Raw genomic sequence first — 57,671 nt, 5'->3', positions numbered from 1 at the left:
TCGCCTATCGCATGCAGAACGCCGAACTGGCGACCCAGCAGACGCTGGACCTGATGGTGCAGCGCGCCTATTCGGTCATGACCAATGACGTGCTCATTTCCATCCCGCTGTTCGTATTCATGGGCTATCTGGTCGAGCGCGCAAACCTGATCGAAAAGCTGTTCAAGAGCCTGCATCTGGCCATGGCGCGCCTGCCCGGCTCGCTCGCGGTGGCCACGCTGGTGACCTGCGCCATTTTCGCGACCGCCACCGGCATCGTCGGTGCCGTCGTGACGCTGATGGGTCTGCTGGCATTGCCGGCCATGCTGCGCGCCGGCTACAGCGTGCGGCTTTCGGCCGGCGTGATCACGGCGGGTGGTTGCCTCGGCATCCTGATCCCGCCCTCGGTCATGCTCATCGTGTATGGCGCGACGGCCGGCGTATCGGTGGTGAAGCTGTATGCCGGTGCGTTTTTCCCCGGGCTCATGCTGGCAGGGCTGTACATGCTGTATGTCATCCTGATGGCGAAGCTGAAACCGGACACGGCACCGCCCCTGCCGGACGCGGAACGTCAGGTCGAACTGCCGCCCTCGCTCGCCCGCGTTGCGCGCGACCATGGCCGACGTGCCCTGCCCGCGCTGATCGCGGCGCTGAAAGGACCGCGCAACGCGGATACCAGCGCCGGCACTCTGCTGCGACAACTGTTCGTCACCCTGCTCCCGCTGATCGCGGTGGCGCTGGCGCTGGTCGCGGTACACGGCAATCTCACGCGCCCGGCGGCGGTGGAGGACGCGCTGCCGGACGGTCTGCAATCCTTCGACAGCGACTATTCCGGGGGCGAACTGGCCGAGCCGCCTGCGGCTGAAGAAAGTGGATTGCAGGAGCCGCCCGCAGACGACGGCGGGCTGCAGGAACCGCCGTCGTCCGACGGAGGCCTGACCGAGCCACCTGCCGACGGCACGGACCTGGCGGAGCCGCCGGGCGCCACGACGGCGCCGGATGAGCCCTCCCCCTCACTGAGCGAACCGTCCGCCGCCGATGGCGCCGCCACCGCGGTGCCATCCGAACGGCCGGCACCGCCCGGCTTCTGGATCGCGGTGGCCGTCTGCGCCGCCCTGCTGCTGGGCTACTACGCGCTGCTGAGCTTCGAGCGGCTGGAAATATTCAAGATGCTGCTGTCGTCCTTCTTTCCGCTCGCCGTGCTCATCCTGGCCGTGCTGGGCACCATCGTGTTCGGGCTGGCGACGCCCACCGAGGCGGCGGCGGTCGGCGCCTTCGGCGGCGCCCTGCTGGCCGCAGCCTATGGTCGGCTCAATTTCGGCGTGGTCAAGGAGTCGGTGTTCCTGACCGCCAAGACCTCGGCCATGGTGTGCTGGCTGTTCGTCGGCAGCGCCATCTTCTCGGCCGCCTTCGCGCTGCTGGGTGGTCAGGAACTGGTGGAGAAGTTCGTGCTGTCCATGGATCTGACGCCGATACAGTTCATGATCCTTGCGCAGTTCATCATCTTCGTGCTGGGCTGGCCGCTGGAGTGGACGGAAATCATCGTCATCTTCATGCCCATCTTCATCCCGCTGCTCGCCCACTTCAACATCGATCCGCTGTTCTTCGGCCTGCTGGTGGCCATCAATCTGCAGACCGCCTTCCTGTCGCCGCCGGTGGCGATGTCGGCCTTCTACCTGAAGGGCGTGGCACCGCCTCATGTGACGCTGAATGAAATATTCGCCGGCATGCTGCCCTTCATGGGCATACAGGTGATCGCGCTCATCCTGCTCTATCTGTTCCCCGGCATCGGCATGTGGCTGCCGAACTATCTGTACAACTGACAGCACCGGCACAGACGAAGGAACCCACGGCGCGCAAGCGCCGTGGGTCTTTTCAGACCCTAGAATGCTCACGATGCTCTCCGCCGAACACACCCGCCTGCTCATCCGCCTGCGCTGGACCGCCTTCGGACTGATCGCCGGCGCCTATGTGCTGGCTTTCTTCCACCGCACCGCGCCCGCCGCCATCGCCGCCGAACTGGCGCGCGATTTCCAGGTCGGCCCCGCGTCGCTGGGCATACTGGCGTCCAGCTATTTCTGGATCTACATGGTGATGCAGATCCCGACCGGCGTGCTGGCGGACACGCTGGGACCGCGGCGCATCGTCGCCCTCGGCGGCGTGATCGCCGGCATCGGTTCCATCCTGTTCGCGCTGGCCGACGGCCTGGGCGGTGCGCTGGCCGGTCGCACGCTGGTGGGGCTGGGCGTGTCCTTCCCCTTCATCGCCCTGCTCAAGATCAATGCCGCCTGGTTTCCGGAAAACCGCTTCGCGACGCTCAATGGCATCACCATGTTCATCGGCAATATGGGCGCGGCGAGCGCGGCCTTGCCACTGGCATGGATCGTGGCCCACGTGTCGTGGCGCACGGTATTCGTGGCGCTTGGCCTGCTGTCCATGCTGATCGCTCTGCTCACCTGGCTGCGCGTGCGCGACCGACCGGAGGATGCCGGCTTGCCGACCCTGCGCGAACTGGACGGCAAACCGGCACATCCGCCCATGCCGGTCGGCGACTGGAAGCTTGGCCTGAAACACGTGGCATCGAACCGCGCAAGCTGGCCCGGCCTGTTCGTGAATGCCGGCATTGCCGGCACCCTGTTTTCCTTCGCAGGTCTGTGGGGCGTGCCCTATCTCATGACCGTGCACGCGCTGCCGCGCGCTGTCGCCGCGCAGCATACGACCCTTGTTCTGGTCATGTTCGCGTTCACCTGCCTGGGTGTGGGTCGCCTGTCCGATCTGCTGCAGCGGCGCAAGCCTGTCATGCTGGGGTTCGGTGTGCTCTATCTGGTGGGTTGGCTGCCATTCGCGATCGGAGGGACGCTGCCACTGTGGGCGAGCTATGCCGCATGTGCGGTGATCGGCATTTCGGCCTCTTCGTTCTCGCTCACCTGGGCCTGCGCGAAGGAGGTGAACCCGCCGGCGCTGTCCGGCATGGCGACCAGCCTGGTCAATACCGGCTGCTTCCTGGGTGCCGCCCTGCTGCAGCCCCTGGTCGGCTGGGTCATCGAACTGCAGTCGCCCTCCATTGCGCATGCCACGCCCGCCGCCATGACGGACGGCATGCGCGTGCTGCTGGCGGCCGCCATCGGCGGTGTGACCGCGATGTTCTTCGTGCGTGAAACAGGCGGCCGCAACCTGACGGAGCGCACCGGATGAATGCACTGATGGGCCTGATGATTCAGGTCATGCTGCCGCTGTCGTTGCTGGTGGCGGCGGGCGGCTGGTGGGCTGCGCGCATGGGCGAGGGACACGACGCCGGCGTGCTGCGCGCGCAACTGAACCGGCTGGTGCTCTATGTGTTCTACCCGGCCATCCTGTTCGCGGTGGCCGCCACCACGCCGATCAGCCTGGATCTGCTGACCGTGCCCTTGCTGGTGGGCATAGGCACGCTGGCCAATGGCGCCCTGCTCTACCTGCTGCTGTGGAAAACCCGGCTCGGAGCCGGCCTGCACGACACCACGCGCGCCGCGCTCATGCTGGGAGGCATGTTCGGCAACACCTTCAATGTCGGGGCTCCGGTGCTGGAGTTCTTCTTCGGCCAGGGTGCGATGCGTTACGCCATCTTCAACGACATGTTCATGACCATGCCGCTGGTGTGGACGCTGGGCGTGTGGATCGCGACCCGGCTCGGCTCACATGCGGAAGGCGAACGGCCCGACGTGCTGCGCACCGTGCTCATGATGCCGCCGATCTGGGCCTTCCTGCTGGGCATGGGGGCGCAGTATGCCGACCTGGCCTATCCGCCACTGGTCCAGGCGGCGCGCTTCATCGGTCAGGCCGCCATTCCGGTCATCATGTTCGTGCTGGGCATGACCATTCCCTGGCGCCGCCTGGTGCCGCGCACCGAAGTGCTGGTGGCGTCCGCGGTCAAGCTGCTGGTGGCGCCGCTGCTGGTGTGGGGGCTCGTGCACCTGGTGTCCGGCTCGCCCAACGAGGCGCAGCGTGCCTCGCTGGTCGAATGCGCCACACCCACCTTCATGACGTCGCTGTTGCTGGCCGAGCGTTTCCGCATCGACGCCGCCGCATCCGCGTTGCTCATCGGCTGGAGCACCCTGCTGTTCTGGCTGTCACTGCCCCTGCTGCTGAGCCTCGGCCTGTTCGGCTGATGCGCTGACGCTTGCCTCGTGCGGCCGGGCGCGTTCGATCACCGCGCCGGCGATGCGCCGACCCAGCGTCAAGCCGTCCTCGTTGTCGTGCCGGAAGTGGATGCCACCATACAGGCGCGACATGGCCGCCTGTTCCGCCTGCGCATTGAAGCGTGCCGCCCGGTCCGGCATGTAGTGGCCGAGCACCCGGCCGGCAGCACCGCTGGTGGCGGCATGCCCGGACACATAGCCGGGAAAGGGGGGCGTCAGGATGGCCGGCTTGTAGTCCACACCGAGCAACTGCTTCGCGGCAGTGACCGGGCGCACCGACCAGTAGTAGTACTTCACGTCCCACGCGACGATGAATACGTCGGCCATGGCCATGTTCAGATCGGCGAACAGATCCAGCGCCTGCCTCGCATCGGCGAGCGGCCGCTCGGCCAGCGCATCGAGCGCGATCTGGTTCCAGTGACCGGGAGGCGTGACCGAGCCGTGCCCGTCCACCCAGTGTTCGGCGATCGCCCGCTGTTCCGGCGTCAAGGCACGCTGCACATCGATCACCTCCTGCAGGTCCTTCAGGTAGGCGGGTGAGCCGTAGCGCGGCGGCACCGGACGCAAGGCATCAAGGTCCTGGGGCACCCATGTGCGCCAGAGCGGCGCGAAGGGCTCGGACGGCGGGAAGTAGAAGTACTGCGGCGTCGGCTCCCAACTGCCCGGGCCGTAGTAGCGTCCTTCACCGTACCACTGCAGTCGCACGCCGTTCCAGCCGTGCTGCGCGCCATCCGAATCGCCATAGGCAACGAGCTGTCGCCCCACCTCGTAGCCGAGTGACAGCGCGCGCGCGCTCGCCTCGTCCGGCTTGTCGCGCGCGTGTCCGCGATGGCGGGCGGCCAGTTCGAACACGATGCGATCGAAGGCGCGCTCTTCGGCGTTGAACAGATAGCCGAGCACATGGGCTGCGGCCATGGACTGCGCCAGCGCGACGTCCTCGCCGCAGGTCTGCGCAGCCAGTGCCGCATCGCGCATGGCCACGTGCATCAGCGCCAGCCCGCGCGCCGCGCGCGTCGGCGACGCCTTGTGCTTCACGTGCATGGCAAGCTGCAGCCGCGTCCAGGCCAGACCCGGCGGCTCCTTGTCCCACGCCTTCGCCATGGCGGCCGCTTCGTTGCGCGCCTTGTCCCAGTCGTGGAATACCGATACCGGCATCAGCGCGCGTCCCGCGTGCGCGCCGGCCAGCGTTGCGCATTCTCCGCGCGCGACCTGGGTATCGTGCAGCTCGACCGCATGAGCCGGCGACGCCAGCGCGATCAGCAGGGTGAACATGAGGCCGCCGTGCCGGCGGACTCCATCAAGTGGATTTCTCATTCGGTTTCACTGTGCGGCGGGCAACAAGGCCTCGCGATGAAGAATCCGGGCCAGCGTCCACGCGTCGCGCCGGTCGCCGTCCAGCTCAGCAGGATCGGCACCGCGCGCGATGAGCAGCTTGATGGCGGACGCCTGCGCGCCCAGTACAGCCTGATGCAGCGCCGGACAGGCCGGAGAACCGGCGGAGACCGACGCGCCGGCATCGAGAAGAGAACGCATGACGTCGAGATGGCCGCGCCAGCTCGCCGCGGCCAGCGCGGTGCAGCCATTGTCGTCGACCGCATCGACGCGGGCCCCGGCGCCGATCAACTGATCGACGATGCGCAGATGGCCTTGCGCGGCCGCATTGTGCAGCGGGCGCAACTGGCGTCCCGGCAGCGGTGCGTCGGCCGGGACGCCGGCGAGCAGCAACTGCTTGACGACATAGCCGTCGCCGATGCCGGCGTACTGCACCAGCGCACCGCTGTCCGCCTTCACGCGGGCCGCTTCGAGTGCGTGCCGTGCGGCCTCGCGGTCATCGGCCAGCGCGGGCGCGACCAGCATCGCCACCAGCCATCCCGCCACCACGCGCATGCCATCGGCCCTATTGCGCATGTTCGCCCTCCCCCTGGGCGCTGCTGCCCGCCCACGCCCTCACCTGACGCGCCACCTCGTCCGGACTGCGTCCCAGTCCGGCACGGCGCGTGGCAATGCGGCCATCCGGATGCAGGGCAAAGCGCGCCGGCACGCCGGTCAGGCCCAGCGTGGCGAGCACGCCGGGATTCTGCGCACGCAGCCAGCGCACGTCGCCGAGGCCGACGTAGGCGCTGCGCAGCGCGTCGAACTGTTGCGTCGTCCCCACCACCAGCACCACCACATTGCTGCCGAAGCGTTCGTTCTTCGAGCCCAGCGCATCCAGAAAGCGACGTGCGCTCGGCAGTCCGCCATCGACCACGGCAAGCACCCAGTTGCCGCCCTGACCGAGCTCGCTGCCGGTCACCGGCACGGCATCGGCGTCGAGCGCATCGAAGTCCGGCAGATGAAGCTCCGCGGCACCGGGCGCGGACACCCATGTCAGCGTCGCGGCAAGGGTGACGGAAAGCAGGATCTTGTTCATGACTTTCTCATGGAAGGATGAAGTTGCGCAGTGCGCTGCGCTCGCTGCCGATGCCACGGAACATGTCCGGATCGCTGCCGTCACTCAGCGACTGCGCCTGAGCACGCGCGGCATCGGCGTCGCCGGCATTGCGCTGCACCGCGAAGTGCATCAGACCGACGGTCGCTCCCGCCGGAATGCTCACCGTCCAGGTGGTCGACACATTGTCGCCGCTGATGGCAGCGACCGGTACCAGCGGCGCCGTCGTGCCGGCGAACACGTGGGCCAGCGCCGGATCGCTGCCCGGTGTGCCATCGGTGGTCACCGCATAACGATGGGCGGTGTCCGCGGGGCTGACGACGACACGCGTGGCACTGTCGGAACCCAGGTTCGAGGACAGCGTCACATTGACCGTCGCATCGGTCGTTCCGCGATTGGTGATGAGCTCGATGTAGCGCGCATAGCGACCGGCGGCGGGCACATACAGTCGCCGTACCACCTCGAAGGCGCCCAGTCGCGCCGGTCCGAGCAGCAGTTCGCGACCACCGTTGCGCAGGCTGGCCACCGCGACGCAGGGGAAGTTGCTGCCACCCACGTTCAGCGCATAGGCGGTGTCGTAGGCGTCCCCGCGCCCGTTGTAGCCGCCGTCACCGAGCGTGCCGCTGCACCCGAAATCATAGCGGGAAGTGTCCGGCGAATTGAATGTGTAGCCCATGTTCACCATCTGGCTTACCACCAGATCCAGCGTCGCGCTACCCGCGGTGAGCCGGTCCAGCGTGGCCTGACCGGCATAGCCGCCACCGTTGAGCTGAAGGCGTATCGTACCCAGAGGCAGAACATCGAACCGGTAGCGCCCCTGGGCGTCGGCCAGTGCCGAGGCGAGGAACTCGCCGAACGGTCCGACCGCCGGACCGACCGCATTCACGGTGACATCCGGCAGGGGTTCGCCCGATTCCAGCAGCACCTGCCCGCTGAGCGAGAACACGTCGGGCTCGTCCAGCACCACGTCGATCACCTGACCATCGTTGCGCAGCACGGCGCTGCCGGTCGCGACCAGACCGCTGACCGGATTGCGCGCATAGAGGGTGAGCTCGCCCACCGCGATGCGTTCGGCGACGAAGCGACCGTCCTGGTCTGTCGTGACGTAGCGGTCGAAAGGCAGCGCGGTCGAGCGCAGATACACCTCGGCACCGATCACCGGCGCGCCGCTGCGGTCGCGAACGATGCCACGCACGGTGCCGCTCGGCGGCAGCACCAGATCGCGCGTCTGTACCACTGCGGCATCGGGGAAGCTGCCGCTCGCCTCACCGCGCAGACCATAGCTGTCCTCGAACCCCAGCCGCCAGTCGCCGGCCGGCATGCCCAGCAGACGGTACTGCGCATTCTCGTCCGACAGCGTGCTCACATAAGGTCCTTCCGCGCCGGTCATCACCGATTCGATGAAGACCGATGGCGCTGGCGTGCCATCGGCATAGCGGGTCATGCCCTTGAACACCGAGGCGAGGATGTCCACCGTCACCGGATTCTGGTCGATGATCTCGAAACTTGCTCTGCCGTACTGCGTGCTCACGTCGTACAGCCCGTCCGGCAGGGCGGTGAAGACGACACCCGTCTCGCACACCTCGTCCGCGTAACTCGCGCCGATCGGCAGCGTCGTGGCTTGCGCGGCCGCCAGCCCGAGCTCGCCACCGCCGCCGCCATTCAGCGAGAAGCTGCACAGACCGTCGATCGGCAGCCCGTCCGCGGCACGCACGGTCACCGTGGCGCGCGCCGACGGCAGCGCCAGCGCCAGATCCTGCGTCAGTTCCTGCAGGTCGGTCGCGAGCTGCACCGCCTGCTCGGTCGAGAACAGCGCGCCGCGCAGCCAGTACTCGACCTGCAGACGCAGCGGACGACCGACCGGCAGATTATCGAAGCGGAAGCGCCCCTCGGCGTCGGTGTTGGCACCCATGCTGGTTTCCCAGCCGCGCAGATCGTCATAGATGTAATAGGCGGTCACCCAGGCATCGGCGATCGGCACACCGGTGGTCGAGCGCAGCACGCCGCTCACCGCGCCGCGGCCGGCCAGCGTGATGTCGACCGTATTCGCGGTTTCGGACGACAGCGTGACCGTGCGCTGGTTGCCGACCGAGTTGTACGGGTCCTGCACCGAGAACACCAGCGCCTCGCCGGCCGGCAGCACGATGCCGCTGAAGCGGCCGTCGAACCCGGTGGCAAATCCGGTGAGGTAGGCACGGTCGGACGCGCGATACACCTCCACCGACATCGACACCTGGAAGGGCATGCCTGCCGCCGTGAAGATGCCGCCGGACACCTGCGCCCCCTGCAACAGCAGCGTCAGTGGCAAGGTCTGGCCGTCCTGCGGCTGCACCTGACGCGTGACCGCGACCAGACTGCTGCCCGGATGCTGCGCCCGCACGGACACCGTGTCGCCATAGGTCGTCAGCGACAGCGTCTGGCTGGTGGAACTGCCGCCGGCAAACAGCACCGGCCCTTCGGTACGGCTGCCCAGCGCGTCCGTCACCGTGAGGTAGAGCGAGGACGGTACCGACAGCGATGCGCCGACCGTCACCTGCACATCAAGGCGTGCCTGCGACTGCAGCCGCAGCGCGTGGCTGCGGATCTGACCGGCCTCATCCAGCGTCGCACGCTCGCTGATGAGCACGCGTGCGGCATCGCTGCTGAGCACCTTGAGATCGTATTCCGCCAGCGGCACCGCCGGGAAGCTGAACTGGCCGATGCTGTCGGTCAAGGTGCGCACCCGCATGAGCCCGTCTCCGGTCTGCAGTTCGACCGGCTGGCCGACGGCCGGCGTCACGCCATCCGCGCGCACCAGCGTGCCGCGCACGACGCCGCCACCGACATAGGCACCCACCGTCACCGGCTCGCCATTCACGCGCACCTGCAGGCGGTAGCCGCCAAGATAGCTGGCACTGGAACGCCAGTTGGACACCACGATCGGATAGCTGCCGGCAACGGCGGCCGGCACCGCGAGCAGGTTGTTGGTTTCGTTGTACTGAAGATAGCTGTTGCGCTGGTCGTAGCCATAGCCCTGGGCGAGCAGCGACTTGTCGGATGCATACACCTGGCCGCCGACGATGTAGGTGGAGGCCGCTTCACCGACCGGAGCACCATTGATGTTCACCGAAATGACATCGCCGGCCTGGGCGGGCACCGAGAACAACTGGCGCTCACCGACGAAGCTGATGACGCCCAGGCGGTCCTGTGCCGCCGAAATCGCAAAGGTGCGCTCCAGCGTCTGGCCGTCGTCCGCGGCGGACAGCACACCGCGCAGCTCGGCACTGCGGCCTTGCGGGGTGCGTACGTTCACCGTGTAGGCGCCGTCGCGCAACGTGGCGATGAGCAGACGACCGGAGCCGTCGGTCGCGCCATAGTTGCAATCGCTGCAGCCGGTCATGGTGACGCGCACGGTCACGCCCTGCAGCGGCGCATTGCCGGCATCGGCATCCACCACGGTGACGCGCATCGCGGCCAGCGGCGGCAGCGTGGCGGCCAGGTTCTGGGTTTCGTTGTTCGCCGCCAGCACACCATCGATCACGCGTGTTGTCGAGGAGTCGGACGGATGGCGCACGCTGATCGAATACGCCCCCACCGGCGTCGGCACCGACAGCCGGCCCTGACCATCGGTGCGTCCGACATAGCGGCTGTTGATATTGCTGCCCGGCGCGCTGAGATAGACGTTGGCGCTGGCGGCGACCGCGCCCCGCGCATAGTTCACCTGCAGAGCGACCGCGCCGACGCCGGTCAGCGTCACGTTCTGGCTGGTGACCTGGTTGCTCGCAATGGCCACCTCGATCACCGTCGTGCCGCCGGTGCGGCTGTCGGTCACGGTCAGTCGGTAGCGACCGACCGGCAGTGCGCTGAGGTTGTAGCGACCGAGCGAATCGGTGGTGGTCGAGCGCGCGATCGAGCGCGACACGTCGATGGAATCGACGCGCACTGCGCTGCTCACGCTGGCTTCGCCATTCGCGGTGATGACCGTGCCGGTCAGCGAACCGGTGGCTTCGATCTGCAGGTCGGTCACGGTGACCTCGCCTTCGGTCACCCCGACGTCGCTGCGACTGCCGATCAGGCCGGTGCCCTGGTTGTGCGGCACGCTGGCGCTCAGCGCATAGCTGCCCGCAGGCATGCCCGGCAGCAGATAGCTGCCGTCGTTGGCGATGGGGACCGACACCGAACCGCGACCGGCAGGCACGGTGGTCCGCAGCGAACCGCCGCCGACACCGTAATCGGACGGACCGGTCACCGTCCCGGTCAGCACGCCGCTGGGGAATACGACATCCAGCGTGGCGCTCCCGGTCTGTACATCCGGCATGGCGGTCACGGCGGGCGCCGTGATGCCGGTCACCGGGTGACCGGTGCCATAGCCCCAGGAGCAGCTCTTCTCGACCGGTCGCGCGTCGACCTCGACACCGACCGGCAGCGGCAGCGAACCGAAGTCCTGCATGCGGCCCGGCAGCGACCACGCGCCCGCCGCATCCGCGCGCAACGTGCTCACGCTCGCGGTCTCGAACTCGCAGTCCGAACTGTTGTACTGCACCGGCAGCCAGCTGCGACCGAACAGCGGGTGGCGGCTGCGCAACTGGACGATACCTTGCGCCACCGTTGTACGGCGGTCACCTTCCAGCACGCGCCCGCTGACCGTGCCGAGCAGGGACGGCAGCGCAGCCACCGTGCTCACGCCATCGGCCGGCAGCGTGAAGTTGGCGATGGAGGCGCGCTCGGCATCGCTGAGCGATTGCAAGGCTTCCGGCGGCAGAGCGCTCAGCCGCTCGGCGGCGACACGGGCCGATGCACGGCTGATCTGCGGCGCGGCGAAGTGCATCAGCGTGATGCGGCCGCCGGCCGGCACCGTGATGCGGCTCCACCCTGCTTCGATGCGGTTGGGACCGGATGCGACATGACTGAGGCGGTCAGGCGTGCCGCGGCTGCGGTCGCCCAGCACGAAGGCCATCGCCGGCTCGGAGGTCGATATGAAGGGATCGGCATCGCTGCCATCGTCGATCACCACCCACGCATCGCCACCCGCATCGATCACCGCATCACCGCTCGATGTATCGACCACGCGCATGGAACTGTCACTGAAGCCGCTGCGCAGGCTCACCTCCACCGTCACCGCATCGGCGCCGGGGTTGTCGAAGGTATCGAGATAGCGCGCGAAGTAGGCACCGCGCGGCACGAATACCTTGCGGCTCACGTTCAGGCCGGACAGCGGCGTCGGCTGGGTGATCGCGTACTGGCGCTTGCCCGCCTCGAGGAAGGCCGAACCGTCGCCGACGAAGCGCTCGCCATTGACGAACAGCACCGCCCCTCCGGGCACGGTGGCATTGCCACCCGAGAACAGGCTGTAGGAACCTCGCCAGCCATAGCCGATCTGGCCACCGTCGTCGATGTCGTACTTGAAGTTGTTGGCATCCCACATCGTCGAGGGCAGCGGGATCCGGTTGTCCGCGAGCACCAGCGACAGAGTGCTGTCCTGGCCATCGCTGTCGAGCAGGATGTCGGCGTCGGCATAGCGCGCGGTTGCGGCATCCTCGGCCGACACCGAATAGCTCGCCACCGGCACGCCATTGAAGCGGAAGTCGCCCAGGCTGTTGGTGGTGGTCGAACGCGACCACACGACGCCGTCGGTGCGACGCAGCACCACGCGCACACCCGCCGCCCGTGTGCTGCCATCCGGCCGCAGCACGGTGCCACTGACCGAACCGGCCGCCGGCAGCGTGAGGGTGAGCGCTTCCGCCGCGCCATCACCCGGCAGCGTGACACTGGCGCTCTGCGTCAGCGCGCTGTTGTCCGGATGACGCGCCTCGACCGTGAGCACCTGGCCCGCGGGCAGCGAGAACTGCACGCTGCCGCTGCCATTGGTGGTGCCACTGCGCAGATTGACGACATACACGGATGCGCCCGGCGCGGCGACGCCGCGCGCGAAATTCACCTGCACGGTCAGCGTGCCGATGCCGGTCAGCGTGAGGTCGCTGACGCTCTGCGTATCGGCGGCAACACTGACCGAAGCCGACGCGGCAAGACCCGAACTGCTGGTCGCGCGCAGCGCATGTGCGCCGGTGCGCACGTCGGTGAAGCGGTAGCGACCGCCGGTATCGGTCGTGGTCTGGCGATACGGGACATAGCAGCAGATGTATTCCGGATCGAGCTGCACCGTGACCCCGACCGCCGGATCGCCGTTGGCGGCACGCACGATGCCGGTGACTTCGCCGGTCGGCTCCAGCGTCACGTCAGCCACCGTCGTTTCCGCGGCGGGCACCGAAGCGGGGCCGCTGGCGCTGCCGGTGACCGGCTGCCCCTGCGGATGGCTCAGTGCAGCCTGCGGCAGATAGTCGCCCGGGATCAGGCCGGTGAAGAGGTAGGCGCCATCGCTGCCGATGGAGGCGCTCAGCGTGCCCTGGCTGCCGGACGGATAGCGATAGGGAATGGTGACGCTGCCCGAGGTGACCAGCGCCCCGCCCGCGCGCCGCACCGTACCCTTGAGCAGGCCGGTATTGACGAAGGCGACGTCGGCCACACGCACCGGCTCGCCGGCCGCGAAGCCGGCGGTGACGGTCGGGCTCTGTTCGCGTGTGGACGGATGGGTGGCGTACAGGCGGAAGCGGTCCTGTGGAATGGCGCGCACCGAAGAGCCGCCGAAGTTGCCGGACGCCAGCGTGTAACGGCCGTCATTGGCCGAGGTCGCCGTATAGGTCCGCGTGTAATAAGGCGATTCGCTCTTGAAGGTGAGCGTGGCATTCGCCACCGGCGTGCTGCTGTCGCCCGCATAGATGGTACCGCGCACGCTGCTGCCCTCGACCGCGGGCAAGGGCGCCTGCGTGCTCAGGCCGTCGGCCGGCAGACGGAAATTGCGGATGATGGCGCGCTCTTCGGCGGTGAGGCCGTCGAGGGCTTCCGGCGGCAGCGCCGCCAGACGCTGTGCCGACGCGCGTGCCGGGATGCGGCCGGTCTGCTGCACCGTGAAGTGCATGAAGGCGGCGCTCGCGCCGGGTTGCAGCGTCACCGACTGCCACTCGACCGACAGGCGGGCCACCGTGTTCAGCGCGGTGGTGCCACCGGCACCCGCCGCCGTTTCGCCGCCTTCGCCATCGAATACCCAGGCGACCGACGGATTTCCCCCGTCCAGGAAGGGATCGGAGTCGGTATTGTCGTCCGCCACCACCCAGCGGTCGGCGCCCGCGCCGGAGCCGACGGTAAACACCGCGTCATTGCTCGAACTGTCGACCACGCGCGCGCCCACCCTGCCCGCGGCAATATGGGTGCTCACGCGCACGCCGACCGTGATCGGCGCGGCGGTGCGGTTCTCGATCACTTCGAGGTAACGCGCGAAGTAACCCTGCTTCGGCACGTACACGCGCCGGCTCACATTGAGGCCGGACGCTGAATGCAGCTCATCGACCTCGAGCAGTTGGCCGTCCTGGGTCAGCCGTCCGACCGAGCCGTCGCCATTCAGGAAGGGCACGCCGACACCACCCACCACCAGATCGAGCAAGGCGCCACGACGTGCGGCGCTGCCATCGCCATCGAACACCGAGTTGTCACCGCGTGCGATGCTGCCGTCGCCCTGCAGGTCAAACAGGAAGCCATTCGCGTCGTAGCGGTTGATCGGCAGGTTGACCGCGCTATCGACCATGTTGAGATCGATCTGCACCGCGTCCTGGTCGAAGCGCACCGTGCCGCTGTCCTGCGCCTGCAGGCGACCGTCGCCGCTGCGCGCGCGCAGCGTGAAGCTGCCGGCCGGCACGTCGGTGAAGCGGTAGCTGCCATCGGCCTGCGAATAGGCATCCCAGCTTCCGCCATAGGTCGGATCCGGATTGGACAGCGTCACGCGGATATTGCCGAGCGGCGCATTACCCTGGGCATTGAGCGTACGTCCGCTCACCGTGCCCACTCCGAGCAGGGCGAGATCGCGTACCACCGCCTCGCCGTCCGCGCTCACGCGCACGTCGGCTCGGGCGCGCACGCGGCCATTCACCCGTGCGGTCACGCGATAGTCGATGCCCACCTCCAGTTGTTCGAAGGCATAGCGCCCGTCGATGCCGGTGGTGAACACGCGGTTCTCGCTGGAACCGCTGACGCGGGTCAGGCGCACCTCGACCGCGGACTGTGGAGCGGCCGACAGCCCCTGGGTCACCACGCCGCTGACCGAGCCGGTTTCCTTGCGGCTCATGCTCACCACGACATCGGCATCGCGTCCATCGGTGAGCGTGCCCTGCGCACTGCCGCTGATGCGTTCCACACCGCTGCCGCGTGACGCGATGACTTCGAAGTCGCCATTGAACACGCGACTGAAGCGCGCGCGCCCTTCACCATCGGTGACACCGGTCTGGCTGCCGCCGAAGGCGCTGCCACTGTTCAATGTGACCGAGGCACCCGCCACCGGCGCACCTGCGCTGTCCTGCGCCAGCACATTCACATTGCCCAGGCCGAGCAGGCGTATGCGCACCGTGCGCACCTCGTTCAGCGCGGAAATGCGCGACACCGCCTGGCCCTTGTCGCCATCCGCCGACTGGGTCGCCAGCAGGGTGAAGTCACCGAGCGGCACCGCCGGAATGTCGAAGGCACCCGATGCATCGGCACTCACCGTGATCGCGGTGCGGCCATTGAGCTGAAGCTGCACGGTCGCACCGGCGGCCGGCGTCACGTTGTCGGCGCGCACCACGCTGCCATTGATGCGGCCGGTCGCTGCCAGCGTGACATTGGCATTCGCCGTCTCGCCGTCGCCGGACAGGCGTCCGCTGGCGAAGCCCGCCAGTTCGGTGGACGGATTGCGGGCGTAGACCGTGAAGTCGCCGACGAACTGCGGGCTGGCGCGGTAACGGCCCTCGGCATCGGTCTGCACCGTGGTGCTGCCGCCAAACAGGCCGGCACTGCTGATCTGCACCGGCACATTCGCCTGCGGCAGGCCGGCGGGATCGCGCACCACGCCTTCGATGCTGCCCTGGCCGAGGAACACCACATTGGCGGTGACTGGCGCGCCAGCCACCACGGTGGTCAGCACGACACTGGTACGGCCCCGGTTTCCGCTGCCGTCGCTCGCCTCTATCGTGTAGCTGCCGGCGGCACTGATGGGCAGGCCGAACTGGCCCTGCGCGTCGGTGGTCACGCTGCGGCTGCCCGGCGACAGCGTGACGGTGACGCCGGCGCCGACCGGCGTACGGCCGTCGCGACCGAACACGGTACCGACGATGCCGCTCGACGCAAGCTGCAGATTCAGCGTGACGACCGCGCCGTCGGACGGCACATTGCCGCCGCTGTTCGCGGTTTCGCCCTGGCCACCCACCGCGGTGATGCCGAAGGCGCCGACCGGCACGCCATCGATCACGTAATTGCCGCTGGCATCGCTGCGCGCGACATAGCTCAGCCGGCTGCCCACCAGCGACTGCACGGTCACCTGCGCGTCGGCGACGGTCGCACCGCCCGCGCGCGTGATGCTGCCGCGCACGGTGCCGGTCGGTCCGAACACGATGTTGCGGGTGATCACCTGGCCGCCCTGGTTCAGCACGATGCCGGTTTCACGACCACGCAGCCGGCCATCCAGCATGGCATCGAGCGCATACGGGCCATCGGACAGCGGCAGCGAATCGAAGCGGAAGGCGCCGCCCTCCGCGGTCACCGTCTGCGTGACGATGCCGCGCGTGGCGGACACCAGGCGCACCTGCACCCCGGCCTGCGGCGTCGTCGCGTCGGAAGCGAGCACGCTGCCGGCGATGCTGGCCACCGGCTGCAGGCGCAGCGTGAGCGGCAGCGCGCCCCCTGCGGCGACCTGTCCATTGGCGGTACCGATCAGGCCGGAAGACGGATCGGTGGTGGACGCGCTCAGCAAGCCGGTGGGCACGCGCTCGAACACGACCACGCCGGACGCATTGGTGCGCACGGTGCGGATGTCGCGCGTGGCGCCCAGGCTGGTCAGCGTGACCGGGGCGTTGCCCACCGCGCTGCCGCTGCCATCGAGCACGGTAACGGTGACCGTGCCCTGGCCATTCATGCGCACATCGATGCGCGCATCCTCACCCTGGCTCTGCAGCGTGCCATAGGCCTGACCGTGATCGCCAGTCTGCGGATCCACCACCGACACGGTGAAGGCGCCGGCGCTGACATCGGTCATCAGGTAATCGCCATTGCTGTCGGTACGCACCGTGGCCAGCGTTTCGCGCGGCTGGTTGCGGGTGACGGACACCTCCGCGCCCACCACCGGCGACACGCCATTGGCCTGCAGCACGCGGCCGACCAGACGCCCGCGCGGGCCGAGCTGGAGCACGGTACTGCCCTGCACGCCGTCGTTCTGGCCGGCCATCACGACGCGCGCCGCCGAGCCGGTGGCGAACTGCGCCATGACGGCGACCCGCCCGGCGTCATCGACCGTGGCGATCAGCGGATTGCTGGAGGTGAACAGGGTGCCGCGCGTCTTGCCGGTCAGATCGACCTGGCGGCCATCGCGCAGCACGCCCAGCGCGGACAGCTGGGTGGATTCACCGCCATTGAGCCGGGGCTGGGCGGCCGTGATGCCGAGTGCCACCGGCACCGGCGTGGCCGGACGCCAGACGATGGCGCCGGTATAGACCACGGTCGAGCCGAATTCGGGATAGGCAAGGTCGGTTTCGCCCACCGTGCCATCGGAACAGGTCACCCGCACGCGGAACGGAGGCGCCGGAATCTGCGGCGCGTTCGGCCCGATGGCCGCCGCGGCGCCGGGCAGGTTGTACAGCGTGAACGAGTAGTCGGACTGCAGCGGCGCATTGCGGTTGAGCGCGGACACGGTGCAGGAGGCATCCGCCGCGGGGGGCGAAGACTGGGCAAGTGCCTGGACACCGCACAGCATCGACGCCAGCGCGAGGCAGAACAGCCGGCAGGCCGAGAGTACCGGGGCGCGCAGACGCACGAACAGGGAGCGGGGGCGCTCCGCCCCGTCGTCGCAGGGCCGGCCGTGGCTGCTCACGGCAGGCGTTGGAACTGCGCCCTCGCGTTCGCTCCACCCACCCTTGAGCTTGGCTCGCCTGTCGATCATTGTCGATCCCATCCCGTCTTCCCGTTCATTCCGTTCTCTCGACCGCACCGTCCGCGGATATCGGCCTTCATCAATCCTGGATGCCGTTCGCGGCTCAACGCCCCTGGCCGGGCCTGTCCATGATCTGAACCCGTCCGCCGGCGCGCCAGTTGGTCAGGATGGGATCTTCCGCAAGCTCCTGCGTGATACGCCATCCGGCCCCGGCACGGACCAGTGCCAGGGTGTCCGTCGTCGCCGGCCCGCTCCCGTTCACGGGCTCGGTGCGATACTCGACCAGCACATACTTGTCATAGGAGACCCGGCTGATCAGCTTGATGCGGCGCTGCGGATAGAAGGCGGCCCACTCCCTCTTCCAGTCGTCCGGCGTCTTGCGCGCCTGCTGATCCCTCGCCTTCATCAGGGCGACCGACGCCGCGGTCCAGGTTTCGTTGTTCCAGTCGAAGTCGCCGCTCTGCATGGAGGAGAAGTAGGAAGCCAGCGCGTCCTCGACGCTTTCGTAGCGTGCTTCGGCGCGCGCTACGCGGGTCAGTTCGAAGGGCGGCGTGTACTTCTGTATGACATAGACACGCACGTTCTCGATGATGAGCGTCTTGTACTCACCCGCATTCAGTGCCGGGCCTTCGGCGGCGACGGCGAGTGCGCCATGCAGGGCAAGGATGGAGCACAGGAAGGAATAGGCGATCTTCATGATTTCTTGAGAGTGCGGTGAGTCATGGGCGCGAGGAACGGAAGCCGCGGATCGACAGCCACAGCATCGCGAATCCCGAGAGGGCGATCAGGGTGAGCAGCGCGGGTGAGTCGTCCGGCAGTCGTTTGTCGATCACGGCCCGGGATGGCTGCTCCGGATCGACCCAGAGCGAAACCGTCGCCCCGGGCGTCCAGGTGGAGGTGTTGTTCTGCAGGGCAATCGCTTCACCACTGCCCGCAGCGAAGCGATTGCCGTGCGTGAGCGAATAGCGCGTGGCGAGATGGCTGCGACCGGAGAAGACATAACGGACGGACAGATCGATCTCGACCTCGTCGACCATGACGCCGGGGCCGGCAGGAAGGCCGAAGTCGGAACGCCGCACCACCCTGGTGGAGAAATGCTCGATGCGTCCCGGCAGCGGGCGCATGCGCTCGGACACGGACTGACGGTCGAGCACCTGCCAGCCGGTCCAGCCGGCCGCCAGAAGCAGCATCAGACCCAGGCCGAGCAGCGGCCAGCGCAGGCCTCGGGCCAGTTGATCCAGCAGTGCCTGCGCCTGGGCGAGAACGGTGGATGCCATGGGGAGCGCGCCCGTCATCATTCGAATGGCAGGGTGTCGAGACCATCGCCGCCCAGCGGCAGGGACGCCTGGACGATGGTGAGCTTGCGCGATGGTTCCAGCAACGCGCCTTCCTCGGCGCGGTAGGTCCACTTCAGTTCCGACTTGAAGAACAGATAGGCCGACCCTGTGCGCTTGAGCTTGATGGCCGCCTCGCTCAGATCGATCAGCGTCCATTTCCAGCCGCCGGTGATGCCCGCTTCTCCGACCACGAAGGTGACGCTCTTGATGTCGCCCACGCCGGGGAACTTCAACTCGGCGTCGATGGCGCTGAAGGTGAGCGTCGCAGCACCCGCGATCTCGCCATCCAGGGGTGGTACGTCACACGGGAAGTAGGACGCCTTGCCGCCGATCGACAAGGCACCCTTGAGCTTGGAATAGAGGCCCGCGTCCAGCAGATCGGTCAGCCCCGGCAACGCACTCTGTGCCAGCCGCAGGAAGAAGCCCTGCGGCGCCCAGTTGATCTTGCCCTCGACCTCGACATCGCCGAAGCCGGAGGCGGTGATCTTCTTGCCGACGCCATCCGCCGATTTGCTGCAGCAGCGACGCTCGACCAGCGCGTTGAAGCCGCCCTTGAACTTGATCGCGACCTCGACCGGCAGCTTCAGGCGCTTCAGTGATTGTTCCCAGCCCTTGCCGGCGTACTCGATGGACGCGGCCGAACTGAGCGGCGGCGGTACCAGAACCAGCTTTCCGTCCTTCTCCGGATCAGGCTTGCAGGTCGGGCATTCACCGCTCTCATCAAGCTTCTCGCAGTCCTTGCATTTGGGCGGCGCGTTCTTGCCGCACTTGTCCGGGTCATACACGCACAGGCCACCCCAGCCGGCCTTGCTGATGCCACTGCCGGCATCGGTCACCAGCAGCGCACCGTCCTCGCTCACGGTGGCGCGGCCCATCGGCACGAACTGTCCGAGGTCATGGTCCCACTGCACCACCGGCAGGTTGTCGCCGGGCGGGTAGGCGCGGCTGTTGGGCAAGGTCACTTCGATCGGCGGATCGAAGCGGGTTCCGGCCGGCTGCACCGTCCACGCCGGCAGACCGAAGGCCGCGCCGCCCGCCGGTGGCGCCATCGGCAGCTTGTCGGCGGTGACCGGACTGACCACCAGGGTGCCGGTGCGGCTGCCATCCGGGAAGGTGACGCTGTTCGCCTTCACCTTCATCTGGAAGCCTTCGATACCCGGTATGGTCAGGATGACATCCTCGTTGCCCCCCACCACCTTGGCCTGCGAGGACAGCAGCGGTGGCAGATAGACCGGATGTGGCAGCGCATTCTCCTGGCCACGCACCGCGAAGGCCTCGAAATGCAGGCTGGGCCAGACCTGTCCGAGATGCGAACTGGTACGGCCATCGACGAACAGGTCGACACGCCCCGGCGGCAGGTTGTCCAGCACGAAGGCGCCACTCTCATCGGTGGTGGACACCACGCTGGTACGTCCTACCGATATGCGCACACCGGGCAGCGGCTCGCCCTTGTCGGTATAGACGAAGCCACGGAAGCGGGTCGTGCCGTCGCGCGCCTCGCGCACCTGGATGACGTACTGCGCATTGCCGGTCAGTTGCGCCGGATCATCGATGTCGCCATCGGCATTGCGCAGCGCGCGGGCACTGACGCGCACCGTACCGGGCGTCAGTCCGAGCTGCGGCCGCGTCGCGGTGAGGCCGTTGCGATCGGTCACCAGCACGCGTTTCTGCACACGGTTCCCGTTGTCATCGACGAAGAAGGCGTCGCCTTCCTCGATGGCGAACACGATGGGCACGCCAGGAAGGTGGTTGTCACTGACGTCGCGCACCACCAGGGACAGCAGTTCCAGCGGCACACTGCCGGTTTCCGCGATCTGGTGGGTGCCGGTGTCGGCCAGTACCTTGGCCACTGCACCGCGCCGGGTCGTAGCCGAGAAGTACACCTCGCCAGCGAACTGGTTGGCCAGCGCGCCCGCCTGCGCGGATACCTGGGCGCGTACCACGTTGGAGCCCGGTCCGGTCTGCTTGCCGGGCACCAGCCACACTTGCGCGCGACCGGCGCTGTCGGTGCGCACGACGATGTTGCGCGCCGGGTTCACGCCATCAGGCCGCTGCACCTGGCCGCGTACCGTCGTGATGGAACCGGTATTGCGCATGACATCGAAACTGACCGGCAGATCGGCGACCGGCGCGCCATCTCGATCCAGTGCGACGATGGACAGCGGCTGCGGCAGTTCAACCCCGACATCGCCGGTCTGACCGTTGCCCGACAGCGCGGACAGGCGGTGGCTGCCGACCGCGATGCGGCTCACGCGCAGTTCGCGCACGCGCCGGTTGCCCAGATGGTCGGTCGCCACCACGTCCAGCACGTTCTCGCCCACCTGCAGCGGCACCGTGCTGGCAAGGAAGTAGCGATCGGACACCTGGGCCTCGACGCCATTGACGGTGACCATTGGCTCGGGCGCACCGGTCATGCCTTCGACCGCATCGTTGACCACGCCGCGCACATCGATGGCCGCCGCCGAAGTCACGTAAAGATCCTGCGGCGTCTCTATGGTCAGTATCGGCGCCGTCTGGTCCACCGAAACCGTGATGGTCGAGGTACCCACGCGTCCGGCGGCATCGGTGGCGACGACGGTGAGCACATTCATGCCTTCGCGCAGGAAGAAGCGCTCGAAGGTGAAACCGGTGCCCGCCGCATCGAGCACCGCGCCCTGCTGGTTGACGGTCACCGCGACCACCGGCTTGCTCACGCGCCCGGTCACCGCCACCGGCCGCTCGACATTGCCGGTGAGGTCGGTCGGGCTGCTGTCCTGTACCCGGCCCAGTATGGATTTGTCGGTCGGACTGAGCACGGTCACGCGCGGCGGGCCATCCAGCGTCACCGTGCGCCTTTCGGTGGTGACCGTACCATCGTCGAAACGCGCAACGAACTCCAGGGTGTTGTCGCCGTCGAGCAACTTGACCACGCCTGTGTAGCCGATGCGGCCGGATTCGTCAGCCGTCCGGATGGTCATCGCGGAGCCGTTCACGGTCAGGCTCTGAATCGTGCTCTTGTTCGCGAACACCGTAGCCGCCACCGGAAGTTCGATGGATGTCACGGTCTGCCCTCCGGCAGGTGAAGTCACATCGAGCGCATGCAGATTCTCGGAATCGACCTCGAACCCCCAAGCCGCGCTGCCCACGATGCCCGCGGCATCCACCACCTCGGCATAGAGCGTGTAAGGCCCCTCGGGCAAGGCCTGTGAGGGGACATAGCTCAGATCCGAGCCGCTGATCTGAACAGCCGGACTGACATCCGTGCCGTTGAACATGAAGCGCAGCGAGCGCAGATCGAGCGGCGCCCCCCCGGTCACGAGACGGGCACGAACAGTTGGCCGTGCGCCCGCAGGCAGAACCTCGTCGCGGGGAGACATGTCCGTGATGGATGGCGGAATCCGCGTGGTGAAGGACCATCTCGATTCCGTCGTATTGCCTGCGTGATCGGTCACCGCAAGCTGCACGACATGCGTTGCATCGGCGAGCGGCGCCGGAACCGGATAGGACACCTCTGTCGGCGTGATCTGCGCGGACGCGCTGACATCGACGCCGTCGAGCAACAGGCGGACGCTGGCCGTATTGATCCCGGCGCCAAGATCGAAATAGCCCGCACGGATGAGCGGCTGCGCCCCCGGCGGCAGGAAGCCGCTCGCCGGTTCCTGGGTAAGCACTTCGGGCGGTGTCCGCGTGACGAATCCGGTCTGCGCGGACGCGCGGTTGCCGGCGGCATCGGCCACCCGCACGACCAGCGTGTGCGGCCCTTCGCTCAGCGGCTGCGCCGGGCGGAAACTGAAGCCCGAAGCCGAAGCTACGACCTGGGCACCGATTGCCACGCCATCGAGTTCGACTTCCAGCGTACGCACATCGATTCCGCTGCCGGAGTCGGCGAAAGCGGCCGCCAGTTCCGGCAGGGCATCCGCCGCCAGCACCGCGCCGGATGTCGGCTGCAGGCCGGAAATGCGCGGCGCTTCGCTGTCGCCCGCGGGAGGTGTGCCCGAGAAGCGCCAGCTCAATACGGCAGGCAGATCGATGGCGGTCGAGCGGTTGGTGCGCAGCGTGATCGTGTCGTCCGGCAGCCGCGTCTCGCCTGCGGCCAGGTCACCGACCGTCAGCGTTCCTTCCTGCACCGTCACGTAAGCGGCCTGCGAGGTGGCCGCCCCGCTGACGGCATGCAGCGCCCCCCCGGCGTTGAGCACCTTGGCACGGTACACCGATTCCCATTCCAGCCGGGATATGCGCTTGGTGGACACCAGCTCGTAGGCGGTGACCGAAACGGCCGCGTCTTGCGCGGATGCGGGCATCGTCAGGATGAGCGAGCACAGCAACAGGGAGAACAGGGCGCGCAGGATGGCCATGACGGGCGACGTCACCTTTTTCATCATCGATCGGAACTCTGGCGTGGAGGGGTTCGCAGGGCGGGCGCGGCAGCCCCGCCCCCGGGTGGATCAGCGGCCGGACCGCGGGCGGAATGCCAGCGCCAGCGCGAGCGCGGTCAGCGCCAGCATCCAGGATGCCGGCTCCGGCACCGTCGCGGCAGCGTTGGTGCGGCCAGTGGATACGGTGTCGAAGGTGTCCGGATTCACGACCAGGAAGGCCTGCGAGCCCGGCACGCCGGCGCCCAGCCATTCGAATTCGATGGCGAAGCCGGACAGCGACGCACCGCCGTCCAGCGGACTGCCCAAGGCGAGCAGATCGAACAGTGCCGGCAGGCCGGGCTGCGAACCGATGATGATCTGGTCCCAGTCTGCTGCAAGTGCCGGATCGCTGACGATGTTCAGCGAGGATTCGAGATAGAGGGCGGGATCGAATTCGATGTCGACCAGGTGCAGCGGGTCCTCGCCCGCCTGGTGCGTGATCGTGTAGTCATACCGGTAGAGCGCGCCGCCGAGTGACTGCGTGGTGTAGCTGATCAGCGCGGCGTGGACATGCGTCACCGCCAGCAGGGGCAGCAGCAAGCAAAGACGGAATACGGGGAAGAGGCAAGGACGGGTCATGATCCGGTCATGCAGAAAGATAGGTTGCCAACCCCTCTGCAATTTCCGGGCCACTGATACAAATCAACGAGATGGATTTTACCTGGCTTAACGTTTGTAAAAATACGCGACAAAAACGATGAAAAAGTCACGCTCGCCCGGCCCACCCGGCCGACACCGGCGCGGTATCGGCGCGCGCACCGGGCGTAGCGCTCAGGTCGGGCATCGCGCCCGATCCGATGCGAAAGTCATGTCCCGCGCAGCGGACGGCGAACCGTCGCGGGACGCGGCGCACCGGGGCACAGCCGCGTCCCGCCTCGAGCTGGCTCAGCCTCGCGTGTCGGCGGTGCGTATCTGCACGGCATTCTTCACCGACTTCACGCCCTTCACGCCGCGCGCGATACGCTCGGCCTCGGCCTTTTCGGAGGCGCTCTTGGCGAAGCCGGACAGCATGACTTCACCGTTCAATGTTTCGACACTGATGGCGGCCGCGTCGACCGCCTTGGATTCAACAAACTGCGATTTCACCCGGGTGGTGATGGTCGCGTCGTCGATGTATTCACCCACTGTGGACTGATCACGACTGACCGCGCAGCCGGGCAGCACGGTCAACGCGGCAAGTGCGGAAAAGGCGGTGGCGAGCATGAGATTCGTACGCATGGTGAACTCCTCTTCTGAATGATGGATGAAGATGCAGCGTCAGGCGGACGGCCGGAATCCGGCGCGGACCGGCTCAGCCAGCCGGGGCGGGTCCTGCAGGAAGGGCAAGGCGGATTCACATCCCCACTCGGTCGCGACAGCCGGGACCGGCGCCACGACATCGGCAGTCTTGAATGGAGTGAGCGGGGACGGAACGGTATCGAACATGACGCATCCTTTCAGGCGATCCGCCCGCTGCATCGGGCGACGGATCCACTGTAAGGAAGTCAGGCCCCGCATCCTGTCGGCGGATCCGGCAGTCGCGTGTAGGAATCCATCCCCGGTGATCGCGAACGATGCGGGCGCGCGAGCAGTCGAGGGCGGCCGGTCCCGGCCTCAGAGCGCGTCGTACCCTGCCGCTTCGACCCGTTCCAGCAAGGTTTCGCGCGACACCTGCGGGTCGTGCTCCACCGTCGCATCGCCATGATCGACATGCATCTCGACGCGGCGTACGCCCGGCAGCGCCTCAAGCATGGCCTGCAGGCCGGCCACGCACTTGGGACAGTTCATGCCGACGATGCGGATGCGCGTGGTGGACATGGGTCAGCCACGTATCGAAAAAGGACTGAAATCGGTATCGCGGTCGTAGTAGTCCTCGTTCTCCGCGCGCTTGAGCCAGCCCACGATGCGATAGGTGAACGGCGTGAACACCACCTCCACACTGACCTTGGCGAGAAACTGGGCCAGCATGACGGCCGGCAGCCTGTCATCCGGAATGATGCCGGTGCCCCAGAACGCCAGTGGATAGAACAGCAGGGAATCGACGCCCTCGCCACATATCGTCGACCCTATGGTGCGCATCCACAGCCGGCGACCGTCCATCCACACCTTCATTTTCGCGAGCACGAAGGAATTGACGAACTCGCCGCAGCAGAAGGCGATCAGCGAGGCCAGAGACACGCGCCATGCCGACCCGAAGGCGATTTCATAAGCATCCTGGTTGTGCCAGAACGGGGCGGGCGGCAGGGCCACCACCACAGCCGCCATCAGCGAGGCGAAGGCGAGCGCGACAAAGCCGGTCCAGATGACGCGCCGCGAGCGCGCATAACCATAGACCTCGGTCAGCACATCGCCGAACACATAGCTGATGGGGAAGAACAGGACGCCCGCGCCGAAGGTAAGGGTGCCGAGCAGCGGCGCATCGATCTGCGCGATCTTCGCGGGCCCGATCAGGTTGGAACAGACCAGCAGGGTCACGAAGGCGACCATGACCCAGTCGTAGTACTTGTAGTGGCGAGTCGGCATTGCGGCGAACCGTGGGCTGGATATTCGCCATTGTGCAGCGCAACGGCACGCCCGTCAGTTGAGCGCGCTGGCGCCGGCCGCGGTTCAGAGTGTTTCGAGCAGGCCGAAGTGGAAGCCGGATACGCGCTCGAGGCTGATGCGACACACGACGGAGCCGTTTCCCGGCACCGGCTCCTGTCCCGGCGTGAAATACATGGCATCGCGCAGATGGAGATAGGTCCGCGTGCCATCGTCGGCCGGCAGTCCGGCCGACAACAGATCCTTGATGCCCTGCTCGATCGATTCGGTCAGCACATGATGCTGCATGTAGTGCTCGCGGGAAATCACGAATCCGGAGATCAGAAAGCCATCCACGACCAAGGTGATGGCCGTTTCCAGCCGGGTTTTCTCGCTTTCCGCGAAACGGACGATCAGTTCGAGTATCGGATCCTGCATGGCGCCTCCTCCGGATGAGCGGGGAGCCGGTGACGTGCCGCCACCCGCTCCGGTTCGAATTCATGCGCAGCTTACGCCTGCCACGGGATATCGATACGGCGATCAGATCGCGTTCGGCCCGGCATTTCCGCCCGCCGCCATGCGCCGGCGCCTCAGTCCGCGCGCAGCCGCAACAGCAGGCTGGCCGACGCCGCGGCGACGGCCAGCGCCACCACCGCATGCCAGCCCGATACGGACAGTGCGAAGCTGCCCAGCGCGCCGCCTGCTGCCATGCCGACGAACACGCCGGTAAACAGTGCGGCATTGAGCCGGCTGCGGGCGTCCGGATCGAGACCGTACACGATGGTCTGGTGCGCCACCAGGGTGGCCTGGATGCCGAAATCGAAGCCGACGGAAGCCAGCGCGATCAGGACCATCGCTGCGCTCGCGGACAGGCCGCCATCCAGCCACAACAAGGCGAATGACGCTGCGGTGAGAGCCGCGCCGACGCGAGCGACCGCCTGCGGCCCCCGCCGGTCGGCAATGCGCCCCGCCAACGGCGCGGCCAGTGCCCCCGCGGCCCCGGCCAGTCCGAAAGCGCCTGCGGCGGAACTGCCCAGTCCGTAGCGCTGATGCAGCATGATGGCCAGCGTACTCCAGAAAGCGCTGAATGCGAGCGACAGCAGCCCTTGCGACCAGGCGGCCCGGCGCAGCGCCGGATGGCGGCGCCACAGCATGAACACCGACGCGATCAGTTCGACATAGCGCATGCGTGCAGCGGGTTCGAAGCGCGGCAGGCCGCGCCAGACCGCGACGCCCATCAAGGCGACGGACAGCGCGGCACCGGCGAACACGATGCGCCAGCCGAAGTGTTCGGCGACGAAGCCGCTCACCACCCGCGACAGCAATATGCCCATCAGCAGCCCGGTCATGACGGTGCCGACGACGCGGCCACGGCGCTCGGGCGGTGCCAGGACCGCCGCCGCCGGCACGATGTCCTGTGCCAGGGTGGCCGCCAGCCCCACCATGAGGGAAGACAGCAACAGGGCCGGAAAGCGGGTCGTCAGCGCACTGGCCAGCAGCACGATGGCAAGCAGGGCGGCCTTGGCCGCAATCAGCGCACGTCGGTCGCAGCGGTCGCCGAGCGGCGTCAGCAGAAGGATGCCCAGGGCATAGCCGAGCTGGGTCAGCGTGGGCACCAGCCCGATACTGCCTCCGCTCACGCCGAGATCGCTCGCCAGTACGCCAAGCATGGGCTGGCTGTAGTAGAGCGATGCGACCGCCAGACCGGCGCCGGTCGCAAGCAGTCCGACGCGGGCACCGGACAGAATCTCCGGCTCCATCTCCATGTCGTTCGGTGCATGACTGACTTTCACGAGCTATCCCCTTGAATTGATGACAAGGTGGATTGTTCGTCGCAGACATGGAATGCAGAAGTAGGCTGCACCGCACATTTGTTATACGCTCAGCGAATGACGAACTCCAGCTTTCTTCCGGGAAGCGATCGCCTGGACCTGCTGCACACCTTCGTGCGCATTGTCGAAGCCGGCAGCCTGTCCGCCGCGGCCGCCCAGCTTGGCACCACACAACCTACGGTGAGCCGCCGGCTGCAGTCGCTGGAAAGGATGCTGGGCTTGCGCCTCATCCAGCGCTCGACGCATGCGATGAAGCTGACCGAGGACGGTGACCGCTGCTTCGCACACGCACGCGCACTGCTCGACAACTGGCATCTGATCGAAGCCGACCTGCGCGGCATGCAGGATGAACCGCGCGGCACGCTGCGGGTGCTGGCTCCGCACGCCTTCGGTCAGGGCCAGCTCATTGCGCCGCTGGTGGAGTTCCTGAATCGCCATCCTGCGGTATCGGTCGAATGGCTGCTGCATGACCGCAATCCCGACTTCATCTCCGAAGGCATCGATTGCGCGATCCGGGTCGGCTCGATAGAGGATCCGGGTCTGGTGGCGATACGGATGGCCGAGGTGCCGCGCATCGTGGTGGCGGCCCCCAGGCTGATCGATGCGCATCGACCGCCGATCGATGCATCGGAGCTCGCCGCCCTGCCGTGGATCGCGCTGCGCACCTTCTATCGCGACGAGGTGCAGCTTTCGCACGCCGGCGACGGACGGTCCTGCCGCTTCGCCATCCGCCCGCGCATGGCCACCGACAGCCTGTACGCGCTGCGCCAGGCCGCCTGCGCCGGCCTCGGGGCCGCGATATCGTCGAGCTGGCTGGTGGCCGAGGACATTGAAAGCGGCCGCCTGGTGAGGCTCACACCCGACTGGGAAGCCGAAACGCTGCCGGTGTACCTGGTGTATCCGCACGCGCGCTTCTACCCTGCCCGACTGCGCGCCTTCGTTGAACTGATGCGCACGCACGTGCCGACGCTCGCCGGCATGCGTGCGCCGTCGCCCCGCTCCTCGTCACGATCGCGACACCGATAGCCCGAAAGGGCCACGCCACCTGTCATCCGGCAGGCATGAATGCCCCCTAAGCTGGCTTGCAGTGAGGCCGTCATGCGACCTCGCCGTCACCACGACACAACAAATAGCCGACCAGGGAGCTTCTCGTGAACACTTTCCGCCTGTTTGCCGCCGCAAGTCTTGCGGCGCTGTCCATGCATGCCCACGCCGCCAGCGAAACCTGGCAGCTCGCCGCCACCGACCGCCATGCCGGTTTCGTGCCGCCCTTCACCGGGCTCTACCGTACCCAGGGGGTCGCCTTCAATGGCGATGGCTGGGTGTTCTCCTGGCAGTACGGTCTCGAGCGCACCGACCTCGCGCTGAATTCGCTGCAACGCACCGGCGGACTGAATCTGTCGACCTTCACGATCGAAACCGGCATTCCGGCCGAGCTGGCGGCGCAGGGATTCGACCACATCGGCGACATCGACATCCACGACGGCATCATCTACGCCTCGCTCGATTCCGAGGCGAACGACTACCAGAACGGGCATGTCGCGCTGTTCAACGCGCACGACCTCAGCTACACCGGCCGCCTCTACGCGCTCAACGGCGCGCCATCCAATCCGCACGACGACGTGGCGAGCTGGGTGGCGGTGGATGGCGCGAACGGTGTCGGCTACGGCAAGGAATGGCGCAACGGCAACACGATCAATGTGTATGACCTGAGCGACTGGAGCTTCAGCCACACGCTGACCATGGACCGTTCCCTGCGCAACATCCAGGGTGCCAAGGTATTCGATGGCGCGCTCTACATGTCCGCTCATGATTCGACCAAGTCGGTGTATCGCGTGGATCTGCTCACCGGCCATGTCGAGGAACTGTTCCAGCTTCCAGTCACCGCGGGCGCCTACAACGAAACCGAAGGCATCGCGCTGCGCCGCCTTGACGACGGCAGTGTGGAAATGCTGGTGGAAATGATCGTCACGCCGGACGGCAACGATCTGGGTGCCTATGTGAACCTCTATCACTACACACTGGCCGCGGTGCCGGAGCCGGAGAGCTGGGCCCTGATGTTTGCTGGCCTGATGACCGTCGCGGGCGCCATCGTTCGTCGCAGGCAAGGTTGATCAGCCGGCAGCGGCGGCCGTCGTACCCGCCGCTGCCTTGATCACGGCGGACCGCGCACTTCAGTTCTCAGTCCTGCCGCACCAGCGCGTCGCGCAGCAACTGCGCCAGATGCAGGCTGTCGCGCCGTGCGCCATCGCGAATCTGGTGCCGGCAGCTCGTGCCATTGGCAACGATGCACGCATCCGGCGCCGCCGCGCGGATTTCGGGCAGCAGCGCCAGCTCCGCCATCCGCATGGATGTTTCATAGTGCTCGGCTTCGTAGCCGAAGCTGCCGGCCATGCCGCAACAGGACGATTCGATCAGCTCCACGTTCAGGCCAGGCACCAGATTGAGCACCTTGCGCATGGCTTTCATCGCGCCGAAGGCCTTCTGATGGCAATGTCCGTGCACCTTCGCCGCGCGCCCGCCCTGATCGGCGAACGCGAGATCCAGCCGCTTTGCGTCGTGTTCGCGCGCCAGGAATTCCTCCATCAGCAGCACCGATTTCGCCAGCGCATCGACATCGACACCCAGCCCCAGCATGCGGTATTCGTCACGCAGCATGAGCAGGCATGACGGCTCCAGACCGATCACCACACCACCGGCTTCGACATGCGGCACCAGCACGTCGAGCAGCCGGCGCGCCTGACTGCGCGCGAGCGCGAGGTCGCCCGACGAAAAGGCGGTGCGGCCGCAGCACAGCGCCGGACCGCCGGCCGCACGCAGAGGACGTACGCGGAAACCGGCGCTGGCGAGCACATCGACCGCGGCACGCGCGATGTCAGGATCGAAATGATTGTTGAAGCAGTCGGCAAGCAGCAGCACTTCGCGCCCGTCCGGCGGACCGGCGCATTCCGGCGCTTCCTGCAGGAAACTGCGCGCCGCCGGCTGCGGCAGGGAACGTCGCGCACTGATGCCGAACAGGCGCTCGACCAGTCGCGCCAGCGGCGGCAGACGTCCTCGCAACGCCAGCACATGACGAAAACGCACAAGGTGCGGCAACAGCAGAGGCAGGCGGGCGAACAGACGTTCGCGCAAGGGCAGGCCGCCACGCGCCTGCCAACGCCGGGCCAGGCTCTCCGCACGCAGGCTGGCCATGTCCACGCCATTCGGGCATTCGCGCTTGCACCCCTTGCAGGCGACGCAGAGATCCAGCGCCGCCGCGAGTTCGGGACCGGCGAAGGGCGCGTCGCCCAGTTCGCCATCCAGCGCCTGCCGGAGCAGGTTTGCGCGATGACCGGTGGAGTGCGCGGTATCGCGCGTCACGCGGAAACTGGGGCACATGACGCCCTTCTCGTCGCGCTGGCACTGTCGGTTGCCGATGCAGACCGCGGTCGCCTTGCCGAAACCGCCGCCGCTCGCCGGTATGCGTGCATAGGCGTCGCCCAGGCCATAGCTGTCGTAGGCCGACCAGTCCAACAGGGGTTCCATGCGGATTCTCCGGACAAATGCATCCGGACATGCAATGACGATGCCAGCGTGTCGAAACGCGGGGAAGCGCGTCGGCAAAGAAAAAGCCGGACATGCGCGATGTCCGGCGGCGCACCGCGCTGTCGTCAATGCGACAAAGGGCACAGCCGCTCGCCCGCGCGCACTGTCACCCAGCCCGCCGCACATGAAAAAGCGGCGCGCATCGTGCAATGCGCGCCGCCCGGTCAGGTATCCGCAGCCAGCCGCCTTCAGCTCATGGATTTCACGTGGCCTATCATTTCAGCCACGACACCCTGCGCCGAGCCATAGCACAGACGGCAGTTGTCCTCGAAAAACAGCGCGTTCTCGATGCCGGAGTAACCCGCCCCCTTGCCGCGCTTGATCACGATGACATTCTGCGCCTTGTCGGCATTCAGGATGGGCATGCCGTAGATCGGACTGCTCTTGTCGGTGCGCGCGACCGGATTCACCACATCGTTGGCACCGATCACCAGCGCCACGTCGGCCTGGGCGAACTCCTCGTTGATTTCCTCGAGATCGAAGATCTGCTCGTAGGGCACGCCCGCCTCGGCCAGCAGCACATTCATGTGACCCGGCATGCGACCGGCCACCGGATGGATGGCGAACTTCACCTCCACGCCCGCCTCCTCCAGCAACTTGGTCATTTCATGGACCTTGTGCTGGGCACCCGCCACCGCCATGCCATAGCCCGGCACGATGATCACCTTCTGCGCATAGCGCATCATCGAAGCCGCATCCATGGCCGAACACTCCTTCATCGAGCCGGTCGGACCGGCGCCACCCTGTGCCTCGCCGGTGATGGGCGAGAACAGGATGTTGCTGATCGGGCGATTCATGGCCTTCGCCATGAGCTGGGTGAGCAGCGTACCGGCAGCGCCGACCACGATGCCGGCGATGATGAGCGCCGGAATGCCCAGCACATAGCCTTCGAAACCGACCGCCAGACCGGTGAAGGCATTGAACAGCGAAATGACCACCGGCATGTCGGCGCCGCCGATCGGCAGCGTCAGGATGGCGCCCAGCACCAGGGCGAGCACGAAGAACACGATGACCAGCGTGGTATCCGGCGTATCCGCCGCGACGATGAGCACGCCGACGCCAACCGTGACCAGTGCGAGCACGATGTTGACCGCGTTCTGCGCCGGCAGTCGCCAGGCCTTGTTCATCAGACCCTGCAGCTTGGCGAATGCGACGCAGGAACCGGAGAACGACACGGCGCCGATCAGCGCGCCCAGGGTCGCCAGCGCCAGATGCACCACGCCGTGCACTTCGCCACGAGCGAACTCGAGCGCGGCAATCGCCGCCGCAGCACCGCCGCCCATGCCGTTGTAGATGGCCACCATCTGCGGCATGTCGGTCATCTTGACCACCTTGCCGGACCACCAGGCGACAGCGCCGCCCAGCACAATGGCCACGATCATGAGTCCGAAATTCTGCATGCCCGGCGTGGCGAAGGTGACCAGCGTGGCCACCACCATGCCGATGCCGGCCCACACGATGCCCTTGCGGGCGGTCACCGGCGAGGCCATGGCCTTCAGGCCGAGGATGAACAGCACCGCCACGATGAAGTAGGCGGCATCGACTATCAGTTGAGCATTCACGTCGTCGGCCCCTTCACTTCTTCGCGTTGAACATGGCGAGCATGCGCTCGGTCACGACGTAGCCGCCGGCTGCGTTGGCAGCGCCCAGCACGACGGCGATGAAGCCGATCGCGAGCTGCAGCGGATCGTCGGGATCGGCATGGCCGAGCACCACCATGGCGCCCACCAGCACGACGCCGTGCACGAAGTTCGAGCCGGACATGAGCGGGGTATGCAGGATCACCGGCACGCGGGAAATGACCTCGTAGCCGGTGAAGGCCGCGAGCATGAAGATGTAGAGCGCTTCCATTTTCTGTCCTTTCTTGTCGTCGCCGGGCTCAGAGGCCCAGCACCTTCTTCACCATCGCGTGACGCACTTCGCCACCATGGGTGAGCGCGGTGCCGGCGATCACTTCGTCTTCCCAGTCCGGCACGAACTGGCCGTCCTTGACGAAGGGTGACAGCAGGTTGAACAGGTTCTTGGCATACATTTCGGACGCATGCACCGGCATGCGCGACGTGATCTGGGTCGGACCGATGACCAGCGCATGGCCGACATGCACCGAGCGCCCGGCTATCGTGCCATCGACATTGCCGCCGGATTCGCAGGCCATGTCGACCACCACCGCGCCGGGCTTCATGCCCAGCACCATGTCCAGCGTGATGATGCGCGGCGCCCGCTTGCCCGGCACGGCGGCGGTGGTGATGAGCACGTCGGCGTTGGCGACCGCCTTGCCCAGCTTGACCGCCTGCTGCGCCTTCTCTTCTTCGGTCAGTTCGCGCGCGTAGCCACCGGCGCCGGCAGCCGACACACCGGTATCGACGAACTTGGCGCCCAGCGACTCGATCTGTTCCCGCGTTTCCGGCCGCACATCGTAGCCCTCGACGATGGCGCCCAGTCGCTTGGCAGTGGCGATCGCCTGCAGTCCGGCCACGCCGGCCCCGATCACCAGCACGCGGGCCGGGCGTATGGTGCCGGCGGCGTAGGTGAGCATGGGAAAGAACTTCGGGCAGTGGCCGGCTGCGATGAGCACGCACTGATAGCCGGCGATCGCCGCCTGCGACGACAGCGCATCCATGCTCTGCGCACGCGAAATGCGCGGCACCAGTTCGACCGCGAAGCTGGTGATGTTGCGCTCGGCCAGCCGGAGCACGCGCGAACGGTCGGCATAGGGCTGCATGAAGGCGGTCAGTACGGCGCCCGGCTTCAGCGCCTCGATCTGCATCGCGGTCGGCACGCCAACCCGCAGAACGATGTCGGCCTGCGCGTGGATGGGCGCTTCGTCATCGACCAGCGTGGCTCCGGCTGCCGCGTAATCCTCGTCACGATAGTGACTGCTCGCGCCGGCACCGGTCTGCACCTGCACCGCCGCACCGAGTGCTGCAAATTTCTTGACCACTTCCGGCGTCAGGGCGACGCGAAGTTCGCCCTCCGCCGATTCTTTCGGCACCCCTATGGTGACTGCCATGAACCCTCCCTCCGGACAAGCGGCGACGCGCCGCATTCACATCACGGGAAGCGCGCACCCCTGCACGCAGGCAATCCGCGCCGGATTGCCGCCCCATTGCGGATCCGGGCCATCAAAAGAAACCGGGCTGCAGAAAATGCAACCCGGTGAAAGGACGGCACGGATCCGAGCCCGCGCAGTCTAGCGTGCCATCCGTCACGACGCAGCACTTTGCGCCAAAAAAGTTGCACGATGCGCCGCAAAAGAGCATTGACAAAAACCAGCGTTGACAAAGGGCAGGCGTCGTGGTGCATCGCACAAGCACCGATCGCGTAACGGTATCTGCAGGCGTGCGGACGCGGCACGGCGCCGATTGCGGTGCCGCACAAGTGGAGGAAAAGTGGAGCCGCCCCGGCACGGGGCGCCAAGGTCAGACCGACAGGGTGCCCAGCTTGCGGCGCGCTGCGTCGAGTCGCCCCTGCTCGGCCTTCTGCCGGGCCTCGACGTCGACCAGCTTGAGCACGATGAGCGACACATTGTCGCCACCTGGACGGCCGCGGTCGCGCGCACGCTTGATCAGGATTTCTGCGGATTCCCGGGCGGAATAGACGGCCAGAACGCCACCCAGCTCTTCGTCCGAGAAGTAGGCCCACAGTCCATCGGAACACAGTACGAAACTGTCGCCGTCCACCAGCGTTTCGGCGCAGCCGTAGTCGATGACCGGTTCCTTCTGGGCGCCCAGGCAGTGCAGAAGCAGATTGCGCTGCGGATGGCTCTTCGCCCCTTCCTCGTCCAGCTTGCCCTGGCGCATCAGTTCGCCGACCAGCGAGTGATCCTTGCTGCAGCTCACCAGCCTGTCGTTGCGATAGTGGTAGATGCGCGAATCACCACAGTGAGCCCAGTCCGCCCGGCCGGCATTCATCATCATGACGCAGGCGGTGGAGTGCGGATCCTGTTCGGATGTGAAGCGGGTGAGCTTGATCACCACGTGCGCTTCCTCGATCACGCTGCGCAGCAGATCGTGCGGCGTTTCCTGCGACGGCGCAAAGCTGTCGAAATTCTCGCGCGCCTTGAGTACCACCTGCTCCGCGGCCATCGCACCGCCACTGTGACCGCCCATGCCGTCGGCCAGCACCGCCATCAGCATGCCCTTGTGGCGACCGTGCGGGAACACCGCCGCGCGGTCCTGCTGTTCCTTTCGATCACCGATGTGCTGGGCGACGCAGCTGTCGAGTTTCAATGCCATGAAGCGGTCCGGGTAGCTGGGGACGTGCGCGACCGGGAATGACCCGCTCGCGACGTCTGGATTCTAGCCCCGCGGCCGCTTCCGCCTGACGTGTTCGTGTTCATCGCGGCGCTCCGCCCACAGCCATTTCACAAATCATTACAGCGAGAAGGTGACGAAGCTTTCGTTGATGTCGTCCATGTATTCGCTGAGGGCGCTGGAATGGATACCCAGTTCCTCCATCACCTCGCCGCCGCGCAATGACCAGGCAGGATCGGGAAGCCCCTTGTTGATCAGATAGATATGCGTCGCCAGCGCAATGATGCCTATCGTGCTGCGCAGCCCGAGAGAGTCGTCGGACAGCATTTCGTGATGGTAGCGGATGGCCTGCACGATCAGGTCGGGCAGCCCCCAGTTGCGCGCAACCCAATAACCGACGCTGGCGTGATCGAGCCGGAAGTGTTCATTCTCGAGCGATACGTCCACCCAGCTCGATTCGTCATCCAGGTTCATCAGCTTCCAGTACTCGGGGTAGCGGCTGTTCAGCAGCGCCACGCCGCTGTCGTGGAACATGGCCGCCAGATAGGCCTGGTCGGGAAAGACATTGCAGACGGCGACCCGCTCGCCTGCAATCTGGGCGGCGAGGCCGGCGATCGTTTCGCAACGCAGCCAGAAGCGTTCCATCTGCGGTGTCACGCCGCCGGCCACCTGACGGATGGAAATGCCGCGGACCAGATTCACCGTCTGGTTCAGCCCGATCAGCATGAGCACCTGTTCGGCATTGGTCGGCGCACGCCCACGGCTGTAGGCCGGCGAACGGCAGAGCTTGAACAGCGCACCCAGCACACCGGGATCGCGCGAAATGCAATCAGCGAGCAGCGCGACCTCGAAATCGGGATCGCGCATCAGATTCTCCATTTCCTGCAGCAGACTGGGCTTGGCCGGCAGCAGAACGGAGGTGGATTCAAGCAGGGACTCGATGCTTTCTTCAATGACGACGGCAGGAGAGGACATGGCAGCAGAAGTATGTTTAACCGGGCACGTCCGTTAACGACCGGCGGCGAACGATCTTGAGCGACGTCGAAACCGGCCCCGCCGCTGTCAGCCTCCGTTGCGCAGGGCCTCGTCAAGCCATTCTATCCAGTGCCGCACGGGCTTGTCGGTCCCGCTCTGCAAGTGGGCAATGCAGCCCACGTTGGCACTCGCGATACCGTCTGCCGCTTCCGCTTCCAGCGCGGCCAGCCTGTTGTCGCGCAAGGTCTGCGCGATGACCGGTTGCAACAGCGAGTAGCTGCCCGCCGAACCGCAGCACAGATGGCTGTCGGCCACCGGTTGCAGATCGAAACCGGCGGCCCGCAACAAGGATTCGGCATGACCGCGCACCTGCTGTCCGTGCTGCAGCGAACAGGGAGGGTGATAGGACAGGGGTCGGCGTCGCACGCCCTGCGCAGCAAACAGACCCTCTATCTGCGCACGCTCGCCCGCCAGCACTTCCGACAGGTCGCGTGTCAGCGCGGACACCCGTGCCGCACGCCCGGCGTATTCGCGGTCACCGGCCAGCAGGTCGCCGTACTCGCGCACCGTGCTGCCGCAGCCCGATGCCGTCATCACGATGGCTTCGACGTCACCGCGCTCGATCGCCGGCCACCATGCATCGATCAGGGCGCGCATGTCGCGCCGACCGCCGTCCTGGTCATTCAGATGGAAGCGCAACGCACCGCAACACCCGGCACCGGCAATCTCGATCAGTGAAATGCCGACCAGATCCAGCACCCGGGCGGCTGCAGCATTGACATCGGGCATCAGCGCGGGCTGGACACAGCCGGCCAGCACCAGCATGCGCCGCGCGTGCCTGACCGGCGGCCAGGCACGCGCCTCCTTCTCCGGTGCGATCTTGGCGGCGACACCGGCCGGCAGCAGAGGCCGCGCCAGCCTGCCGAGCGTCAGCGCGGCGTTGAACAACCCGGGCCGGGACAGGCCCTCGCGCACCACCCAGCGCCTGGCCCTCTCGGCGAGCGGTCGCCGCGCGCGACGCTCGGCGACCGCGCGGCCGATATCCACCAGTTCGTGATAGCGCACACCGGACGGACAGGTGGATTCGCAGTTGCGGCAGGTCAGACAGCGATCGAGGTGCGGCAGCACGGTTTCCGCCGCGATCTCGCCTTCCAGCATCTGTTTCATCAGATAGATGCGGCCGCGTGGTCCGTCCAGTTCATCGCCCAGCAACTGATAGGTCGGACAGGTCGCGTTGCAGAATCCGCAATGCACGCACTTGCGCAGCACGCGGTCGGCGGCATCGCCTTCCGGCGTACCGCGGATGAAATCAGCCAGTCCGGTCTGCATCGTCGGTTCTCACAATTCTGCGTACATGCGTCCGGGGCTGAACACACCGGACGGATCGAAAGCCTCTTTCAGCCGTCGATGGACCGTCATCAGCGCCGGTGCCAGCGGCTCGAACACCCCCGCCTCGCGCAGCGCGGACGTGCCGCCGCGGAACAGGGTCGCGTGGCCGCCGAGCCCGCCCGCGATGGTGCGCAGGTCGGCCGCCGTCGCATCGCTGCGCAGCCAGCGCTGCATGCCGTTCCATTCCACCAGTTGTTCGCCCGGCAGATCGAGCGCCGGAGCGCGCGGCGGAAGCGCCACCCGCCACAAGGGACGGTCCCCGGCGAAGAAGGCATGGCGGTGTTCGCGCATGCCGGTCCAGAACAGCGGCGCCGCGCCATCGTCGAGGCGTTCGCCGCCGATGTGGCGCACCGCGGCCTCGAGCGCGGCGGCCGCACCCGACAGCCGCACATGCAACTGCCCGTCGTGCCAGGCCGTGGCGGACACCGGCAAGGGCTGGCTTCCCCATTCGCGCAGTGTGGCCAGCGCCGCCGACTGGGACATCGACAGCACGCGGGTCTGCTCGGCCTGCGGTCGCGGCAGCACTTTCAGCGTCACGTCCAGCAACAGACCCAGCGTACCGAAGCTGCCGGCGAACAGGCGCGACACATCGAAGCCGGCGACATTCTTCATCACCTGCCCGCCAAAGCGCAGCACGCGGCCGCGACCATCCATCACGGTCACACCGAGCACGAAATCGCGCAGGCTTCCCGCGGCAATGCGACGCGGACCGGACAGGCCGCACGCGACCGCGCCGCCGAGCGTTGCATGCGGGCCGAAGTGCGGCGGCTCGAAGGCGAGCATCTGGCCGTGCATGTGGAGCAATGCCTCGATGTCGGCCAGCCGTGTCCCGGCGTGGGCGGTGACGAACAGTTCGGATGGCTCATAGGCGATGATGCCCTGCGCGCCGCGCATGTCGAGCGGCACGCCGACGCGCGCCTGCGCCAGGAAATCCTTGGAACCGCTGCCGTGCGGTGTCAGCTTCAGACCTCTTGCGGCAGCGTCCAGCACCTGCTCGCGCAGCACCGAGTGCAGATGTGCAGTCATGATCAGAAACGCGGCAGGTCGGGGTGCGGCAGTTCGCCGTGATGCACATGCATGTGGCCCATTTCCGCGCAGCGGTGCAAAGTCGGCACCGCCTTGCCCGGATTCATCAGGCCGGCCGGATCGAATGCCGCCTTGACCCGGTGGAACATGTCCAGCTCGTCGGCGCCGAACTGGCTGCACATCTGGTTGATCTTCTCCAGTCCGACACCGTGCTCGCCGGTGATGGTGCCACCCAGTTTCACCGACAGTTCCAGGATGTCGACGCCAAATGCCTCGGCGCGCCGCACCGAATCCGGGTCGTTGGAATCGAACAGGATGAGCGGATGCAGATTGCCATCGCCGGCATGGAAAACATTGAGCAGCCCGAGCCCGTACCGGCCGGCCATGCCTTCCATCGCTTCCAGCATTTCGGCCAGTCTCTTGCGCGGAATGGTGCCATCCATGCAGTAGTAGTCGGGCGAAATGCGTCCGGCGGCCGGAAATGCCGCCTTGCGTCCGGCCCAGAAACGCAGGCGTTCGGCCTCGTCGCGCGAAATGCGGATTTCGGTGGCGCCGGCGGCTTCCAGCAACGCACGCACGCGCGCGATCTCGTCCTGCACCTCTTCCTCGGTGCCATCGGATTCGCACAGCAGGATGGCGGCCGCATCGAGCGGATAGCCGGCATGCACGAACTGTTCGACCGCAGCCGTGGTGGCCTGGTCCATCATTTCCAGCCCGGCCGGGATGATGCCGGCGGCGATCACGTCGGCCACCGCCTGCCCGGCGCGCCGGATGTCGTTGAAGGCCGCCAGCACGCAACGCGCGACGCGCGGTTTGGGTACCAGCTTCACCGTCACTTCGGTCACCACTCCGAGCAGGCCTTCCGACCCTATGGTGACGGCGAGCAGGTCGTAACCCGGACTGTCCGGCGCCGCACTGCCGATTTCCATCACCTCGCCCTCCATGTTCACCATGCGCACGCGCAGCACGTTGTGCACGGTGAGGCCGTACTTCAGGCAGTGCACGCCGCCGGAATTCTCGGCGACATTGCCGCCTATGCTGCAGGCGATCTGGGACGATGGATCCGGCGCGTAGTACAACCCGAAGGGCGCAGCCGCCTCGGATACCGCAAGATTGCGCACTCCGGGCTCCACCACGGCCTGCTGCGCCAGACGGTCCACCGACAGGATGCGGTTCATGCGCGCGGTCGACAGCACCACGCCGTGGCGGTGCGGCGTCGCGCCCCCGGACAGGCCGGTACCGGCACCGCGCGGCACCACCGGCACGCCGAGCCGGCGACAGGCACGCAAAGTGGCGATCACCTGCGCTTCGGTCGTGGGCAGGGCCACCGCGAGCGGCATTTCACGCATGAGCATGAGGCCGTCGCACTCATAGGCGCGCAGCCGCCCGGGATCGGAAATGAGGCAATCCGCCGGCAGTTCGCGGGACAGTGCGGCAATCACTGCGGTGCGGTCCGGCGTCGGTCCGTGGGCCTCGTGGGCCGGTGGCAAAGCGCTCATGGCAGCCGATCTCTGAACAGGTCAGGGGGCGAATCATACCTGCAGCACCGGGGTACCGCCCATGGCACGACATCCTTCCGCTGGCCGGTGCGCCTGCGGCAGGCATGACCCAGCGGCCCGCGGCAACCGGGATCACGTCGCGTTCAACGGAAAGGCGTGGCACCACCGCTGCGCCGGCCTTACCCGGACACCCGGCAAACCAAAAAAACGGCGCCCCGGGGCGCCGTCATCGAAACCTTGGTGAACGATCAGTCCTTCTTCTCGATGTAGATCGCCCGGAAGTCATTCACATTGGTCAGCGTCGGACCGGTGACGATCAGGTCGCCCAAGCCCTGGAAGAAGCCATAGGCATCGTGCACATCCAGCATGTGACGGGCGTCGATGCCTGCGGCGCGGGCGCGCGCCAGCGTGCTGTCGGTCACCAGCGCACCCGCATTGTCCTCGCTGCCGTCGATGCCGTCGGTATCCCCCGCCACCGCGTGGATGCCCGGCATGCCTTCCAGCGCCACGGCCAGCGCGAGCAGAAATTCCGAATTGCGGCCGCCGCGCGGCTTCTGGCCGGGCTTGATCTCGCCCAGCGTGACCGTGGTTTCGCCACCGGACAGCAGCACGCAGGGCGGTGCGAGCGGCGTGCCGTTGATCGCGCACGCCTTGGCGATGCCGGCGAGCACCTTGCCGGCATCGGCCGATTCGCCCTCTATCATGTCGCCCAGCACCAGCGGGGTCACGCCATGCGCGCGCGCCACCTCGGCCGCGGCGAGCAGCGAGGCCTGGGCGGTCGCGACGGTGCGGGTTTCGCAGCGGGCGAGACGCGGATCGCCCGCCTTGGGGGTTTCCGATTCAGGTCTGTCCAGCCAGGCCAGTACCGCGGGCGGCACCGGAATGTCGTAACGGCGGATGATGGCCAGCGCATCCTCGCGCGTGGTGGTATCCGGCACCGTCGGACCGGACGCCACCACCGCCGGGTCGTCGCCCGGCACATCGGAAATGACCAGCGTGAACACGCGCGCGGGATAGGCCGCCTGCGCCAGGCGACCGCCCTTCATCGACGACAGGTGCTTGCGCACGCAATTCATTTCCTGGATGGCTGCGCCACTGGCCAGCAGCGCGCGGTTCACCGCCTGCTTGTCCTCCAGTGTCAGTCCTTCCGCCGGCGCCGACAGCAGGGCCGACCCACCGCCCGAAATGAGGGCGATCACCAGGTCGTCCTCGCTCAGTCCCTGAACCTTGTCGAGGATGCGCTTCGCCGCCTGCTGACCGGCGGCATCGGGCACCGGATGCGAGGCCTCGACCACCTCGATGCGCTGGCACGGCGCACCGTGTCCGTAACGGGTCACCACGAGGCCGGACAGTTCGCCCGGCCAGTTCCTTTCGACCGCCAGCGCCATCGAAGCGGCCGCCTTGCCGGCGCCGACCACTATCGTGCGGCCCTTGGGCGGTGGCGGCAGGTTGGCCGGCACGCACAGATCGGGGTTGGCGGCGTCGAAGGCCGCCTGGAAAAGCTTGCGCAGAAATTCATTCGGGTCGGGGGTACTCACGGCTGCTCCGTATTTCTGTATTCGTTTGCGGGGATGTGTGGTCTGCGTGAATATGCATGAACCGCGCAGCGCTGCCGGATGATGGCCGCCCGCATATCCTGCTGCCGCCGGGTGGGCGTAGGGCCGACCGGGCAGGGTTCGCACATGCTTCCGGCGCTTCGCCGGATCGATGCGTTCGAAACGATGCCCAACAGACCCAAGCATGGGATGATGTGCCATTCTATCGTGCGAACGCCTTATATAGGCACGCACCAGCGATCAGAACATCTTATTCATCACATCACTCGACATGGGTCACAGACTATCCAAGATCGCCACGCGCACCGGGGATGGTGGCGAGACCGGCCTCGGCGACGGTACCCGGGTTTCGAAATCGTCCGCGCGCATTCATGCGCTGGGCGATGTCGATGAACTGAACAGCGCGCTCGGCCTGCTTCTGTGCGAAGATATGCCGGCGGAACTGGCGGCGCTGCTGACGGAAATCCAGCACGATCTGTTCGATCTTGGCGGCGAACTGGCCATCCCGGGCTATCACCTGCTGAAGGCCGGACAGGTGGCCCGTCTGGATGCCGAACTGGAAAAGCTCAACGCCGAGCTGGCGCCGCTGAAGGAATTCATCCTGCCGGGCGGCACGCGGGCGGCGGCGCAGGCCCATCTGGCAAGAACGATCTGCCGGCGCGCCGAACGCATGGTGATCGCCGCCGCCGAACAGGGCAAGGTATCGGAAGCCAGCCGCCAGTACCTGAACCGGCTGTCCGACCTGCTGTTCGTGCTCGGTCGCACCTTCAACAGGCTGGCCGGCCGCGGCGACGTGCTGTGGCAGCGCGGCCGGGCGCATGACGGCGAGAGCGGCTGATTCGTCCTCCTGAGCGACATGAGTACAGGCCCTGTGCACCCGGCGGGGATGCGGCCGACAACAGCGGTGCGCACCGCTGCTGGACAAAGGCGCTGCCCGCGTGATCGACGATAGGGGAAGTGGAGTGGCCAGATCTCCCGACTCACCGGTGGGCGTTTTCGATTCCGGCCTGGGTGGACTTTCTGTGCTGCGCCATGCGCGCGCGCAACTGCCGGAAGAGGATTTCATCTATATCGCCGATTCGGGCTTCGCGCCTTACGGCGAGCGCTCGGCGGACTGGATACGCGCGCGCAGTCTCGCGCTGGCGGGCCATCTGCTGGATCGCGGCGCGAAGGCGCTGCTGGTCGCCTGCAACACCGCCACCGCCGCCGCCGCACCCGCACTGCGCGAACGCTGGCCCCGGGTGCCGGTGATCGCGATGGAGCCGGCGGTCAAGCCGGCGGTGGCGGCCACGCGCTGCGGCACGGTGGGCGTACTGGCCACCACCGGCACACTGGCCAGCAGCCGCTTCGCCGCATTGCTCGATACTTTCGGCCGGGACATCCGGGTCGTGACGCGCTCGGGCAGCGGCCTGGTCGAGGCAGTGGAACGCGGCGACTTCGCGAGTGACGCGACGCGCAGCCTGGTGCGCAGCCATGTGCGCCCGCTCATCGATGCCGGCGCGGACGTGATCGTGCTCGGCTGCACGCACTATCCCTTCCTGCGGCCACTGATCCAGCAGGAAGCAGGTCCCGGCGTCAGCGTGATCGATACCGGTCTTGCCGTATCGCGTCAGTTGCAGCGCCGGCTGGATGAAGCAGGCCTGCGCCGGCACGGCCCTGCCGGCACGGAACACTTCCTCACGAGCGCCCGCCCCGAGCATGCGCTGCCCGCGCTGCGCGCGCTGTGGCACGCTGCGGCGGACCTGTCGGCGCTGAGCCTGGAGGACTGCGATCGGGCATCCTGAACGAGACCGCCGGGCCGTCGACCGCATCGGGGCCGCGGCGACGCTCAGGTCACGCGCAGCAGCACCGCAATCACCGCCATCCAGCCCAGCATGGCCACGATGAGGTGGACATCGCGGAACAGGTCCTGCGACGGGTCACCGCCACTGCCCTGGCGGTGCATCAGATAGAGATAGCGGCACAGCCCGTACAGCACGAAGGGCAAGGTGTAGATGAGGTCGGACGTGCCGTGGATGCGCACCGTTTCCTCATCCACCGTGTAGAGCGCATACGCCACCACCGCGCAGGCGCCGGTCAGCGTCGTGAGCTGGTCCAGCAAGGCCGGCGAGTACTGGTCGAGCACCTTGCGATGCGCGCCGCCCTCGCTGTCCATCAGCAGCATTTCCGCCCGCCGCTTGGCAAACCCGAGGAACAGCGTGAGCAGCATGCCGCACATGAGCAGCCAGTTCGACGGCGGAATGCCCAGGCCGGTGGTACCGGCCAGCAGGCGCAGCATGAAGCCCGCGCTGATCAGGAACACGTCGAGCACGACCACGCGTTTCAGACCATAGCTGTAGCCGAGGTTGATCAGCCCGTAGATGCACAGCAGCCAGACCAGCTTTTCGCCGACCTGGTAAGCAACGATGAGCGCGCCGGCCGAACACAGTCCGGTCAGCAGCACCGCGACCGAAGGTGACAAGGCGCCGGATGCCAGCGGACGCAGGCGCTTCACCGGGTGCAGCCTGTCCTGTGCGACGTCGCGGAAGTCATTCAGCGCATAGACCGCACTCGACATGAGGCAGAAGGCGACGAATGCGAGCGCTGCCGCCTGCAGCATGCCGGGAGTGTGCCAGGCATGGCCGAACACCAGACCAAAGAACACGAAGCCGTTCTTCACCCATTGCTTCGGACGCAGCAGTTGCAGTGCAGCGGGCATCATGCGCGGCTCATCGCTCGAAATAGCGTTCCTCGAAATAGCAGCCGCAATCCGGCAGCCATGTCGGGATGGCGTACCACAGCCGCCGGGCAGGTTCGAGCACGCCCTTGTGGTAGGCGGGGTAGTCGAATCCGTGGCCGCGTATGCGCCAGAAGGTCGCACCGCGCACCTGCAGCGCATCCTCGCTCACCGCCCGGAAGTACGGCGCGTAATCCGCGAGATCGGGCTTTTCCTTGCTCAGTATCAGGATGTCGCGACCGGCCAGCGCACGGAAATCGGTCAGCACATCGTCGTGGCGCGCATGACTGGACGCCGGGCCGAACACCGGCCAGTAACGGCGGTGGTTGTAGCCCATGGTGACCGAGGGCGAATAGCCGTCGGTCATCAGCACATAACGGTCGACGTCGCTGCCCAGCGCGGCGATCACCTCGAGCGGTTTCACGGTCTGCACGATGCCGGCGTACTTGCGCGGCCCCAGACGGTCGGCCCAGGACTCGACCGACGTCGTGGCGAAGGCGAGCACGCCGGCGACGTGTACAAGCGCCAGCACGGCGGCGATCTTCAGCGTGCGCCCAAGCGCATCGGCGGGCACGATGCGCGCGTAGAGCAGGAAAGCCAGCGGTACGAAGGAAAACACCCAGTGCAGACCTATGGTCTTGACCAGGGACAGCAGCGCGAACACCGCCAGCGGCAGCCACACCAGCCACGGCAGCGCCGGCTGCATGCGCCACAGCGCGGGCGCCCGCAGCAGCCGCCAGCTCACCATGGGCGTGAGCAGCCACACCATCATCAGCACATAGAGCAGCGGCGTTTCCCACGACAGATGGGCATTCCCGTGACGGTTGAACACATTGAACATCACGTTGGCCCAGCAGTGCTGGCTGTTCCACCACGCGTTGTACAGGCCGGCCGGCAGTGCGCACAGCACCAGCAGCCCCAGGCCGCGCCATTTCCATGCGGCGGGCCGCCACAATGCCCAGGCGACATAGGCCAGTCCGAGCAGTACGGAGAAGTACTTGGACAGGAAAGCCCCGCCGAGCAGCAGACCGGCCAGCGCGAACGCCGGCATCGAGCGACGGGCCTGCGCGTGCAGGAACAGCAGGGCGGATGCCACGCTGAAATAGACCAGAGGAATGTCGGTGGTAATGAGCACGTCCAGCACGCTGGCCGGTGCCAGCAGCACCAGACTGGCCGTTCCCCAGCGCACTGCCGCCACCTCGCCGCGCAGGAAAGCCAGCAGCATGGCCGACAACAGCGCCGGCTGGACGATGGCCGGCAGGCGCAGCCACCATTCGGCTTCCGAAACCGCGATCAGGCCGGCCAGCCACCAGCCCACCATGGGCGGGTGATCGTAGAAACCGCCCGCCGGAATCCGGCCCCACCAGTAGAAATACGCTTCGTCACCGGTAAACGGCAGCACCGCACCCAGCCAGCCGCGGAAGGCCAGGGTAAGCAGCAGGCAGACGAAATAGAAACGGCGCCAGCTCGATGCTGGCGCCGTCGTGGTCAGCGCGAACACCCCGTTCAGTCGCGATCGGCCAGCGCGCGACGACGGGCACGCACCGCCTCGGCGAGCACGTCGAGCAGTTCGACGCTCCTGTCCCAGCCGAGGCAGGCATCGGTAATGCTCATGCCGTACTCCGGCGCCTTGCCGGCAACCAGATCCTGCCGGCCTTCCTTCAGGTGTGATTCGACCATCACGCCGAATATGCGGTCCTCGCCACAGGCGAGCTGGGCCGCGACGTCGCGCGCCACATCCATCTGCAGCGCGCACTGCTTGCGGCTGTTGGCATGCGAGAAGTCGATCATCACCTTGGCCGGCACGCCGGCCGAGGCCAGTTCACGGCACACCTTGTCCACCGCTTCGGCGTCGTAGTTCGGCTCCTTGCCGCCGCGCAGGATGACGTGGCAGTCCTCGTTGCCGGTGGTGGACACGATGGCCGAATGTCCGGCCTTGGTGACCGACAGGAAAACGTGCGGCGACTGCGCCGACTTGATCGCGTCGGAGGCGATGCGCACATTGCCGTCGGTGCCGTTCTTGAAGCCGACCGGGCAGGACAGCCCGGATGCCAGTTCGCGGTGCACCTGGCTTTCCGTGGTACGGGCACCGATGGCCCCCCAGGCCACGAGATCGGCGGTGTACTGCGGCGTGATGGTGTCGAGGAACTCGGTGCCGGCGGGCAGGCCGAGCTCGTTGACCTCGAGCAGGATGCGCCGGGCCAGTTGCAGGCCTTCGTTGATCTTGAAGCTGTTGTCGAGATGCGGATCGTTGATCAGGCCCTTCCAGCCCACCGTGGTGCGCGGCTTCTCGAAATAGACACGCATGACGATTTCCAGCTCGCCGGCCAGGCGCTGGCGCTGCGCCTTCAACAGCTTGGCGTACTCCATGCCCGCCTTGTAATCGTGTATTGAACACGGACCGATCACCACCAGCAGGCGATCGTCGGCGCCACGCAGGATGCGATGGATGGCCTGGCGGGCGCCGAAGGTGGTCTGCGCAGCCACATCGCTTGCCGGCAGCTCGGTCAGCAGATGGGTGGGCGGCAGGAGTTCCCGGATTTCCTTGATGCGGACGTCGTCAGTGATCATGTGCATGGGTGCGTTCATGGCTTTCAGTCGTTACAGCCCTGGCGGCCGGCCGCCGTTGTCGAAGGGTGGATTCTAACCCGCCGCGCCGCCGGTCGAGCGCGGTTTGCGGCTTCAGTGATTGCGCTCGCGCCACAGCAGGTGCACGGCCAGATAGCCGAGCAAGGACGCAGTACAGGCCATGATGAACAGGCCGGTCACCAGCGGCAGCCCGGCCGCACCGAGCCAGATCCAGAACCCCTCCAGCCAGCCGGTCGCCAGTTCGCCGATGCGCCCCGCGCTCTGTTCGATCTGGCTCGCCTCGGCCGGCGCGGACGGTTTGGCGAGTACCAGGCTGCCCAGTTCGTAGGCCGCCCAGTAGATGGGCGGAAAGGTGAATGGATTGGTGATCAGGGTACAGGCTGCGCTGGTCACGATGTGGGCGCGCAGCAGCAACGCGGTCAGTATCGCGAACAGGAATTGCGCGAACGGGATCATGAGCCCGAAGAACAGGCCGATGGACACCGCACGCGCCACACTTTTCCGGTCCGGACTCCACAGCCGCTCGTCGCCCAGATGTCGCGCGAACGGGGCGAGCGCGCGCGTCGCAAGTATCTGCTCGCGGGTAGGAATCCAGCGTCTCAACCAGGGTGGCATGACAGACGGCAAGCCCTCAGGCCGTGCCCCCCACGGTCAGACCATCGATGCGCAAGGTCGGCTGGCCGACACCGACCGGTACGCTCTGCCCCTCCTTGCCGCAGGTGCCCACGCCGCTGTCGAGCGCCATGTCGTTGCCTATCATGGACACCCGGGTCAGCGCATCCGGACCGTTGCCGATCAGCGTGGCGCCCTTGACCGGATAGGTCACGCGGCCATTTTCGATCATGTAGACCTCGGCGCCGGAGAACACGAACTTGCCGCTGGTGATATCGACCTGGCCACCGCCGAAATTGACCGCGTACAGACCCTTCTTGACCGAGCGGATGATGTCCTCCGGATCGCGGTCGCCATTGAGCATATAGGTGTTGGTCATGCGCGGCATGGGCAGATGAGCGAAGCTTTCGCGCCGGCCATTGCCGGTGGGCGCGACGCCCATCAGTCGCGCATTCAGGCTGTCCTGCATGTAGCCGACCAGGATGCCATCCTCGATCAGGGTGGTGCAGCGGGTGGGATTGCCTTCGTCGTCCACGGTGAGCGAGCCGCGGCGGTTGGGCAAGGTGCCGTCATCCACCACGGTCACGCCGCGCGCGGCAACCTGCTGGCCGATGCGGCCGGCAAAGGCGGAACTGCCCTTGCGGTTGAAATCGCCTTCCAGGCCATGGCCGATCGCCTCGTGCAGCAGGATGCCGGGCCAGCCCGGACCGAGTACCACGCTCATGGTGCCGGCCGGCGCCGGCCGGGCATCCAGGTTCACGCGCGCCTGGTGCACGGCTCGCCGCGCGTAGTCGCGCAGCACCTCGTCGGTGAAACAGCCGTAATCGAAACGGCCGCCGCCACCGGACGAGCCCTGCTCGCGCCGGGTACCGTCCTGCATGATGACGGTGACCGAAACGCGCACCAGCGGCCGCACATCGGCAGCCATATGTCCGTCATGGCGCATCACCATGATGATCTCGTGGGTGCCGGCGACATGCGCCATCACCTGCGTGACGCGGCCGTCCTCGGCCCGCGCATAGCCCTCGATACGTTCGAGCAGCTTCACCTTCTCGATATCGGACAGCGAATCGTGAGGATTGCGCGCCGAATAGAGGGGCGCCGGCGACGACGACAGCACGGTGCGCGCGCTCAGGCTCTGGCCCTGCGCGGCGATGGCGCGCGTGGCGCGCGCTGCGGCTTCGAGCGCCGGCAGGCTGATTTCGTCGGAATAGGCGAATGCCGTCTTGTCGCCCTGGATCGCGCGCACGCCCACGCCCTGTTCGATATTGAAGCTGCCCGATTTCACGATGCCCTCTTCCAGGCTCCAGGCCTCGCTGCACTGGTACTGGAAATAGAGGTCGGCGTAGTCGATGCGGTGGGCACCGAGCAGACCGAATACGCGGTCGAGTTCGCCGCGATCGAGGTCGAAGGGCGCGAGCAGCGTGGCACGCGCGGCATTCATCAGGTCGGCCCCGTCTACGGGCTCGGTCGGCAGGGCAACAGCACTATTCATCGGGTCGATCCATTCAGGTCTTTATGGGGTGGCCCAGCCGCTGGGCGATGGCGTCCTCTTCGGAGGGAGGAAAGAAGTACTTGTACATCGACTTCTCCTCCTTCAGATCACGCCATCGTCCTCCCAGTTCATCGACTCGGGCACGATAGGTTTCGCGTGTCAGCCGCAACAGCACGGCGGGTGCGCCCACGCGCTGGCAGGTCCGCTCCTCGGCGGCAGCGGCGAAATCGAGGTATTTCTCGTAGAACAGTCGATGACGCGGATTCACCTCGATCAGCGCGTCGTCGCAGTCCTGGATGCGGAAGGCGTAGATGGACATCAGGTGGAACAGCGTGCCCATGAGCCGCTTGGAGCGCACGGACTGCTCCACCGCGAACTTGCCCACCTCGCACACGCGCCGGCCCTGGTCCCGCAGGGCCTTCATCACGTCGGGATAGGTTTCATCGGCGGACAGACCGGTATCGGAATCGAGATTGACCGTCACCGTGCCATAGATGTGACCGTCGAATTCGGCTACCAGCGTGATGCGGTTCGGCGTTTCGTCTATGTGCTTCTTGGTGTGATAGCCGCGCCACGAATACATCTTCTCGATCAGCAGGCTGGTGCCCTCGCGCTTGTCGCGGTCGCTGCTCAGCAGGCGCACGCGGAACTTGTCCTTCTGCTGCGCCATTTCACGCGTGCCCGGAATGTCCTCCTGCTCGATGCACATCGAACGCAGGCGATCGACATCCATCACCGTCACTTCGGCGAGTGTCTGCGGGAAGTTCGACGTATTCGTGGAGGGGTCGTCGACCATTTTTCGGTTCGCGGAAACGGGCGTCAGCAGGACAGCTTGCGGTGTCCCAGTGCGGGAAGATTCTGCCTGATCTCAAGGAGATAGTCGCCATCCATATCGCCCAGGACCACTCCGGGGCCGCGCGCCAGCCGGTTCAGTACATTGCCCCAGGGGTCGATCAGCATGGAATCCCCCCAGGTGCGCCGCCCGGACGGATGCACGCCGCCCTGCGCCGCGGCCAGCACATAGCACTGGTTTTCCACCGCGCGCGCGCGCAGCAGCAGTTCCCAGTGAGCGCGCCCGGTGGTTTCGGTGAAGGCGGCCCCCAGCACCAGCAGTTTCATGTCGCCCAGGGCACGGAAGTATTCAGGAAAGCGCAGGTCATAACAGATGGACAGGCCGACTCGCCCGAACGGGGTATCGATGGCCACCGGCTGCTGGCCGGCCTCTATCGTGCGCGCCTCGTCATAGTTCTCGCTCCCGCGCGAGAAGGCGAACAGATGCACCTTGTCGTAGCGCGCGATCTGGCTGCCGTCGGGCGCGTACGCGAGGCAGGTGTTGCGCACCTTGTCCGGCACCTCGGCCGCCAGCGGCACCGAACCGCCGATCAGCCAGATGCCGTGACGGCGCGCCGTGTCCGACAGGAAGCGCTGTATCGGTCCCGCGCCCTCCGCCTCGCGGATCGCGATCTTGTCCGCCTCGTCTCCGGAAATGAGCGGGAAATATTCGGGCAGCGCAACCAGGCGCGCGCCCTGCCGGGCGGCTTCGGCAATCCAGTGCCCGGCCTCGGCCAGATTGGCCGATACATCGGGGCCCGACACCATCTGGACGGCGGCAACCCGGGTCAATGCGGAAGCATCCGGCGTGTTCATCGATGAAAATTCCTCCGAAGACGGCAGCACGGCCATCGGGTCAGCGAGCGGGTGCGGCCGACGACGCGGCCGGCTGCTCCCCGAGCTTGCTCACGGCCGGATCGTCCCACGACCCTGTTACGGCATAACGGAACGCGAACATCTGGCCGAGCGGATCCTTCAACACCTTCTGCGCAAGATAGGTGGCCACGCCCACCGCCGGATTGGCGATCAGCGCGCCAACCGACACGCTGTCGCTGAGCGCCGGCTGGACGTTCACGACCAGATTCTGCGTTTCCGCAGACACATCGACACTGCCTGTGATCTTCACCTGGGCGGCCGGCCCGGCCAGTTCGAGATCACGGGTGGTCATGATGCCACGCTCCACCTTCACATTCCCGCGCACGCGATCGAAAGCGAAGCCTTCGCTGAATACGTCGCGGAAATCCAGCGTGATGCGACGGGGCAAGGACTGCAGGCTCAGTATGCCGAGCAGCCGGCCGGCACCGGGGCTGATCTTGCTGAACTGTCCGTCGTCGGCCTTCAGCTCGAAGGCGCCGCCCAGCGAAAGGTAGTCGATGGACAGCGGACTGCCCTGCCAGCTCAGGGTTCCCTTCAGGCTCGCGGTGCCCCGGCGCAGCACCCCGGCGTGGCCAAGGCGTTCCAGCAAGCGTCCGGCGTCGCTGGCGCGGATTTCGAAGCCGATGCGGGTTTCCCGCCCGCCGCGCGGACCGCCGGTCGGACGTCCCCAGGCACCGCTGCCCACGAAGCTGCCTTCGGGCACGCTGAGCACAAGCTGATCGATCAGCCAGGCGCGCCGCTCGTTGCGCGCGCGCAGCTCCAGCCGCCCGAGCTGACGGCCATCGAGCACGAACTGATCCGCTTCGATATCCAGCGCCGGCAGTTCGTCCGGTTCGTCCTGCGCATCGGTACTGCTGACCTGGGCACGCTCGTCTTCCGGACTGTCCAGGCGCAGTCGCTCGAAGCGCGCCGTCACCTGACCCTTGCCCTGCGGCAGCCAGCTCAGCTTGCCGCGCGCCTGCGAACTGGTCAGGTCGATGTCCCACCGTTCGCCGTGCCGCTGGGCATCCGCCTTCACGCCATCCAGCCAGTGCCCGGCCACCTTGAGGTTGCGGGCGTCGATGCGCACGCGGCCCGGCGGTGGCGCCTCCGCTCCGGATTCCGCGCCGCCCGCCGCACCGAATGTCCGGGACAGCGCATCCAGATCGATGGTGTCGCCGCTGAGGACGAGCGCGATGCCGGCATCGGGCAGCGGCGGCATCTGCGGCAGGCCGATCGCAGCGCGCTCCACGACGCCCTGGCGCCGCACGATGTCGGCCGCGCCCAGGCGCCCGGCGCTCACGCGCAGCAGTTCGCGGTCGGCGCCGATCGATGGCAGGCCGCGCCGCGCCATTTCGCGCGCATCCATGCCGGCGAAACGCTCCACCCGCAGCGCCAGCGGCTCGCCCAGCGGCTTGCCCAGCGGCGCCGGCAGCGCCGACGCCATCTGCGCCAGATCCGCCTCCAGAACGACGTCGCTCGCATCGCGACGCACCGCGATTCGCGCCTGCCAGGTCGCGCTGCCGGACAGCGCGTCCATCCAGCTCTGCCCGATCTGCGCACGCAGCGCGTCGGCCGAGGCGCGACCGCGTGCCTCCACGTTCACCGCACCATTCGCAGCCGTGCTCACATCCAGCGTCATCGGAAAACCGAGCACGCTGGCCTGCGCACCCCGTATCGTGAGACTGCTGTCGGTGAAGGCGATGCGACCGGCCGCATCGTCGAGCGGCGGCATCGCCGCATCGATCCGCAACCGGTTGCCGGTGAAACTGTATTCGCCCTCCACCCGGCTGTCGCGCGAATGGCGCAGCGGTATGGTCAGGCCGAGCTGCAGCTTGCCATTGCCCTCGGCACGCATGCCGGCGGTGAACCCCTCGATGCGCGCGCCGACCGGGCTGGCATCGATATAGCGGAGGAATTCACTGGTGGCACCGCTGGCCGAGCCCTTCACCACCAACACTTCCTCGTGCGCCCACAGATCCGGAATCTCCGCAGTGGTCGGGCCGACACGGGCATTCAGAATGCGTCCGTCGCGGCCGGTCACCAGCATGCGTCGCCCCTCGAACAGCACGTCCGCACGCAAGCCGGTCAGGGGCGGCCATTCATGGCCGAAGTCGAGCGTGGCCTCCTCCGCCTTCACCCGCACCTGGAAAACACCGGAACCGGGCCGGTCGAACGGGAAATCGGCAAGGTGGCCGCGCAGCCGCAACGTGGCCTCCGGCACGCGCCCCGCCGCCAGTGCCGTACGCAGCCAGTCGCGCGTGTCCGGTCCGACCGAATGCGGCAGATAGCGCCACACCGCGCGCGGGTCGCCATCGGTCAAGCGCGCTTCGATGTCGATGTCGCCGCCGCGCTCGCCCGTTCGGTAGCGGCCTCGCGCCTGCCCCTGAACGTGCGCGTTGCGGAAAGCGAGCGATTCCAGCGCCAGCTCGGTCGCGCCGTCGTTGCGCTGCCAGGCCGCACGCAATCTGAACTGCGAAAACGCGATGTCCGGCTCGGGAAACACCGCCGGCAGGCTGAGCTGAAGATCGGGGGCATCGATCTGCAGCGTTCCGCGCAGATCCGACCCCTCTATCCGCCCCGACAGGCCGGACACACCGGGCAGCTCGCCCACCGCGGACAGGCCGACACCCTCCAGCCGCGCATTGATGCGGAAACTGTCGGGCGCGGACAGCTCGCCGGTCCAGCCGCCGTCGAGTTCGCGCAGCCAGCCGCGCGCGGCATGCTGCTGCAGGCGCTCGCGCACCGCCTGCGACAAGGGAAGATAGGCCGACATGCGGGTCAGCGCATCGAGATCGAGCGCATTCGCCGACATGTCGCCCTGTGCCGGCTGACCGCCGCTTGCCGCCTGCCAGCGCAGGTCCAGGCTGGTGGGCGTGAGCTCCAGTCCATCCTTGGTGGTCAATTGCAGTTGCCGCGCCGACGCAACGATGCGTTCGCTGCTCACCTGTTCGGCACTGATCAGACCGGACAGGCTGGCGAGATCGAACATGGGCAGATCGGGGGCGAGGCGCAGCTTCACGTCGGCGAGCGCCAGCTCTGCGCGCACACCGGTCAAGCGCTCGCCCTCGAAGCGGCTCCATATCCGCGTGGCACCGCGCCCCTGCGGCAGCTCGACCGGATAGTCCACCCAGTGCCGCCACACCGCCATGTCGGCGCCCAGCAGGGACAGGAACAGATCGCCCGAGGCGGAGGCCGGACGGTCGATGTCCGGCAGCGACACATCGCCGCGCAGTTCGAGCGACTGCGCAAGTTCGCGCGGCGGATGTGCGTTGAGGCCGAAACGGTGATTGCGCCCGAAATTGTCCAGCCGCGCATCGACGTCGGACAACTGCAGCGACGGCGCCCCAGGGCGCCGCTCGTCCTGCCACTCGAGGCGCGCTCCGCGGATATTGATCTGGCCCTGGGACAGCAGCCAGCGCATGAAACCGCCTCGCTCACCATCGCGCTGCACCTCCAGACCTGCCACGAACAGGCGGCCGTCCGCGGCGCGTCGAATGCGCAGGTCAGGCCCGTTGATATCCAGCCGGTGCAGATGCAGTTCGCCGCGCAACAGCGAGGAAAATCCGAGTGCCGCCTCCACCTGCTCCAGTCGCAGCGCTGGCGCACCGGATTCGTCGAGCAATACGAGGCCGCGCAGACTGAGCTGCGGATGCAGGCCGGTCCAGTCCGCGCTCAGCGCGTCTATCCGGACCTGCCGCTGCAACGCCTCGCCCAGAGCCTGTTCGATGCGCGGACGGTAAGCGTCCACGTCCGGCAGTATCCAGTGGCGCGCAACAAGGACGAAAGCCGCGAGCACGATGTAGGTCAGCAGGCCGGCCGACAGCAGGCCCGCGAGCGGGCGGCGCCGGCCCGCGCGTGCCGGGGCGTGTGGAGATGGCGCGGCTACGACCTGATCGTCGATGCTGGACTGGGACAAGATGTATCTTTGCGTGCAGTCAAGCCGGACCCGACCGCTTTCGTGAAACGATCGTCAAGTGTACCCGCAACACGAGCGCGCTTCGCATCGCGTTCAGCCGGGCAACACAGCCGTCCTGCAAGGACTGTATTGCCGTCGCCCGGCTGCCCTGGCCGTCGGCCGTCGTCCATGATCCGGAAAACCTGATCTGATCGGCGTCGTGGGTGCGGTTGGCGGGGGTAGGGCACGGTGCGGGCAGGCTGCAGGATGGCTGGGCAGACGCCCCCGGGTCGGGCTTCGCCCGGCCCGGCGTTTTCATGAACGGACGCGCCGCGCAGCCGGGCGCACATTGCCGTTCTAATCCACCCCCTTGAACCCGAGGATGCACCATGGACTCCGCCGCCGCGACTGCCCTCATCGAATCCGCCCGCCGCCACAGCCGCTATCTCGACCGTCAGCTCGCGGCCGATCCGCTCCTGCTGGACGCACTGCGCGCGGCGCTGGATGTCGCGGTCGATGCCGAGGCCATCGCATCGTGGTTCGCCCGCACACCGGCGCCGACCGACGACGAGGCCGCGCTGAAATCGGCGCTGCGCCGTCTGCGCATCCGCACCCTGTGCCAGCTCATTGCGCGCGATCTGGGCGGACTGGCCGACCTCGACGAAGTCACCGAAGGCATGACGCTGCTGGCGGAGATCACGCTCCGCAGCGCGGAACAGGCGGCGCGCGCCGGGCTGGTGCAGCGCTTCGGCCAGCCGCGCGGCGAAACCGACGGTGCCATCCAGCCCTTCATCTGCATCGGCATGGGCAAACTGGGGGGACGCGAACTGAATGTGAGCTCCGATGTGGACTTCATCTTCGTCTACCCGGAAGCAGGCGAAACGGATGGCGATACGCCCGAGGGGCCGGGCAAGCGCATCGACAATTTCGACTTCTTCACGCGCATGGGCCGCAAGGTGATCGAACTGCTGGCGGACGTGACCGAGGATGGCTTCGTGTTCCGCGTGGACATGAGACTGCGGCCAAACGGCGACTCCGGTCCGCTCGCCTGCAGTTTCGACATGCTCGAGAACTATTTCGTCACCCAGGGCCGCGAATGGGAGCGCTACGCCTGGATCAAGGCACGTGCACTGACCGGCGGGCGTGACGAGGAACTGGAGGCGCTGCGCAAGCCTTTCGTATTCCGCAAGTACCTGGATTTCGGCGCCATCAACGCGATGCGCGACCTGCATGCGCAGATCCGGCGCGAAGTGGCGCGCCGCGACATGGCGGACAACATCAAGCTGGGGCCGGGCGGCATACGCGAAATCGAATTCATCGCCCAGGTATTCCAGCTCATACGCGGCGGTCGCGAGAGCGCACTGCAGATCCGTCCCACCCAGAAGGTGCTGGACCGGCTCGCCTTGCGCGGCGTACTGGGCGAGGAGGCTGTGGCCGAGCTGCAGGCGGCCTATGTGTTCCTGCGTCGCCTGGAGCACCGTCTGCAGTACGTCGAGGACGCGCAGACCCACCGCCTGCCCGCGACGCCGGACGAGCAGGCACTCATCGCGTCCGCCATGGGCCATCGCGATCACGCCGCGCTGATGGACGAACTGGACGTGCACCGGTCGCGCGTGAGCCGCCACTTCGAAGCGGTGTTCGGCGCCCAGGAACAGGACAGTTCGACGCCGCGCGCGGTGTGGCAGGACATCGAACAGTGCGAGGACTGCGCCGGCGCGCTGGCCGGCATGGGCTTCGCCCGCACCGACGATCTGGCGCACCGGCTGGCCGCCTTCAAGGCGGGCAGCCGCTACCGCCAGTTGCCAGACGGTTCGCGCACCCGCGTCGACGCGCTGGTACCCAAGCTGCTGGAGGCCTGCCGCGACACGCCCGACCCGTCGGCCACAGCATTGCGCGGGCTGGACCTGCTGGAGGCGATCAGCCGGCGTGCGGCCTATCTGGCGCTGCTTGCCGAATTTCCGCAGGCGCTGGGGCAGGTGGCGCGGCTGATCGGTGCCTCGAGCTGGGCTGCCGGCTATCTGGTGCGCCACCCGATACTTCTGGACGAACTGCTGGATGCGCGCCTGCTCACTGCGGAGCCGGACTGGCCGGGATTCGAAGCCGATCTGCGCAACACGCTGGACGAAGTCGGCGACGACACCGAAAGACAGATGGACAGCATGCGCGACGCCCACCACGCCTGGGTGTTCCGGCTGCTGGCGCGCGACCTTGCGGGCGAGCTGTCGGTCGAGCGACTGTCCGATCACCTGTCCGCGCTGGCCGACGTGATGCTGCGCGTGACGCTGGACATGTGCTGGCGCAAGCTCGCGCGCCGGCACCGCGACCCGCCGCGCTTCGCGGTCATTGCCTACGGCAAGCTGGGCGGCAAGGAGCTGGGCTACGCATCCGACCTCGACCTCATTTTCCTGTTCGACGACGATCATGAATCGGCGCCGGAAATCTACGCCCGGCTTGCGCAGCGCATGCTGACCTGGCTGTCCAGCCACACCAGCGCGGGCATCCTGTTCGAAACCGACACCCGGCTGCGGCCCAACGGCGAATCCGGCCTGCTGGTCAGTTCGATCGCCTCCTTCCACGACTACCAGCTCAAGTCGGCCTGGGTGTGGGAGCACCAGGCGCTGACACGGGCGCGCTTCAGCGCCGGTGATGGCGAAGTGGGACGACGCTTCGAAACGATACGGCGCGAAGTGCTGACGCGCCGGCGCGACGCGAAGGTGCTGCGCCGCGAAGTGCTGGACATGCGGCAGAAGATGATGGACAGCCA

General features: G+C 67.0%; 39 protein-coding genes (2 of these 39 cut by a window edge). 8 read left to right on the top strand and 31 right to left on the bottom strand.

Going from position 1 to position 57,671, the window contains the following annotated elements; translation table 11 throughout:
• The 3 genes from A3Q7_RS0118625 to A3Q7_RS0118615 form a co-directional block, all read left to right on the top strand.
• Positions 1 to 1,802 carry the 3' portion of a TRAP transporter large permease subunit gene (locus A3Q7_RS0118625; RefSeq protein ID WP_018413429.1) on the top strand. The gene continues 196 nt to the left of window position 1, outside the view, so 1,802 of the gene's 1,998 nt are visible here — the last part of the coding sequence; its start codon lies off the left edge, out of view; its stop codon occupies positions 1,800 to 1,802.
• Positions 1,803 to 1,875: 73 nt separating this feature from the next.
• Positions 1,876 to 3,174, top strand: coding sequence for an MFS transporter (locus A3Q7_RS0118620; RefSeq protein WP_026225017.1), 1,299 nt, complete (start codon positions 1,876 to 1,878; stop codon positions 3,172 to 3,174).
• Entirely contained in the window at positions 3,171 to 4,124 is a 954-nt protein-coding gene (locus A3Q7_RS0118615) for an AEC family transporter (protein ID WP_018413427.1), read from the top strand. The genes A3Q7_RS0118620 and A3Q7_RS0118615 overlap by 4 nt, the downstream gene beginning before the upstream one ends.
• Here A3Q7_RS0118615 and A3Q7_RS20355 read toward each other — a convergent pair.
• From A3Q7_RS20355 to A3Q7_RS0118545, 13 genes are all read right to left on the bottom strand, one after another.
• Positions 4,086 to 5,426, bottom strand: coding sequence for a vanadium-dependent haloperoxidase (locus A3Q7_RS20355; protein WP_018413426.1), 1,341 nt, complete (start codon positions 5,424 to 5,426; stop codon positions 4,086 to 4,088). The genes A3Q7_RS0118615 and A3Q7_RS20355 overlap by 39 nt on opposite strands.
• Positions 5,427 to 5,474: 48 nt before the next feature.
• A complete protein-coding gene (locus A3Q7_RS0118605) occupies positions 5,475 to 6,062 on the bottom strand; it encodes an ankyrin repeat domain-containing protein (RefSeq protein WP_157278241.1) in 588 nt (195 codons plus the stop codon).
• Positions 6,052 to 6,564, bottom strand: a complete 513-nt coding sequence (locus tag A3Q7_RS0118600) for a hypothetical protein (protein WP_018413424.1) — start codon at positions 6,562 to 6,564, stop codon at positions 6,052 to 6,054. The genes A3Q7_RS0118605 and A3Q7_RS0118600 overlap by 11 nt, the downstream gene beginning before the upstream one ends.
• A 7-nt stretch (positions 6,565 to 6,571) precedes the next feature.
• Positions 6,572 to 17,575 carry a carboxypeptidase-like regulatory domain-containing protein gene (locus A3Q7_RS0118595; RefSeq protein ID WP_232418030.1) on the bottom strand — a complete coding sequence of 3,668 codons (11,004 nt, stop codon included), beginning with the start codon at positions 17,573 to 17,575 and terminating at the stop codon, positions 6,572 to 6,574.
• A 94-nt stretch (positions 17,576 to 17,669) separates the two neighbouring features.
• Positions 17,670 to 18,263: a hypothetical protein gene (locus A3Q7_RS0118590; protein ID WP_018413422.1), complete on the bottom strand. Its 594-nt coding sequence runs from the start codon at positions 18,261 to 18,263 to the stop codon at positions 17,670 to 17,672.
• 22 nt (positions 18,264 to 18,285) lie between these two features.
• Positions 18,286 to 18,843 carry a DUF3592 domain-containing protein gene (locus A3Q7_RS0118585; protein WP_026225016.1) on the bottom strand — a complete coding sequence of 186 codons (558 nt, stop codon included), beginning with the start codon at positions 18,841 to 18,843 and terminating at the stop codon, positions 18,286 to 18,288.
• Positions 18,844 to 18,860: 17 nt separating this feature from the next.
• Positions 18,861 to 23,261: an Ig-like domain-containing protein gene (locus A3Q7_RS0118580; protein ID WP_232418102.1), complete on the bottom strand. Its 4,401-nt coding sequence runs from the start codon at positions 23,259 to 23,261 to the stop codon at positions 18,861 to 18,863.
• Between the two features lie 66 nt (positions 23,262 to 23,327).
• The gene (locus A3Q7_RS0118575) at positions 23,328 to 23,876 is read right to left on the bottom strand and encodes a hypothetical protein (protein ID WP_157278239.1); all 549 of its coding nucleotides are present in this window, start codon (positions 23,874 to 23,876) and stop codon (positions 23,328 to 23,330) included.
• 306 nt (positions 23,877 to 24,182) lie between these two features.
• A complete protein-coding gene (locus A3Q7_RS0118570) occupies positions 24,183 to 24,515 on the bottom strand; it encodes a BON domain-containing protein (RefSeq protein ID WP_018413418.1) in 333 nt (110 codons plus the stop codon).
• A gap of 375 nt (positions 24,516 to 24,890) precedes the next feature.
• On the bottom strand, positions 24,891 to 25,094 hold the full coding sequence (locus tag A3Q7_RS0118560) for a heavy-metal-associated domain-containing protein (protein ID WP_018413416.1): 204 nt from the start codon (positions 25,092 to 25,094) through the stop codon (positions 24,891 to 24,893).
• Between the two features lie 3 nt (positions 25,095 to 25,097).
• Positions 25,098 to 25,799 (bottom strand): queuosine precursor transporter, encoded by a 702-nt coding sequence (locus A3Q7_RS0118555; RefSeq protein ID WP_018413415.1) that lies wholly within the window; start codon positions 25,797 to 25,799, stop codon positions 25,098 to 25,100.
• 84 nt (positions 25,800 to 25,883) lie between these two features.
• Positions 25,884 to 26,234: a hypothetical protein gene (locus tag A3Q7_RS0118550; protein WP_018413414.1), complete on the bottom strand. Its 351-nt coding sequence runs from the start codon at positions 26,232 to 26,234 to the stop codon at positions 25,884 to 25,886.
• A gap of 152 nt (positions 26,235 to 26,386) precedes the next feature.
• Positions 26,387 to 27,589 (bottom strand): MFS transporter, encoded by a 1,203-nt coding sequence (locus tag A3Q7_RS0118545; protein WP_198289181.1) that lies wholly within the window; start codon positions 27,587 to 27,589, stop codon positions 26,387 to 26,389.
• A 96-nt stretch (positions 27,590 to 27,685) separates the two neighbouring features.
• On the opposite strand from A3Q7_RS0118545, the gene A3Q7_RS0118540 reads away from it, so the two are divergent.
• Both A3Q7_RS0118540 and A3Q7_RS21220 read left to right on the top strand, forming a co-directional pair.
• Entirely contained in the window at positions 27,686 to 28,654 is a 969-nt protein-coding gene (locus tag A3Q7_RS0118540) for a LysR family transcriptional regulator (RefSeq protein WP_018413412.1), read from the top strand.
• Between the two features lie 125 nt (positions 28,655 to 28,779).
• Positions 28,780 to 29,742, top strand: coding sequence for a PEP-CTERM sorting domain-containing protein (locus A3Q7_RS21220; protein WP_018413411.1), 963 nt, complete (start codon positions 28,780 to 28,782; stop codon positions 29,740 to 29,742).
• 67 nt (positions 29,743 to 29,809) lie between these two features.
• Here the strand turns inward: A3Q7_RS21220 and A3Q7_RS0118530 are convergent, their stop codons facing one another.
• The 10 genes from A3Q7_RS0118530 to A3Q7_RS0118485 all read right to left on the bottom strand — a co-directional run bounded on the left by A3Q7_RS0118530 (position 29,810) and on the right by A3Q7_RS0118485 (position 41,893).
• Positions 29,810 to 31,153, bottom strand: coding sequence for a (Fe-S)-binding protein (locus tag A3Q7_RS0118530; RefSeq protein WP_018413410.1), 1,344 nt, complete (start codon positions 31,151 to 31,153; stop codon positions 29,810 to 29,812).
• Between the two features lie 248 nt (positions 31,154 to 31,401).
• Positions 31,402 to 32,775: an NAD(P)(+) transhydrogenase (Re/Si-specific) subunit beta gene (locus tag A3Q7_RS0118525; protein WP_018413409.1), complete on the bottom strand. Its 1,374-nt coding sequence runs from the start codon at positions 32,773 to 32,775 to the stop codon at positions 31,402 to 31,404.
• 13 nt (positions 32,776 to 32,788) lie between these two features.
• Positions 32,789 to 33,064 (bottom strand): NAD(P) transhydrogenase subunit alpha, encoded by a 276-nt coding sequence (locus A3Q7_RS0118520; protein ID WP_018413408.1) that lies wholly within the window; start codon positions 33,062 to 33,064, stop codon positions 32,789 to 32,791.
• Between the two features lie 28 nt (positions 33,065 to 33,092).
• Positions 33,093 to 34,223, bottom strand: a complete 1,131-nt coding sequence (locus A3Q7_RS0118515) for a Re/Si-specific NAD(P)(+) transhydrogenase subunit alpha (RefSeq protein WP_018413407.1) — start codon at positions 34,221 to 34,223, stop codon at positions 33,093 to 33,095.
• Between the two features lie 409 nt (positions 34,224 to 34,632).
• Positions 34,633 to 35,448: a PP2C family protein-serine/threonine phosphatase gene (locus A3Q7_RS0118510; protein WP_026225014.1), complete on the bottom strand. Its 816-nt coding sequence runs from the start codon at positions 35,446 to 35,448 to the stop codon at positions 34,633 to 34,635.
• 138 nt (positions 35,449 to 35,586) lie between these two features.
• Positions 35,587 to 36,441, bottom strand: coding sequence for an HDOD domain-containing protein (locus tag A3Q7_RS0118505; RefSeq protein ID WP_018413405.1), 855 nt, complete (start codon positions 36,439 to 36,441; stop codon positions 35,587 to 35,589).
• An 87-nt stretch (positions 36,442 to 36,528) separates the two neighbouring features.
• Positions 36,529 to 37,770 carry a glycolate oxidase subunit GlcF gene (gene glcF, locus A3Q7_RS0118500; protein ID WP_018413404.1) on the bottom strand — a complete coding sequence of 414 codons (1,242 nt, stop codon included), beginning with the start codon at positions 37,768 to 37,770 and terminating at the stop codon, positions 36,529 to 36,531.
• A 9-nt stretch (positions 37,771 to 37,779) separates the two neighbouring features.
• On the bottom strand, positions 37,780 to 38,856 hold the full coding sequence (glcE, locus tag A3Q7_RS0118495; RefSeq protein WP_018413403.1) for a glycolate oxidase subunit GlcE: 1,077 nt from the start codon (positions 38,854 to 38,856) through the stop codon (positions 37,780 to 37,782).
• Between the two features lie 2 nt (positions 38,857 to 38,858).
• Positions 38,859 to 40,355, bottom strand: a complete 1,497-nt coding sequence (locus A3Q7_RS0118490; protein WP_018413402.1) for an FAD-linked oxidase C-terminal domain-containing protein — start codon at positions 40,353 to 40,355, stop codon at positions 38,859 to 38,861.
• A gap of 248 nt (positions 40,356 to 40,603) precedes the next feature.
• On the bottom strand, positions 40,604 to 41,893 hold the full coding sequence (locus A3Q7_RS0118485) for a glycerate kinase type-2 family protein (protein ID WP_018413401.1): 1,290 nt from the start codon (positions 41,891 to 41,893) through the stop codon (positions 40,604 to 40,606).
• A gap of 289 nt (positions 41,894 to 42,182) precedes the next feature.
• On the opposite strand from A3Q7_RS0118485, the gene A3Q7_RS0118480 reads away from it, so the two are divergent.
• Both A3Q7_RS0118480 and murI read left to right on the top strand, forming a co-directional pair.
• Positions 42,183 to 42,749 carry a cob(I)yrinic acid a,c-diamide adenosyltransferase gene (locus A3Q7_RS0118480; protein WP_018413400.1) on the top strand — a complete coding sequence of 189 codons (567 nt, stop codon included), beginning with the start codon at positions 42,183 to 42,185 and terminating at the stop codon, positions 42,747 to 42,749.
• A 124-nt stretch (positions 42,750 to 42,873) separates the two neighbouring features.
• The gene (gene murI / locus A3Q7_RS0118475) at positions 42,874 to 43,695 is read left to right on the top strand and encodes a glutamate racemase (protein WP_040570714.1); all 822 of its coding nucleotides are present in this window, start codon (positions 42,874 to 42,876) and stop codon (positions 43,693 to 43,695) included.
• A 44-nt stretch (positions 43,696 to 43,739) separates the two neighbouring features.
• Here the strand turns inward: murI and A3Q7_RS0118470 are convergent, their stop codons facing one another.
• The 8 genes from A3Q7_RS0118470 to A3Q7_RS0118435 form a co-directional block, all read right to left on the bottom strand.
• Positions 43,740 to 44,612: a decaprenyl-phosphate phosphoribosyltransferase gene (locus A3Q7_RS0118470; RefSeq protein ID WP_018413398.1), complete on the bottom strand. Its 873-nt coding sequence runs from the start codon at positions 44,610 to 44,612 to the stop codon at positions 43,740 to 43,742.
• Positions 44,613 to 44,619: 7 nt separating this feature from the next.
• Complete coding sequence (locus A3Q7_RS0118465) at positions 44,620 to 46,128, bottom strand: ArnT family glycosyltransferase (RefSeq protein ID WP_018413397.1); 1,509 nt, start codon at positions 46,126 to 46,128, stop codon at positions 44,620 to 44,622.
• Between the two features lie 5 nt (positions 46,129 to 46,133).
• The gene (aroG, locus tag A3Q7_RS0118460; protein ID WP_077231412.1) at positions 46,134 to 47,204 is read right to left on the bottom strand and encodes a 3-deoxy-7-phosphoheptulonate synthase AroG; all 1,071 of its coding nucleotides are present in this window, start codon (positions 47,202 to 47,204) and stop codon (positions 46,134 to 46,136) included.
• 105 nt (positions 47,205 to 47,309) lie between these two features.
• Complete coding sequence (locus A3Q7_RS0118455; protein WP_026225012.1) at positions 47,310 to 47,831, bottom strand: DUF2062 domain-containing protein; 522 nt, start codon at positions 47,829 to 47,831, stop codon at positions 47,310 to 47,312.
• Between the two features lie 16 nt (positions 47,832 to 47,847).
• Positions 47,848 to 49,272, bottom strand: a complete 1,425-nt coding sequence (gene tldD, locus A3Q7_RS0118450) for a metalloprotease TldD (RefSeq protein ID WP_018413394.1) — start codon at positions 49,270 to 49,272, stop codon at positions 47,848 to 47,850.
• A 64-nt stretch (positions 49,273 to 49,336) separates the two neighbouring features.
• The gene (locus tag A3Q7_RS0118445; RefSeq protein ID WP_018413393.1) at positions 49,337 to 50,119 is read right to left on the bottom strand and encodes an N-acyl amino acid synthase FeeM domain-containing protein; all 783 of its coding nucleotides are present in this window, start codon (positions 50,117 to 50,119) and stop codon (positions 49,337 to 49,339) included.
• Positions 50,120 to 50,142: 23 nt separating this feature from the next.
• A complete protein-coding gene (locus A3Q7_RS0118440) occupies positions 50,143 to 50,970 on the bottom strand; it encodes a carbon-nitrogen hydrolase family protein (RefSeq protein WP_026225010.1) in 828 nt (275 codons plus the stop codon).
• A gap of 40 nt (positions 50,971 to 51,010) precedes the next feature.
• A complete protein-coding gene (locus A3Q7_RS0118435; protein WP_018413391.1) occupies positions 51,011 to 54,928 on the bottom strand; it encodes a YhdP family protein in 3,918 nt (1,305 codons plus the stop codon).
• Between the two features lie 368 nt (positions 54,929 to 55,296).
• On the opposite strand from A3Q7_RS0118435, the gene glnE reads away from it, so the two are divergent.
• Positions 55,297 to 57,671: the 5' portion of a bifunctional [glutamate--ammonia ligase]-adenylyl-L-tyrosine phosphorylase/[glutamate--ammonia-ligase] adenylyltransferase gene (gene glnE / locus A3Q7_RS0118430; RefSeq protein WP_018413390.1), read on the top strand. Its footprint extends 340 nt past the window's final position; only the first 2,375 of its 2,715 coding nucleotides appear in the window; its start codon is at positions 55,297 to 55,299; its stop codon lies off the right edge, out of view.

Origin of the sequence: Methyloversatilis thermotolerans (genome assembly GCF_000372885.1) — a bacterium.
In the GTDB taxonomy this organism is placed as follows: Bacteria; Pseudomonadota; Gammaproteobacteria; order Burkholderiales; family Rhodocyclaceae; genus Methyloversatilis; species Methyloversatilis thermotolerans.
The sequence above is the reverse complement of the archived record's forward strand: the minus strand, read 5'-3'. Positions and strand labels throughout refer to the sequence as shown.

Excerpts from the sequence above, each read along its gene's own strand:
- glcF (WP_018413404.1), bottom strand. The coding sequence starts at position 37,770 with ATGCAGACCGGACTGGCTGATTTCATCCGCGGTACGCCGGAAGGCGAT.
- A3Q7_RS0118515 (WP_018413407.1), bottom strand. The coding sequence starts at position 34,223 with ATGGCAGTCACCATAGGGGTGCCGAAAGAATCGGCGGAGGGCGAACTT.
- A3Q7_RS0118540 (WP_018413412.1), top strand. The coding sequence starts at position 27,686 with ATGACGAACTCCAGCTTTCTTCCGGGAAGCGATCGCCTGGACCTGCTG.
- A3Q7_RS0118580 (WP_232418102.1), bottom strand. The coding sequence starts at position 23,261 with ATGAAAAAGGTGACGTCGCCCGTCATGGCCATCCTGCGCGCCCTGTTC.
- A3Q7_RS0118595 (WP_232418030.1), bottom strand. The coding sequence starts at position 17,575 with ATGATCGACAGGCGAGCCAAGCTCAAGGGTGGGTGGAGCGAACGCGAG.
- A3Q7_RS0118445 (WP_018413393.1), bottom strand. The coding sequence starts at position 50,119 with ATGGTCGACGACCCCTCCACGAATACGTCGAACTTCCCGCAGACACTC.
- A3Q7_RS20355 (WP_018413426.1), bottom strand. The coding sequence starts at position 5,426 with ATGTTCACCCTGCTGATCGCGCTGGCGTCGCCGGCTCATGCGGTCGAG.
- A3Q7_RS0118575 (WP_157278239.1), bottom strand. The coding sequence starts at position 23,876 with ATGACCCGTCCTTGCCTCTTCCCCGTATTCCGTCTTTGCTTGCTGCTG.
- A3Q7_RS0118555 (WP_018413415.1), bottom strand. The coding sequence starts at position 25,799 with ATGCCGACTCGCCACTACAAGTACTACGACTGGGTCATGGTCGCCTTC.
- A3Q7_RS0118530 (WP_018413410.1), bottom strand. The coding sequence starts at position 31,153 with ATGGAACCCCTGTTGGACTGGTCGGCCTACGACAGCTATGGCCTGGGC.
- A3Q7_RS0118615 (WP_018413427.1), top strand. The coding sequence starts at position 3,171 with ATGAATGCACTGATGGGCCTGATGATTCAGGTCATGCTGCCGCTGTCG.
- A3Q7_RS0118560 (WP_018413416.1), bottom strand. The coding sequence starts at position 25,094 with ATGTCCACCACGCGCATCCGCATCGTCGGCATGAACTGTCCCAAGTGC.
- A3Q7_RS0118510 (WP_026225014.1), bottom strand. The coding sequence starts at position 35,448 with ATGGCATTGAAACTCGACAGCTGCGTCGCCCAGCACATCGGTGATCGA.
- A3Q7_RS0118590 (WP_018413422.1), bottom strand. The coding sequence starts at position 18,263 with ATGAAGATCGCCTATTCCTTCCTGTGCTCCATCCTTGCCCTGCATGGC.
- tldD (WP_018413394.1), bottom strand. The coding sequence starts at position 49,272 with ATGAATGCCGCGCGTGCCACGCTGCTCGCGCCCTTCGACCTCGATCGC.
- A3Q7_RS0118620 (WP_026225017.1), top strand. The coding sequence starts at position 1,876 with ATGCTCTCCGCCGAACACACCCGCCTGCTCATCCGCCTGCGCTGGACC.
- A3Q7_RS0118585 (WP_026225016.1), bottom strand. The coding sequence starts at position 18,843 with ATGGCATCCACCGTTCTCGCCCAGGCGCAGGCACTGCTGGATCAACTG.
- A3Q7_RS0118440 (WP_026225010.1), bottom strand. The coding sequence starts at position 50,970 with ATGAACACGCCGGATGCTTCCGCATTGACCCGGGTTGCCGCCGTCCAG.
- A3Q7_RS0118605 (WP_157278241.1), bottom strand. The coding sequence starts at position 6,062 with ATGCGCAATAGGGCCGATGGCATGCGCGTGGTGGCGGGATGGCTGGTG.
- A3Q7_RS0118505 (WP_018413405.1), bottom strand. The coding sequence starts at position 36,441 with ATGTCCTCTCCTGCCGTCGTCATTGAAGAAAGCATCGAGTCCCTGCTT.
- A3Q7_RS0118490 (WP_018413402.1), bottom strand. The coding sequence starts at position 40,355 with ATGAGCGCTTTGCCACCGGCCCACGAGGCCCACGGACCGACGCCGGAC.
- A3Q7_RS0118600 (WP_018413424.1), bottom strand. The coding sequence starts at position 6,564 with ATGAACAAGATCCTGCTTTCCGTCACCCTTGCCGCGACGCTGACATGG.
- aroG (WP_077231412.1), bottom strand. The coding sequence starts at position 47,204 with ATGCACATGATCACTGACGACGTCCGCATCAAGGAAATCCGGGAACTC.
- A3Q7_RS0118520 (WP_018413408.1), bottom strand. The coding sequence starts at position 33,064 with ATGGAAGCGCTCTACATCTTCATGCTCGCGGCCTTCACCGGCTACGAG.
- A3Q7_RS0118570 (WP_018413418.1), bottom strand. The coding sequence starts at position 24,515 with ATGCGTACGAATCTCATGCTCGCCACCGCCTTTTCCGCACTTGCCGCG.
- A3Q7_RS0118470 (WP_018413398.1), bottom strand. The coding sequence starts at position 44,612 with ATGATGCCCGCTGCACTGCAACTGCTGCGTCCGAAGCAATGGGTGAAG.
- A3Q7_RS0118550 (WP_018413414.1), bottom strand. The coding sequence starts at position 26,234 with ATGCAGGATCCGATACTCGAACTGATCGTCCGTTTCGCGGAAAGCGAG.
- A3Q7_RS0118480 (WP_018413400.1), top strand. The coding sequence starts at position 42,183 with ATGGGTCACAGACTATCCAAGATCGCCACGCGCACCGGGGATGGTGGC.
- glcE (WP_018413403.1), bottom strand. The coding sequence starts at position 38,856 with ATGACTGCACATCTGCACTCGGTGCTGCGCGAGCAGGTGCTGGACGCT.
- A3Q7_RS0118455 (WP_026225012.1), bottom strand. The coding sequence starts at position 47,831 with ATGCCACCCTGGTTGAGACGCTGGATTCCTACCCGCGAGCAGATACTT.